Genomic DNA, 54,020 nt, shown 5'->3' with positions numbered 1-54,020 from the left:
TCTCGCAACTTTAATTTAAAGTTTTTTTAAAGTTAATTTACCTTTAACCACTAACCATTTGAGTGCGAGTAAAATCAATCTAAAAGTATTTTTTACCCTTTTATACCTTAATATATATGCCCTATTTGAAACCCCTACCCCGCGTTAAGGATAGAGCGGCCTGTTTGAGCGCATGCAAGGCACGTAGCATCGCGAGTAGCGAAAGCCTGACTTTACACAAAAACGAAGTGACTGTGTAAAGAAACGCCAAAAAAATCAATCTACTTAAAAAATAAAGAGCGAACCACTAAAGTACTAAAAAACAAACTACTACGCAAGTCTGTTTTGAATTTACTTTTTAGTAGCCATTTTATTCCAGTAACTCGTGAGGTCTAAGTAATCTATTTTGAAGGCTGGTTTTTGACGTTCGAGGATGTTTACTTGAAACGAACGCTCTAAAATGTCTTCGATAAGGTAATCTTCTTTTACCTCGAAAGGGCGGTATTCTTCTTTGATAGTAATGTCGAACATATTTGCTGTGGTATTATACCAAAATGCTCGCCAACCAGTACGAAGTTCTTTTACTAGATCGAAAGCGGTACGACCTGTTTGTCGGTGAATTAACTTTACTAAGATCTGACCTTCGGTGCGGGTTAGTTTTTTTAATTTTTCGGAAAACTCTTCTTCTATGTATTTTTGCACACGTTTTGTATAGCGCTTCCGATCCTTTTTACTTTCTATCGTCTTTAATCGCTCGGTCATAGTGGTGAGTCGCTCGGATGCTAATTTGGCATAGGGATACACTTTTCGAGTTTTACGACGGAGAATAAGGTAGCGTCTTCGGTCTTCTTTGGAGGTAAATTCCATTTTATTTAGTAAAACCACTTCTTCCAAATCGATAAACTCCCTCGGAATGGAATCGCCCTCTATTATATAGTAAAAGGATTCGACGCTATCATTTTTCTTTTCTTGATACGTATCTATTGTTTGTGCATTGGCATCTGCTCCTATGAAACTAAGAACCATGCACAGAAAAAAGGTTATATGTATGCTGTTGACTTTCATTTTGGGACTATCTGCTAAAATCATTCCAAAATTAAACAAAATGCACATCTTCAGTTATTAATAAATCACTAATTTTGGGGTATTAATTCATAATTCTGAAAAATACACGTATGGCTACATCTATATTGAATAAAAAATCACTTTCATTTCTTGAAAAATACTTGAACAATGCCTCTCCTACTGGTTATGAGTGGGACGGACAAAACATTTGGATGGATTATCTGAAGCCTTATGTAGATGAATTTTTTACAGATACCTACGGAACAGCAGTCGCAGTAATTAATCCAGATGCTAAATACAAGGTTGTGATTGAAGGGCATGCAGACGAAATTTCATGGTATGTAAACTATATTAGTGATAATGGTTTGTTATATGTTGTAAGAAATGGAGGTAGTGATCATCAAATTGCTCCTTCGAAAATTGTAAACATCCACACCAAAAAAGGGATTTTAAAAGGTGTGTTTGGTTGGCCTGCTATTCATACGCGAAACAAAGCCAAAGAAGAAGCCCCGAAACCTGACAATATATTTATTGATGTAGGCGCTATAGATAAAGATGAAGTTGAAAAAATGGGCATTCACGTTGGTTGCGTTATTACCTACCCTGATGAGTTCCATATTTTAAACGGCAATAAATTTGTATGTCGCGCATTGGACAATAGAATGGGTGGTTTTATGATTGCTGAAGTGGCTCGTTTACTACACGAAAACAAGAAAAAACTACCTTTCGGATTGTATATTACAAATTCAGTACAGGAAGAAATTGGACTACGTGGCGCACAAATGATCGCCGATCGTATCAAACCAAATGTAGCGATAGTGACCGACGTAACCCACGATACGACAACACCAATGATTGATCCGAAAAAACAAGGATTGGCAAAAATTGGCGCAGGTCCCGTAATTGCATACGCTCCTGCGGTACAGCAAAATCTTAGAGATTTGATTATTGAAACAGCGGAAGCAAATGAAATTCCTTTTCAGAGAGCTGCTTTATCACGAGCTACAGGAACAGATACTGATGCCTTCGCCTATAGTAATGGCGGAGTTGCAAGTGCTTTAATCTCACTCCCTCTTCGTTACATGCATACTACGGTAGAAATGGTGCATCAAGATGATGTTGAGAATGTTATTAAGTTAATCTATCAATCATTACTTAAAATTGACAGCGGTGAAACTTTTAGCTACTTTAAAGAGTAGTTTTTACTTAGGTAATTTGTAAGAATTTCCGCTATTATTTCAACAAGCCTCATAAAATGCTATTTTTCAGTATTTTATGAGGCTTGCTTTTTATGAGTTTTACAATGATTTAATCGTATGATAACCTTGCGGGTGTTTTAAAAATTTTATTTTTGAGACAACCTTATATAAACAAATTATAAAACCATTATGAAAAAATTATTTTGCGCTGTTGTAGCGACGTTTGCACTAGTATCGTGTAGTGTAGATAACAATGAAACCATTACAAATTCTGAAAACTTGACGTATCAAGTTACAGATGAGAATACTAATGTAGGAACCTATATTGGCGTTTTTACAACAAATAATTCTGAATACAGAGCTACTGTTGAAATTACGGTGCCTGCTGTTGTAAGTGCTGCAGAATCTCAAAGTGGCTATGCTACGGCAAAACTTACTTTTAACACTGGAGCCATTGTATATGCAACTGCTTCTAAAATTGTTAAAGCTGGCGAACAAATTGAAAACTTAGAATTTTCTACTCAAAACTTATCGTTCAACTTTACTGTAAACAATGACGGTACCGCTCCGACTGTTTCTAATGTAGTATATAATACATTAGAAAGTAGTGTGTTGATTGCTAAATATTCACAAAGAGCTCCCGTAAGCCCTATTCTAGGTTCTTTTACTTGTACAGATTGTGGAACACACCCTACAATGAATACTGGTGTAACACAAACTTTTAACGTATTAGCTGTGTCTGACAATGGTGACGGAACTGCTGACATTAGCACACAAGTAATTTTGAATGATATCGAATTTTTAGGAGACGGACTTCAAGGGGACTGCGCTGTGAACGGGACTTTAACTACTTGTGATGCATTTGGAGAAATTTCTATCTACGGAAACTCTACTGTAACTTGGGAAGGTTCTCATACGTACAATAATGAGCCAACAGGTTCAAATGATTGTTCAGATTTTAACGGTACTTGGTCTTGGGCTTCTACTGCTTGGGGTGAATTAACGGGTACGTTCCAAAGTGATGACAATTGTAATCCTTCTGTTGAGTTATTAAACGAAAACTTTAATAGTTTTACCGGTACTGGATTTAGTCCAGGAAGTACTGCTGATGACTTAGATTCTAACATTTACATTTGCACAGGAGCTTCTTCTGGTGCTGTTGCTTACGGTGAAACTAAATCTAGTGGCGATTTTGGTAGAGGTACAAGTACAGGTGGTGTTCAGAGCGGTGGAATTTATGCTTTTAATACGGACGGTGCTGGTGATATGTGCTACGGTGTTCAACCATCGGGTAATGATTTTACTCCTGCTACAATGGAAGTTAGAATTCAAAATACAACAGGAACTGCTCTATCTAACTTTACTATATCTTATGATATCAAAGTAAATAACAATGAAGGAAGAGCTAGTTCTTTTAACTTTTCATATTCTAATGACGACTCAACATTTACAGATGTTGCTGCCTTAGACTACACTACTCCTGTTTCTTCAGATGTATTAGGGTTTGTTACTGTTTCTAAAACTACCACGTTTGCTGTTACCGTTGCGGATGGTGATTATTTATACCTTAAATTTTCATCAGATGATGATGGTGGATCTGGAAGTAGAGATGAATTTGGTTTAGACAACTTAGTGGTTAGCGGAAACTAATTCCATACAACTATAAATTATACAAGAAAGGCTACCAATCGGTAGCCTTTTTTTTATCTTTAATCCCAAAATAGAAATACTAGGTGTTATTTAACTCGTTCGACTTTGGGCTTTTTCTAGTCATTGTATATGCGCTCTATTGGAGTATTGGCACACACAAACGCGTTGCTCAAAATGCATTGCTTCTTGTTGCGAGTTATGTTTTTTACGGGCTTTGGGACTGGCGTTTTTTGTCGCTCATCTTTTTAAGTTCGATTATAGATTACGCAGCCGCTTTAGGAATTGCAGCAACCTCTAAAAAATCGGTAAAACGCTGGTTTCTCTACGGAAGTATTACCTGGAATTTAGGTGTGCTCTTTGCTTTTAAATACTTTAATTTTTTCCTAGAAAGTTTTAACACCTTAATTTACGATTCCCCTCCTACTGACACCTATTACTTTTGGAATGTAATTATCCCTGTCGGACTTAGTTTCTACACCTTCCAAACGATGAGTTACACGATTGATGTGTATCAAGGAAAAATTAAACCTTCAAAAAACATCTTAGAGTTTTTGTGTTTCGTGAGTTTCTTTCCGCAGTTAGTGGCGGGTCCTATAGAACGCGCTAGAAATTTATTGCCTCAATTTACAAAAGAGCGGTCTTTCAGTTTAAAAGAGTCCAAAGAAGGCTTGCGTCAAATCCTATGGGGATTATTTAAAAAAGTAGTGGTTGCAGACAATGTGGCCGTTGTTGTAAATGCAGTCTATCCCGATTATGATGTGCAAGGAAGCTCGATGCTTTTGTACGCTTCAGTCCTTTTCTTTTTCCAAATCTATTGTGATTTTTCTGGATATAGCGACATTGCGATTGGAACCGCAAAATTGTTTGGTTTTAAATTGAGTACTAATTTCAATATTCCGTACTTATCACGAAGTGTTTCCGAGTTTTGGCATCGTTGGCACATTACCCTTACACGATGGTTTACAGATTATGTGTATGCACCAATCGCACGTTTAAAAAAGAAAAGTTACGCTTTTAAAACCTTTGCGCTATTTATTTCAATGACGCTCATTGGTTTCTGGCACGGTGCCAATTGGACTTTTATTGCGTTTGGAGCCTTTCAAGCCTTCACCATTTCCATTGAGCGAATTCCGTTTAAAGTTGGAGGTAAAAAAGTAACGCTTATTACCTACCTCACTAAAATTCCTTTACCGCTCACCATGATTTATAGTTTTACATTAATCGTGATGTCCTGTATCTTTTTTAGGGCTGAAAGTCTTGAGATGGCATTTACCATTATGGAACGCATTGTGTCATTTATTCCCACAACCAACTTTAGTTTTATTATTGGTTGGAAAGTTTTAGTGATTCCAGTTTTAGTTTTAGCTGAAGTATTTACACGTTCTAAACCGTATCCATTTATAGAATTAGAAAAACAGCTAAGTAGACCACTTCGATGGATTTTATATTACACGTTAATTTTTATCATATTTAGGTATGCAGGACCGCAAGAAGAGTTCATCTATTTTCAATTTTAATAAAAAGCAACAGTCTTTTTTTAAAAGCGTACTGGTATTTTTTATACCCGTGGTCGCTGCCTATACCTTTGTTGAAGTCTTGGTATCGCAACTTCCTTTTCAATATACGATTATAGCTGATTATATTGCTTCGGAAGGATCTAAAATTGATATTATTACAACAGGTTCTTCTCAAATGAAATGTGCCGTAAATCCAGCTTTTATGAAGGAGCCAACGTTAAATTTTGGCTCTACATCACAACACCACAACACCGATTACGCCATTATAACGCAAACACATGATAAACTAAAAAATGTAAAATGTTTGGTTCTAGAAGTATCCTACAGTCACTTTGAGCTTCCGCATAACGCACCAACCTTTTGGAAAAACAACGTATATCTGAAGTATTACGACGTTAATAATTTTGATAGAACTACCTATTTTAAAGACAAGCTCATCTTTTTATCCAGACCCGATATTTACACCAAAGAGCTTACAAATCATTATTTAAAAAAGAAAACCACCTCACAGTTCAATCGCTTTGGTTTTGACGAGAATAATTACAACGGATCTTTTAAGAAAAGTAACTATGACGAAGCTAAAATTCCGACTGTAAGCAGTGAAATAAATACTTCGGAAAGTCTGCAACTCTTCAAACATAATACTGCTTTTTTCTTTACATTCTTAGACTATCTTGAAGCCAATCATATTAATGTAGTACTTACAAGTTTACCCATGCACAAATACTACCTACGCGATCGTAATGAAAACATTCTACATCGAAGAGACAGCATTTTAAAAGTAGCTTCTGAACGATATAAAAACGTGCATATTTTCAGAAAAGAAGAAGATACTCTTCATTTTAAAACTTCAGATTACATCAATCACAATCACTTAAATCCTGATGGTGCTAAAAGGTACACTGAAATGCTCGACACATTTATTGAAGCAAATCACCTTCAGCAGTAAAAAACTACATCTTCTTAACGTATTTTCTCACTTCTTTTATCACTCTAGGCGCCAATAAAAGGGTACTCAACATGGTTGGAATTGCCATTAAAGCAAAGAAGGTATCGATTAAATTAATCATCATACTAAGCGATGTTGTAGCTCCAATTAAGATACTTGCAATGTAAAAATAGTTGTAAATCGATTTGTTTTTTGCGCCAAATAGAAAGGACATACACTTAGTTCCGTAATACGAATACGAAAACAATGACGAGATACTAAATACAGCGATACAAACCAAAAGTGCATATTTACCAACTCCTGGAATACTTTCTTGAAAAGCAGATGCTGTTAAACTCACTCCGTTGGCATCACTCGATTGCCAAACTCCTGTTACCAAAATTGCCAAGGCAGTAAGCGTACAAATTAATAACGTATCGATGGCTGGTCCTAACATTGCGACCAATCCTTCTCGGACAGGCTCACTCGTTTTTGCAGCGCCGTGTGCCATGGGAGCTGTTCCAATTCCTGCTTCATTGGAAAAAGCTCCACGTCGGATTCCGAGTAATATCAATCCTCCTAACACGCCACCTAAAAAGGTATCTCCTTTGTAAAAAGAAGCTGAAAAAGCATCGCTAAAGATTAAGGAAAGGTATTCTGGAACCACATCAATATGTACAAACAGAATAATCAAAACCATAATAAGATACACCGCGACCATACTTGGAACCAATCGTGACGCTGTTTTGCTAATTCTTGAGATTCCGCCTAAAATCACAATAGATGTAATTATGGCGAGTACAATTCCTATGATTAAATCACTCCAAATACCTGCGTATAAATTGGCGGGCTTTAGTAAAATATCGTTAATCGCTTGTGTTAATTGGTTCACATTAAAAACAGGCAATGCCCCTACCAATCCCGCGATACTAAAAAAGATGGCAAGTGGTTTCCATTTTTTTCCCAAGCCTTCGGTTATAAAATACATCGGACCGCCTTGTTCAGTTCCTTCGCTATCTTTTCCGCGATACATGACCGATAATGTTCCCGTAAAAAACTTGGTAGACATTCCAATCACAGCGCTTACCCACATCCAAAAAACCGCTCCAGGACCTCCAATTGCGATAGCAACTGCAACTCCTGCTATATTTCCCATACCAACAGTAGCCGATAATGCTGTTGTTAACGCTTGAAAATGACTAATTTCTCCAGCATCACTTTCATTGTCATATTTTCCACGCAATACGGCAATAGCATGTCCTAAATAACGAAAAGGCAAAAACCGAATTCGGTAAAGCAAGTACAAACCGCCACCAATTAGTAAAATTAATAAAGGTAATCCCCAAGCAAATGATGCTAGATTGGCTAAGAAAGTATCAATGGAACTCCACATCTTTAGAAAAATTTTTAGCGAATGTAAAGCTTAAATTTTTAAAATTACATTAGATATTGTTACTTGCATCGCTGAATGACAAAAAAATTATCCTACTTCGTAATTCTTTTCAGCATTGCTCTTTTTGCGCAACAGGAAAAGACACCCTCTACAACAAACAATTTTGTTTTTACACCTGAATTGCTTGCCGGAATTACTGCGGAAGCGAACTCTAACTTCCCTGAACATTCGTTTCAGAAGCAAGTACTCTTCAATTTTGGATGGGAACAAGATGGAAATCCGCAAGAATGGGCGCAACGTTTAAAAGGCCCTAGAACTGGAGTTAGCCTTGGACTTGCCGATTTTGGAAATTCGGACAGTTTAGGAATTGCCATTAGTGCGATGCCGTTCATTGAGTTTAATGTCTTCGGAAAGAAAAACTTAAAAGTAGTTGTGGGTACAGGTGCTTCTTATTTCAACAAAAAATACAACCCCGAGACAAATCCCAATAATCAGGCAGTAACTACAGATGTAACGTGGTCGTTTCGCATGTTTATGCACTACCAAATTCGTTCGTCTAAAGCAATTGATTGGCGACTTGGCGGAGGATTCTTTCATCATTCAAACGGACACACCAAACTACCGAATCAAGGTTACAACTCATTTTTGGTCAGTCTTTCGGCCGATATAAAGAATACAGATCATACGCCTCCGAGTTTGCTTCCGAAGGAAACCTTTGAAAAAACAAGCTACCATTACTTCTCTATTCGAACAGGCTATGGCGCCAATGTATTAGGAAAACCTGAAGAATTCAATACAAAAAAGGGCATATACTCACTAGCCGGAACGGTTGGAAAAGTGTACAACAATACATTTAAAGTAGGCCTCGGATTCTATTATCGCTATTATCAGCATTATTACGACTACATCAAAAACAATGAATCATTAGTACAAGAAGGACGCGAATTCGATCATTTTACGGAGCGTCCGTGGCGGTATGCTACCAATTTTGGAATCTCTGTCAATGGAGAAATTCTTTTAAATCACTTCGGAATTGATCTACAGCTAGGGATTAATCTACACAAACCTGCGTATGCAATCGATTGGCGTATTAATCAAGGATGGGCCGTTGTACCAAGAGTTATTCCTGAAAACAGCAATATTGTTTTGGGAGAATTAGAAAGCAAGTACAAACTGAAGAAAACGATTTCATCCAGGATGGGACTTAATTATTATCTTCTTGGAACCAAAGATGCTCCGAAACATAATGTGTTTATTGGATTTCATATCAATTCGAACCTTGGTCAAGCAGATTTTACCGAATTGAGTCTTGGGTATGTTCATAATTTGGGAGCTACCTCTAAAAACTAAAGCGGTTTAAAAAGTACTATTTGCCATCAAACAATACCTTTTAAACCGCTCTAAAAGAACAGTACTTTTACTTTAAGTACGCAAGTACATTCTTTTCAATTCTATTTTGTATGTCAGACACATCAGCTTTCACAAATGTTTCGCCTGTAATATTTTCATACAATTCAATATATCTTTCTGAAACAGATTCGATATATGCATCGCTCATAAAAGGAACTTCTTGTCCTTCTAAGCCTTGAAAGCCATTTTCAATGAGCCATTGACGTACAAATTCTTTTGAAAGTTGCTTTTGAGACTCTCCTTTTTTCTGTCTTTCTGAATAGCCTTCCGCATAAAAATAACGAGACGAATCTGGCGTATGGATCTCATCGATTAGAACAATTTTTCCATCTTTTGTTTTACCGAATTCGTATTTCGTATCTACTAAAATTAAACCTCGTTTTGAAGCAATTTCACTTCCACGTTGAAACAATTTTCGCGTATAGTCTTCCAACTGAAGGTAATCACTTTCAGAAACAATTCCTTTACGAATAATATCTTCACGAGAAATATCTTCATCATGATCGCCCATTTCAGCTTTGGTAGCAGGTGTAATGATAGGCTCTGGAAATGGATCATTTTCCTTCATTCCTTCTGGCATTTTCACACCACACAACATGCGCTCTCCTTTTTTATAGGTTCTAGCTGCGTGTCCACTCATGTAGCCACGAATAACCATTTCAACTTTAAAAGGTTCACAGGCTTCTCCAATCGCAACATTAGGATCGGGAACCGCTGTAAGCCAATTTGGAACCAAATCTTCCGTATCCTTCATCATTTTTGTAGCAATCTGGTTTAGAATTTGTCCTTTATAAGGAATTCCTTTCGGCATTACTACATCAAAAGCACTTAATCTATCAGTTGCAACCATTAATAAAGTATCGTTTGCCAATGTATAGACTTCGCGAACCTTTCCGTGGTATAAATCCTTTTGTCCTGGGAATTTAAAATTAGTGCTTGTAATTGTTTTACTCATTATTAATCTACGTTTTCAATATTTTTATAAGCGGCGATAACTTCTTTTACCAATCGGTGACGTATTACATCTTTATCATCTAAATACACCATTCCAACTCCTTTTACGTCTTTAAGAACTAATAAAGCTTCTTTTAGTCCTGAAATAACACGTCGTGGTAGATCTATTTGTCCAGGATCTCCGGTAATCATAAACTTTGCACTTTTTCCCATACGCGTTAAAAACATTTTCATTTGCGCATGCGTAGTGTTTTGAGCTTCGTCTAAAATCACAAAGGCATTGTCTAAGGTACGACCTCTCATAAATGCCAAAGGTGCTATTTGAATCACTCCTTTTTCTATAAATGATTCTAGTTTTTCATGCGGTATCATATCCCGCAATGCATCGTATAAAGGTTGCATGTAGGGATCTAATTTTTCTTTTAAATCCCCTGGAAGAAATCCTAAGTTCTCTCCAGATTCTACTGCAGGTCTTGTTAAGATAATCTTCTTTACCTGCTTGTCTTTAAGCGCTTTAACCGCTAACGCAACACCTGTATAGGTTTTACCAGTTCCTGCAGGTCCTACTGCAAACACCATATCATTTTTACCCATTAATTCTACCAACTTTCGTTGATTGGCAGTTTGGGCTTTTACTAGTTTCCCTCCAACACCATGCACTAATACTTCTCCAGATTTGGAAGAGGTTTCGTACTCATCCTTATTTCTACTTAACAACACGCGTTCTATTACATTTTCGTCTAATTTATTGTATTTCACGAAATGTTCTAACAACATGGTCATCCGTTTATCAAACTCTATCAATTCCTCTTCATCACCATAGGCCTTAATACGAGTACCTCTAGCGACAATTTTCAGTTTAGGAAAGTGGTTCTTTAAAAGATCAATATTTGCATTCTGAAGTCCAAAGAAATCAACCGGACTAACTTCTGTAAGTTCTATTATTATTTCGTTCAAACGCGATGGGTTTTAGAATTATTCAGACAAAGCCAAAAATAGTTTTGCTACTAACAAAAGTAACCTATTTTTGTATTACTTAAATTAACAAAATATCAACAATTAGCATATGGCTATCATAACCCTTACTACCGATTTTGGAGAGAAAGATCACTTTGTTGGCGCGGTAAAAGGAGCTATTTATAGTGAATTAGACGCGGTTAGGATTGTTGATATCTCTCATACCATCTCTCCATTCCATCTTACAGAGGCTGCATATATTATTCAAAATGCCTATCGAAGTTTTCCTCCAGGCACCATACATATTATTGGTATTGACAGTGAGTTAAATCCTGAAAACAAGCACATTGCTGTGTTTCTAGACGGTCATTATTTTATATGTGCAAACAATGGTATTATTTCAATGTTAGTTAATGAAATAAATCCTGAAAAAATTGTCGAAATTAATATCCACGATCGTGTGAGTAGTAATTTCCCTGTTTTGGAAGTATTTGTAAAAGTAGCCTGTCATATTGCCCGTGGCGGAACCTTAGATGTTATTGGTAAATCTATTTCAGAAATAAAACAACTCACAGGCATTAAGCCTGTTGTAAATTCTGAAAACAACCAAATTATGGGGAATGTCATTTATATCGATAACTACGGAAATGTTATTTGTAATATTACCAAAGATAAGTTTAACGACGTCGGAAAAGGACGCGACTTTAAGATTGTAGCGCGTACTGCTACTTTTGAAAAAATACACACGCATTATAGTGACGCCATTAATTTTGATGCACCTCCTGAAAGAAGAGAAGAAGACGGTAAAAAGTTAGCGCTTTGGAATTCTTCTAATTACCTTGAACTTGCGGTTTACAAAAGCAATCCCACCACCGTTGGAAGTGCTTCTACCCTCTTCGGACTAGGTTTTAGAGACACCATCACAATAAACTTTAGTTAAAAATAGAACCTTAAAATCATATTGGATTTTAGTACTTTTGAAATTTAAAACATATGTTCACAAGAATTGTAAAAATGGAGTTTGAAGCAGAAAATGTACCCGCATTTCTAGCTAACTTTGAAACTGTGAAATCGAAAATTAGAAATTATCCAGGTTGCCTTTTTTTAGAACTGTATAACGACAAAAAAGAGCCGACCATTTTCTTTACCTATAGCAAATGGGAACATGAAAATGATTTGGAAAACTACCGCCATAGTGAATTATTCAAGGGCGTTTGGGCAACAACAAAACCTATGTTTCGTTCTAAAGCTCAAGCTTGGAGTGTAGATACCTTGTATAGCGAATAATGTATGATTGCAATTCTTAAAAAAGAAATAAATTCATTTTTTGCCAGTCCGATAGGATACTTGGTGATTGCCTTATTTCTAATAATTAACGGCCTCTTTTTGTGGGTGTTCTCTGGAAACTACAACATTTTTGATGCTGGTTTTGCAGAACTCTCTACCTTTTTCGAACTTTCCCCTTGGGTGCTTCTTTTTTTAATTCCAGCTGTCACCATGCGTGCTTTTAGCGACGAAAAAAAGATGGGGACACTAGAGCTATTACTCACCAAACCGGTATCTCTTCAGAACATTGTACTTGGAAAATATTTTGGCGCTGTCATCCTAATTCTCATCGCTTTAGTTCCCACATTATTATACGTGGTGACTATTTCTAGTTTAGGAAATCCCGCCGGGAATTTAGACTTAGGGAGCACGGTCGGGTCCTACACCGGACTCTTCTTTTTAGTGATTGCCTATACTGCCATTGGAGTTTTTACGTCAACTTTATCTCAAAACCAAATTGTCGCTTTTATCAGTGCCGTTTTTTTGTGTTTTTTTATGTACTATGGTTTTGAAGGCCTTTCAACACTTTCTTCGAGCTTTTCTATTGAGAGCTTCGGAATGAAAGCACATTTTGATAGTGTTGCACGAGGGGTTTTAGACACCCGTGATTTAATTTATTTTATTAGCATTGCAACCTTATTTATTGGTCTCACTGTTTTAAAACTTCGGAAAGAGTAGTGAAAAAGTCAAATAAACATACCACCAATTTTATCTTCTTACTTGTAGCACTTGTATTGCTGAATGTGATTGGAAGCTATGCATACAAACGTTTCGACCTTACACAAGACCAAAGATACACCCTTTCGGAAGCTGCTAAAAATACCATCGCAGCGGTAGATGCGCCTATCGTAATTGATGTCTTTCTGAAGGGAAACTTTCCGCCAGAATTTAAACGTCTTCAAACAGAAACAAAACAATTATTAGAAGAGTTTTCAGCGTATAACAACAACATTACCTTTGAGTTTATCAATCCGTTGGAGGATGAAGAAAACCCTGAAGCGGTACAACAACAATTACAGCAACTAGGACTTACCACTGCACAGGTAGAAGTTCGAGAAAACGGAAAAGTAAGTACCGAATTTGTCTATCCTTGGGCACTCGCCTACTTCAAAGATAAAACGGTTAAAATTCCTTTGCTTAAAAATCAGCTGGGAACCACTTCCGAAGAGCGCGTAAACAACTCTATCCAAAACTTGGAATATGCCTTTGCCGACGGGTTTAATAAACTAGTTACACCTAAAAAGCGTAAAGTAGCGGTTTTAAAGGGCAATGGAGAGTTAGACGATCGATATATTGCCGACTTCTTTACAACTCTTAAAGACTATTATTACATTGCTCCTTTCACCTTAGATTCGGCAGCAGTGGCGCCAGTAAAGACACTTGAAAGTATTAAAGAATACGATTTAATCGTTGTCGCTGAACCTACAGAAGCCTTTTCAGATGCCGAGAAATACATTTTAGATCAATATACCATGAACGGTGGTGCTTCATTGTGGCTAGTAGATAAAACACGCTTTGAAGTGGATGAAATTACAGGAAAATCGTATGCTGTTGCAACAGATTTAAACCTTACTGACTTATTTTTTAAATACGGTTTACGCATCAACCCGAAGCTTATGAAAGATGTGATTTCGGCTCCTATTGTTTTGGCTTCAGGAACTGAAAATGACTCACAATACAATCGATATCCTTGGTTTTATTTTCCGCTTTCTGCGAGCCAGAATATGCACCCTATTGTGACCAATATTGAAGCCGTAAAATTTGAGTTTGCGAGTCCGATAGACACGCTTCCCAATGCACTTAAAAAGACCGTACTTCTTAGTACTTCTAAGATTTCAAAAGTAATTGGAATGCCCATAGAAATTAACTATGATATCGAGATTCCGAAAAACTTAAGCGTTTTAGAAGAAGGTCCAAATCCTGAAGAATTTTCAGCAGGTGAAATTCCATTAGCCGTTCTTTTAGAGGGTAAATTTCCTTCCGCATTTACCAACAGAGTAAAACCCTTTAAACTTTCCGAAGATAAAACAGAGAGCTTTACCACAAAGATGGTGGTGATTAGCGATGGAAGTATTATTAAAAATCAATTTCAGGGAAATAGACCGTTGGAATTAGGCTTCGATAAAATGACGCAATCTTTCTATGGAAACAAGGAATTTTTGCTGAATACCGTCAATTACCTCTTGGACGACAGCGGACTTATAAACATTAGAACCAAGGAAATTGCGATTCCATTTCTCGATACACAAAAAATGGCAGAAGAACGCACCCAATGGCAAGTCATTAACCTCTTGTTACCGTTGGGTTTACTCGCTTTCTTTGGTTTCGCATTTAACTACTATCGCAAACGCAAATACACACGCTAGTTGTTAATAAGTTTGTTTTATGATACAACGCAATTGAAATATATTTGTAACTAAGCTAAAAATCAATATCAACCTCACGAATACTGTTTTTTTGGGGTATAAAATTTATATAAATGAAGTTCATCGTATCGAGTTCGTATTTATTGAAACAATTACAAGTCCTAGGAGGGATTATCAATTCTAACAATACGCTTCCAATTCTAGACAACTTTTTGTTCGATTTGGATCAAAAATCACTGACTGTTTCAGCTTCCGATTTGGAAACTACTATCTCTTCTAAATTAGAAGTAGAAAGTAATGAATCTGGGGTTGTTTGTATTCCAGCTCGCTTATTATTAGATACGTTAAAAACATTTCCAGAGCAACCGCTTACCTTCACTATTGAAGAAAACAATACCGTAGAAATTAGCTCTAACCACGGTAAATATGCATTGGCATACGCAAACGGTGAAGAGTTTCCTACGGCAGTTGAATTAAAAGATCCTTCAGCAACAAAACTTCAAGGTGATATTTTAGCAACCGCAATTAGCAAAACGATTTTTGCAAGTGGAAATGATGATTTACGTCCTGTAATGAGTGGTGTGTTTTTTCAATTTTCTACGGAAAGTTTAACGTTTGTAGCAACTGATGCACACAAATTAGTAAAATATACTCGTGAAGATGTACAAGCTTCGCAAGTGGCTGAATTTATCATGCCTAAGAAGCCTTTAAACTTATTGAAGTCTATACTTGCAGGTAGTGAAGATGAAGTAACTATCGAATACAATGAAAGTAACGCTAAGTTCACTTTTGACAATACTGAAATGATTTGCCGATTGATCGACGGAAAATACCCTAACTACGAAGCGGTAATTCCGAAGGAGAATCCAAATCAATTAAGCATCGACCGCAACCAGTTTCTAAACAGTGTGCGTCGTGTGTCTATTTTCTCGAATAAGACTACGCACCAAATTCGTTTAAAAATTGCAGGAGCAGAATTAAATATCTCTGCAGAAGATGTTGATTACAGCAATAAAGCCGAAGAGCGTCTTACTTGTGACTACCAAGGAGATGATATGCAAATAGGATTTAACTCACGTTTCCTTACCGAAATGCTAAACAACCTTACAAGTGATGAAGTTTCTTTAGAAATGTCATTACCTAACAGAGCAGGTATTTTAACGCCTGTAGATGGATTAGACGAAGGAGAGTTTGTTACTATGCTAGTGATGCCAGTAATGTTAAACAGTTAATTCTACTGAATTTATTTTAATAATTATCGCCTTATAAAAGTTCACAACTTTTTTGAAAATTTAAAAAACCGCCGATTGGCGGTTTTTTTATTGAGAGAAACATCCTTTTGATTTCTAATTTTTAGTCTACTAACAAATTTATATGTATTTTAACATTAACTAATAATCAACTATGAAAAGCGCTAACGATATTGATAAAATATTTAATATCAATATATTAGGTAATGGAACCCGTCCCATGTTATTTGCACACGGATATGGTTGCGACCAAAACATGTGGCGTTTTTTATACCCTCACTTCGAATCTGACTATAAAATCATCCTTTTTGATTACATCGGCGCAGGAAAATCTGATCTTTCTTCCTATTCGCTTGAAAAATATGATTCACTAAAGGCATATTCTGAAGATATCATTACCATTTGCAAGCATCTAGAACTTAAAGATGTCATATTTGTTGGACATTCGGTTAGTGCAATGGTTGGAGTATTAGCTTCAATAAAGGCACCCGAGCTATTTTCAAAATTGATTTTAATAGGCCCCTCCCCTCGTTATATAAATGACGGTGATTACATAGGTGGTTTTGAAGAAGCTGATATACAAGAACTTTTAGACACCTTAGACAGTAATTATTTAGGATGGTCTAGAGCAATGGCTCCTGTTATTATGGGAAACAGTGACCGCCCTCAATTGGGGGAAGAATTGACCAATAGTTTTTGTCGTACCGATCCAGAAATTGCTAAAAATTTTGCTCGTGTAACTTTCCTTTCTGATAACCGAGCAGATTTAGATTTGGTCACAGTTCCCTGTTTAATTCTTCAAAGTAAGAAAGATGTTATCGCACCAAAACAGGTGGGTGAATTTACAGCCAAATCGATTAAGAATAGTACCTTAAAAATACTTGAAGCTAGTGGCCATTGTCCAAATTTAAGTGCTCCAGAGGTAACTGCTAAAGCCATCAAAGCGTATTTATAAAAACATCCTAAAAGGAGTGACTAAAAAAAAAGAGACAGATAGTGAAAACATAAGTCGTATGAAGGCCGCTTTGGACTTATACGATAATGCCCCTTGTGGGTCTGTTTCCTTTCGTAAAGATGGGATGATTTTCGATTTAAATACGACACTATCAAACTGGTTGGGGTATAACAAAAATGAAATCATCAATAAAATTACCTTACCAAGTCTGTTTAAAATTGGAGGACAAATCTTTTTCGAGACTCATTTTTTTCCATTAATTCAGATGCAGGGCTTTATTAAGGAAGTCTATTTTGACATTCTGAAAAAAGATAAGACTATTTTACATGGTTTAATAAATGTTCGAGAAATCCCCGAGAGTGATGATCAGCCCGTAACTTACCAAGCTACTATTTTAGATATATCTGATCGTTGGCATTTTGAATCTGCCCTTTTAAAAGCAAAACAAAAAGCGGAAGCCGATTCAAAAGCAAAAGCAGAATTTTTATCAACTATTAGTCATGAAATTAGAACTCCATTAAACTCTATTCTTGGAATAGGGAATTTATTACATAAAACACCATTAAATAAGAACCAGAAAGAATACGCTCGATTGCTATTGCATTCCTCAGAACATTTGCTCAGTCTTGTAAATAACCTTCTCGACTTGAGTAAAATTGAAGCAAAAAAAATCATATTAGAACGTGTAGATTTTAATCTTTATGACCTCACAACTATTTTACAACAAACGTTTTCAGTAAAAGCCAAAGAGAAAGGAATTGATCTAATTGTGAATATTGAAAAAGAGGTTCCTATGTATCTTATAGGAGATCATGTAAAGTTAAATCAGATTTTAACCAACCTAATTGGAAATGCCATCAAATTCACTAAACAAGGATCTGTATCGCTGTCTATTTCGGCCACAAACGTGAATCAATCTGAGGTTCGTCTCGATTTTACAGTTTCTGACACTGGAATTGGAATACCGAAAGAAAAACTAGAATCCATTTTTCAAGAATTTTCACAAGCGAGTTACGATGTAAGTGTTGAATTTGGAGGCACTGGTCTTGGTTTAACCATAAGTAAAAAATTATTAGAACTACACAATAGTACATTAACAGTTACAAGTGAGTTAAATGTAGGTTCAAATTTTAACTTCAGCATTGAATATCCTAAATCTGAAAACATTAACTCTAAGAAAGATATTTCTTTATTAATTACTGAAGAACACAGTTTTAGTTCGTATCACGTATTATTAGTTGATGACAATCCGGATAATATATTTATTGCCGAACAGTACCTCAATCAATGGGATGTTGAGTATAAATCGGCCGAAAGTGGCTTACAAGCTTTAACCTTATTAGAGAAACATAATTTTGACCTCATTTTACTCGATTTGCAAATGCCTTACATGAATGGTTATGAAACTGCTAAGAAGGTGCGAGAGATGTCATTGGATAAAAGTCCGATTATCATTGCTTTTTCAGCCTCTACAAAAGGAGAAGTTAAAGAACAACTTAAAGAGGCAGGAATAAACGATCACCTTCCGAAGCCATTCCAACCTAAGGAGTTATATGAAATACTTTTGCGATATCATCATACATCTCATAACAACAAGATTACAACGTCCCCTTTAGAAATAAAGACGGTAAAAAAGAAGACTACGGAAAAAAATAACGTAAAACCTGTTTCCAAAAAGACAGAGAGCTTTAATCTAGCTCGTTTTGAAAAAATGGCAAACAACAAACCTGAGTATCTTAAAAAATTTAGGTTAAGCACTCTTGATGCTATAATTAGTTATCAAAAAGACTTTCAAAAAGCCATCACTGAAAGGAAAGTTGCTAAACTTTCAGAATTAATCCATAAAAGCACGATGTCTTTATATTACATAGCAGCAGAACCACTGAGTGAACTTTTAAAAGAATGTAGACTAATTTTAGCGGAGGATAGTAAAAATGAAACGTTACTAACTGCCAAGGTGAATGAATGTAACAATGAGTTTACCTGTATCATTAATGGATTACGTGAAGCGTAACCTTAACTAAAAACAGACCCTCTAAAAATAGCAGCTATTTTTAGAGGGTCTGTTTTGTATGAGTTCTTTATTTATATTATAAACCGCTTGATGTTGCAGGCGTGTCTGCTAATACTTTTCCTTTTATTTTAAGAACAATTGTTGCTTCGCTTGCATTTGAAGTAACTGTTACTGTTTTTGAAAAAGCTCCAATTCTATCGGTAGCGTACTTCACTCCTATTTCGGCAGTTTCACCTGGCATAATAGGTCCGTTTGGTTTTGTAGGTACTGTACAACCACAGCTTCCTTTTACCTTTGTAATTACGATCGGTGCATTTCCAACATTTTTAAATTTGAAAGCGCGAACACCATCTGCATTATGTTCAATTGTTCCATAATCGATTACTTTTGATTCGAATTCAAAAACACCTTTTTCTGCTGCTGCATCTTGTGCGAATAACGCTGTTCCAAAAAGAAAACTTGCGATAAAAAATACGTTACGGAATAATTTACTTCCTTTTACTGTTGTTACCATGTAGTTTGAGTTTAATTTAGATTAACAAATTAGTTATGTAACAAACTTCGCATAAAAAATAAGAAAATCAATAAAATTAGGGGTTGAATGTGGTACTAGACCCCTCTTTTTATGATTAATTTATAAATTGAATCGTCATAAAGTAACTTGGCGACTCTCCATTACTCGCTTTAATCGCATTTACAATTGGAAGTACAAATGATACCACTCCGATGAAAATTAAAGATAAAATCCCTAGTCCGAAAAGAAAAATAGCAGGAATACTCAAGATTGCCCAAAGCCACATACTCAATTGGAAGTTAATAATTGACTTTCCATGTTCGTCCATTCCGTCCACCGTATCCTTTTGAGTAAGCCAAAGAATTAACGGGACAACTAAACCTCCAAATCCTGTAATGTAGGTTAATAATTGAGACAGATGTGTAAGTACTAACAATTGGGTGTCGGTTCTTTTTGCAGTGTGATTGATTGTTTGCATAATGATTGATTTAATGATTGATACTTTATAAGTAGTTCATTTTTTAAAAATGTTACATGAATCGCTTGGGATTGTCTTAAAACATCAAGCTAGAAACCAACTATTATTTAGTATTTTTGCCCCAATGACACACCACGATACTATAGTCGCATTAGCAACTCCCGCAGGTGCAGGAGCCATTGCCGTTATCCGCCTTTCAGGAGCCGATGCTATTACCATTGCTTCTCAAATTTTCACGTCTATTTCTGGAAAGGATTTAGCAACACAGAAAACCCATACGGTCCATTTAGGGCACTTAAAAGATGGGAATCGGATTATTGATGAAGTATTGGCGACGGTTTTCAAGAACCCAAATTCGTACACGGGTGAGAATGTAATTGAGTTTTCGTGTCATGGAAGTTCCTTTATTCAGCAAGAAATTATACAGGTATGTCTTCGGAAAGGTTGCAGAATGGCAACCGCTGGAGAGTTTACCCTACGTGCTTTTTTAAATGGAAAAATGGATTTAAGTCAGGCAGAAGCTGTGGCGGATTTAATTGCAAGTGACAGTGAAGCATCGCACCAATTGGCGATACAACAAATGCGTGGTGGTTTTTCTTCGGAAATAAAAGTACTTCGGCAGGAGCTATTAGACTTCGCTTCGCTTATTGAGTTAGAGCTCGATTTTGCGGAAGAAGACGTTGCTTTTGCGAATCGTGATGAATTTCAGCTGTTAATTTCAAAAATCACGCTTGTATTAAAACGTTTAATCGATTCGTTTGCGACAGGAAATGTCCTTAAAAACGGTATTCCCGTGGCGATTGTTGGCGAACCGAATGTTGGGAAATCGACCCTTTTAAATGCCTTACTGAATGAAGAACGCGCGATTGTAAGTGACATTGCTGGAACGACTCGCGATACGATTGAAGACGAAATTTCGATTGGCGGAATAGGATTCAGATTTATAGATACTGCCGGAATTAGAGAAACAGTAGACGTAATTGAAGGCTTAGGAATTAAAAAAACCTTCGAAAAAATTGAGCAAGCGCAAGTGGTTATTTACTTGTTTGATGCTTCAGGAATAGATTTTACTTCAACCGATGCAATTTCAAAAGGGCGAACACTTCAATCCATTCAGATAGAACTTGAAAAAATAAAAAATCAGTTTCCGCAGAAAAATTTAGTGGTCATTGCCAACAAAGTAGATCAACTTTCCGAAGCAAACATTGAGACATTAAAGGCACAAGTTTCCGATGTGCAATTACTTTCAGCAAAAAAAGGGATTGGTGTGGATGCTCTAAAAAATACCCTACTCGATTTTGTAAACACGGGTGCACTTCGAAATAATGAAACTATTGTTACCAATTCGCGTCATTACGATTCTTTATTGAAAGCGCTTGAGGAAATTATAAAAGTTCAGGAAGGTATCGACATGGATCTAAGCAGTGATTTAATGGCGATCGACATTCGTCAAGCCCTCTACTATTTTGGTGAAATCACGGGTGAAATCACCAACGACGAGTTGTTAGGAAACATCTTTGCGAATTTCTGTATTGGAAAGTAGAAAAAATCTTGACAGAGTATAGTACGTGTGTTGATTCATTACAAAATTAAACTCAGCCGTAATAATACTTGAAGTCACAAATTTAATGAATAGAACATTATTTTAATTCAACACTAATCTAAAAGTCACTTAAGTATCTAACATCGTTGAAAGTAACAATGTTCCTGCAATCCATAAAATAATAGAGAGTCCACCACCTATAAGTAAAAAATGTTTAAATTTATACGCTCCAGTTCCATAAATTAAGGTGTTTGTTTGATAGCCCATAGGTGTAAAAAAGCTGAAATTCGCTGCAAATAAAACGGCCAAAATAAAAGGTTTAACAGGTAAATCTAAACCTGTTGCCAACGCTATAGCAATAGGAGTTAATATCACTGCAGTGGCATTATTCGAAATAAACCCGCTTAATAGCATTGTGACACCGAATAAAACCCCCAGAATAATAATATTTGCTTGACCACTTAGAAGGTTTAGTAACTGATTAGAAATCCAATCGTCTGTGCCTGTGTTACTCATAGCAATTCCAAGAGGAATCATTCCAGCCAATAAAAAAATAATCTGCCAGTTCACTTTTTTATAAATAGCATTTAAACTTATACAATTTGCCACTAATAACAATCCAACTCCGGTAATCGCACTGGCTAAGATCGATAAAACGCCCGTGGCTGCTAACCCTATTACTGCAACTAAAGTCATAAGCGACCAAGCTCTTTTAAAGTTATTTACTTTATAAGATTCTTCATGATGTCTTAAGATCACAACATTATCCATGGAATACAAGTTCTCCAATTGTTCATTATCGGCTTGTAATAAGAGCCTGTCACCGGCAGCTACTCTTAAAACAATGACTGCTTTAGGTAAGAAGAAATGTTTGTTTGACGATATCATATTTTTCTTTTGAATACCCAATGGCAGCGCTACTTTAAAGAGAAAACTTTTAACTTGAGCAAAGGTCTTTCCTATAAATTCTGAACCAGGCAAAACGAGTAATTCAATATAACTGAAGTTTTTTTCAGAAGGTACAGCATCATTCTCATCATCAGGTTTGGTCCAAGTTCTTTCTGAAGCGAGTGTAAAGTCTTTTTCAGAAATACTAGCATAATTTTTTACATCACTAAAAACCACCAATTGATCAAAATTTCGCAATGTAGTATTAGGACCAGGACTCGTGTTTACAATTCCATTACGGATTAATTTTAATACACGAACGTCTGGATTCTCGTAAAATTTTGCGTTCGAGAGCGCCTTTCCAATTAAATCAGATTCTGGCTTTACTGTAATTGTGAAAAGAAAACTGGAGTCTTTATCTAATTGATTTTCTTTTTCATCAGATCCTTTCGGAAGCCATTTACTTGCTATGGTCATATAAACAATACCAACTGCTAGTAAGATTAAACCTATGTAGGTAAAATCAAAAAAACCAAATCCCTCCACTCCCATATCCTTTGCCAGAGAATTTACAAGTAGATTTGTGGAAGTTCCCATCAATGTACAGCTTCCACCTAAAATTCCAGCAAATGAAACGGGCATTAATAATTTAGGTGCCGAAAAATTAAACTTTTCGGAAAGATGTGTAATAATCTTAATGAATATAATGACAACGGCTGTCGTGCTTATAAATGAAGATATAGTTGCCGAAACGATCATAAATACTGGCACCATTAAAATAAATGGTAGTACACTTAACTTTTTTATCGACTCCGTAAGCAAAGCTATCACTCCGTTTTCTTCCAAGCCTATTGCCAATATCATCAACATGAGTATGGTCACCGTTGCTCCGTTGGAAAAGCCACTTATGCCCTCTTCTGGTGTCGTTATTCCTGTAAGTATTAAGGCTACTATGATTAAAAACGCAATTTTATCAATGGGAAGAAATTCGGTAACGAAAAGAAGAACGGTTACACCAAGAATTATAAATACCAAAATAATTTCAAAATCCATTGGAGCTTTTCTATAAAAATAGAAAAGTTATTACTTCAAAAATCATAATAAAACGATAAAAAAAATTCGTTTTTAAATTGATTTAAAAAAATTCTATTCCATTAATCCATCACAAATTTTAGTCTAGCTGTATTGATATTGGATGTAAAAGAAGTATCCCTATAAAAAAATCTTTCCTCTTAAATACATTATTTACATGTGGTTATGTAAGGATATGAGTTATTTCAAAAACTAATCAAATACAAAGACTTCAGAATCTCTTATCTTTATAGAGAAATCGTACTTATTTACCCATTATAAAGAAAGATAAAAGAATGCGTTTAAACGCCTACGCGACCCTATTACTACTTACTTATTTATTGCCCTTACAAGTCTTCGCTCAGCAAGAAACGCAGTCTAATAATGTCGCACGTATTGACTTAGGGGTAAAATTTTTATCTGAAAAAGAGCATACAAAATCTATTGATGAATTAATCGCTGCAAAAGAAATAGCCATACGCAACGAATGGTACACGCAGGCCTTTAATGCTACACTGAATATTGGGACCAACTATTATTTATTATTGGATTACGGTGAAGCATTTAAATATTATTTACAAGCTTATGAAATAGCGATTGAACACCTTGGTGAACGGCAGCAAATGGCGGTTTATAATAATATAGGTGTTTTATACATTGAAGAAAAAGAGCCCGTTAAATCTGAGGAATCTTTTTTAAAGGCCTATGAAATTGCCAAAAGACTTGATAACAAAAAACAAATTGGCACCTATGGTATTAACCTTGCGTTGGTATTGAATAAAATGGGAAAATTAGATCTTGCCGAACAATATATTGAAGAAGCTTTCCCTTTATTAAAAGAAACCCCTAACGTTCTCTTATTAGCGAACATTGCCAAAGCTGAAAACCTGCTTTTACGAGGTAAATACAGTCAAGCTGAAACATTGGCTTTGGAAATTCTGCCCAGAATAAACAACTTACACTTATCAAATGAACAAATTACGGTGAATGATAAAATAACAATTTTATTGATATTGACCGAAATTTATGAAAACCAAAATCAGTTAGAAACTGCCAAACAATATGCTTTACGCGCTCGTTCTGTTCCGGAAAATATTGAAGGGCGCATAAAAATTTACGATCGTCTTGCAATCATTTACGGTAAAATAAATGATTTTAAAAAGGCTATGGCTTATAAAGATTCGGTTATTATTGCCACAGATACTCTCCATACAATTAAGAACAGTGCCTTATTTAAAAGTGAAAAGTTAAAATTTCAAATTCAAAACTACCAACACGAAATTTCAGAAAGCAAAAAAACATTACAACAGGAAAAGCAGTTTTTTTACACCCTTATTATTGGTCTTATCATTTTAATGGGTTTTTTAGTTTGGATTTACAAAAACAACTCTCTTAAGCACAAACAGCGAAAAAGAATTGTAGAGTTAGAGTTAGCAAAAGAAAAAAGCGATCACCTACTAATGGAAGAACAGCATCGTGAAAAAGAAGCATTAGTATTATTAGAAAAAGAACGTCTTAAAAACGAACTAGAACTAAAAAACAGAGAATTGACGTCACGAGCTATGTACTTAGCTAGTAAAAATGAGCTTATAGAAGAGGTTATTCAATCCTTGTCGCAGAACACACAAATTCCAACAAACTCCTCGTTGAAAAGTCAAATTAATGATTTAAAAAAACATTTAAAAAAAGACACCCAATGGGATAGTTTTTTTATGCATTTTGAAGAATTAAATCAAGGATTTCTAGACCGATTAAGAGCAGAACACCCGCAATTAACACCAAATGATGTTCGTTTTTTAACTTTCATATACATGAATTTAAGTTATAAGGAAATCGCATCTCTTTTAAATATCACACCACAATCTTGTAGAAAAAGAAAAGAACGAATTTCGAAAAAAATGAATGTGCCAGAAAATCATACACTTCACTCCTATCTTTCCACTATTTAGGCTACTGTCACGTATTTAGATAGAGATGTCACAAAATGTCCCCCCTATTTTAGGCCTTAAATCCCTACATATAGCTACTTTTATTGAATCTGAGGGAAGAATAGAAAGTATACTTTCTAACCTTCTTTTAAAAAAAACTAATCCTAAAATTTATTCAATGACAAAATTTAACATTACAAAAAGCCTTATTATTCTGGCATGTTTGTTTGGAGTTACAAACGCAGAAGCCCAATTTACTCAAGAAGCAAAAGTTGTTTCAGAAAATAGAGAAAGGCGAGGAGAATATGGCACTTCTGTAGCAATTACTGATGGCCTAGCGATTGTTGGTGCTTCGAGAGAAACGTTTGCATCGGGAGCAGCTTATGTATATAGTAAAGACAGCCAAGGAGCTTGGAACTTTACGCAAGAATTAGCTGCAACAGATTCAAACGAAGGTGCTGAATATGGAGGTGGAGTGAAAATTTCAGAAGATTATTTAGTTGTAGCAGCGGGAAGAGCTGATGTAGATGGGGTAATAAGAGCTGGAGCTTTATATGTATACGATAACATAAATGATAATTGGGAACTTGATACAAAGATTGTCGCTTCCGACTTGACAAATGATGCGAAATTGGGAATGAATCCTACTTCGTTAGCCATTCAAGGAAATACAATTATAGCTGGAGCTCCTGGTGAAAACGGATGGATTGGGTCTGTTTATATTTTTACGGAAGTAGCTGGCGTATGGGAAGAAACTCAAAAAATTACAAACCCTGCGTCACAACAAGATGCAGCTTTTGGAATAGGCGTTTCTATTTCAGGAGATTATTTATTAATTGGTGCTCAAAATGTAGACCAACGTAAAGGAGCAGCGTATATATATGTAAAAAATAGTAGTGGGATGTTTGAATATGAACAAACGATTACAGCTTCAGATAGACTTGATGAAAATTTCTTTGGCTCTTCAGTAAGCATATCAGGAGATCAATTAATCGTTGGAGCTTATGGTGCTGATTCTGAACAAGGAAGCGCCTATGTATTTGAAAAAGATAACCAAGGAACTTGGACTGAAACACAAAAATTAAATGGAAACCCTTCAACAGAGGCAACGCATTTTGGTTGGGTTACAGAAATTCATGAGGAGCACCTAGTTATTGCAGCTCCACACATCTATGGCTTTGAAGCAGGAGAAGTTTATTTCTATAAAAAAGATAATAATGGTCTCTGGGTTGAAGATCAAATTGTGCAAGGAGATGATACTGAAGGCGAAGATTTTTATGGTTGGAGTGTTGCTATGTATGAAAATGAAATGATTGTTGGTGCTGCAAGAGAAGATCATGATGTAACTGGTAATAACGAAGAAAGTGATGCTGGTTCAGCTTATATTTTTAAAGACCCTAGCATCCTTGGAGGAATTACTAATGGACACCCTTCTGAAGCTTTTTCGGTATATCCTGTTCCTGCTAAAGAGTATATTACAATTACAACATCTAGCAGTTTAATTTCTGAAATCAAACTTATAAACGAACTTGGAATGATTATAAAAGAAACATCTATTGTGGCATCTAAAGAACATCAATTGGATGTTTCTGGCGTTGCTCAGGGAATTTACTTTTTAGATATTGTTGGAAATGATGGAGCTAAAAGCACAAAAAAAATTGTCAAGATAGATTAAGTAGGTTCATTTTTTAATTTGGTTAAAAGGGGTGTCAGAATTTGACACCTCTTTTTTTATACCATAAAATATACTCAAAACTTTAGGTCTCATTGTTTTACATAATTTATCTACTTTAAAAATTCCGATAACATTTATTTTATTTTTTAATCTTAAATAGCTTATCTTAAAGGGTCATAACTTATATCTCTTTATTTTTTCTGAAAATTTAAAAGGATAGCTATCATATATTTATGAATAATGAGGACATACTATTACTGAATGAATTAAAACATTCTACTGAATTTTCTGAAAATTATATTGAATCATTACTTGATGGGTTAATAATAATGAACCTTGAAGGTAAAATAATAACAATCAATACTGAACTTAGTAAAATAACAGGATTTAATAAAGGTGAATTAGAAGGAGTTACATTCCCATTTCCATTTTGGCCTTCAGAGTTTTATGAAGATTACAAAACACGCTTTAACCAATTAGTTACAAACAACTTAAATCAAGAATTCAAAAGTATTTATATAGATAAAAAAGGAGAACGATTTCAAGCATTTAATTTTTTAACAAGCATTAAAAATAGTAAAGGTGAAATTATAGCTTATATTATCATCATTAGAAACGACATAGAAACTACGACAGCTAGTGATGTAGCCTCTCATAACAAACATCTATTTTCAGTTTTAAACAATAGAAAAAAACACGTATCCGTTACAAAAAAAATAAAAAAAGCACCTCAATTAGATTTCATATTGAATAACATATCTGATGGCTTTATATTTTTAGATACAAATTGGTGTTATTCTTATATTAATAAAAAGGCAGAAGAACTTACTGGTAGAAAAGCGAGTACATTGATTGGTAAAAATATTTGGGAGGAGTTTCCTAAAAGTATTGGCAATCATTTTTATGTAGCTTACCATAAAGCCGTAAAAACTCAAGAAACACAATTTCTTAAAGAATATTATGAACCTTTAGGAAAGTGGTTTGAAAACAGAATTCACCCATCTTCGCAAGGATTATGTATTTATTTTACAGACATCACTGAACGTCTGGAAAAAAAGAAAGTCTTAATTAAAAATGAACGAAATCTAGACAACATTATAAATAATATTGGAGATCCCCTATTTGTAAAAGATGACCAAAGTCGAATGCGTATCGTTAATGATGCCTTTTGTAAAATGTTTAACATCCAAAAATCTGATGTAATTGGTAAAACAATGGCTGAAGAACTGACGCCAGAGGAATCTGAATATTTTTTAAATGTAGATAAAAAAGTGTTCAGAACGGGTATTGAAGATATAAGTGAAGAAAGTTTCACGATTCAAGGAAGAGGAAAACAGGTCATTTCTACGAAGAAAACGAGGTTCATTGATGAGAATGGAAATGCGTTTATAATTGGAATCGTTAGGGACATTACTGAAAAGAAAAAGGCAGAAGAAAAAGCTCAAATGCTGCTTTCCTTAATTGAAACAAGTGATGAATTTATTGGCCTAGCGACTCTAGAAGGCAAACCTATTTATTTAAATAAAATGGGAAAAAAAATGGTAGGTTTAGAACTAGATGAAGAGCTTCCTAAAGACATTAAAGATTTTTTTCCCGAATATTACCATGAGACTATTGACAATGAACACTTAGTTAATATTCGCAAAGCAAATAAATGGAATGGTGAAGCTATTTTTAAAAATTTTAAAACGAAAGATATTTTCCCCATTGAAATGTCTGGTTTCTTAATTAATGATAAAATCGCTGCGAATCCAATTGCTTTAGGAATAGTAGCTAAAAATATTACAGAACGTAAAAAAAATGAACTTCAATTAGAAAAAAATAAAAACAATTTAGAACAGCTAGTAAAATCTAGAACTTCAGAATTAGAGAAAGAAAAAGTTAAAGCACAATCTGCAGATTTAATGAAATCTGCATTTTTAGCCACAATGTCACATGAATTAAGAACCCCAATGAACTCAATAATTGGTTTTACGGGAATCTTATTAAAAGAAGTGTCAGGCCCCCTAAATGATGAGCAAAAAAAGCAAATTGGAATGGTCAAAAATAGTGGCGAACAATTATTAAGTTTAATTAATGATATCTTAGATTTTTCAAAAATAGAAGCGGGTAAATTAAATGTCTCTTTTCAAACTTTTGATTATTTAACTTGTCTTGAAAGAACAATTCAATTTATAACACCACAAGTTTCAGCAAAAGGACTTAAAATTAGTACTGAGATCACAGAAATGGAGGTATTACTTGAAAGTGAAGAAAGAAGAATAGAGCAAGTATTATTAAATTTACTTTCAAATGCTATTAAATTTTCAAAAAAAGGAACTATACGAATAAAAGTAACTATCATTGATAAGCGATTAGTTACACAGGTAATAGATCAAGGTATTGGAATAAGTGCTGAAAATCTCACAAAATTATTTCAACCGTTTACGCAAGTTGATGGAATATTAAACAAAAACCTACCCGGAACTGGATTGGGGTTAACTATTAGCAAAAATTTAATTGAAAAGTTAGGAGGAACAATTGAAGTACAAAGTAAACTAGGAAAAGGAAGCACTTTTACATTTAGAGTACCTTTAAAACACAAAATTGACACTTAATAGTAATCAGAATTAGTGTTTAATTTAAGAGTATTATTTACAATAAATACCATTATTTTAGCACTCATTTTTTTAGCTATCGCTAAAGTTAAAAAAAATAAAACGGAAGTAAACACAGGAAATATAGAACGACCTATAATATGAATACTTTTGTCTAACAGATGAAAAATATATACTTTGCTAAAAACCAGAATTAATTAGTATGAAAACTATATTAATAGTAGATGACTTATTTGAGAATCTTTACTTACTAAAAGTAATACTGGAACAAGCAGGCTATAAAGTTATTGAAGCTAACGATGGCAAGGAAGCATTAGGAAAGCTTCATAAAACGAAAGTTTCTTTAATTATTTCGGATATTTTAATGCCTGTAATGGATGGTTATATGTTTTGTCAAGCATGTAAAAAAGACGAGGCATTTAAAAACATTCCTTTTATTTTTTACACCTCCACTTATATTGAAAAGACAGATGAAGATTTTGCCTTAAAACTTGGCGCGACTTACTTTTTACGAAAACCAACAAATCCAGACAAAATAATTCAAGTAGTTAAAAAAATACTCGATGAAGATGAGGCTCCCAAAAAACCTCAAGAAAAAGAAATGTATTCAGAACATGAGGTTTTAAAGCTATATAGCAATCGTCTAATTACCAAGTTAGAACAAAAAAAAATAGATTTAGAAAAAGAAATTTTTGAACGTAAAAAAGTTGAGCAAAAATTAATAAATGAAAATGCAATATTAGACTTAATAGCGAACAACACGCCTATTAAAAAAGTGTTTAATCATATCATCGAAAATTATGAAGCACTTAAACCAGCGTTTTTTGCTTCTATTAGTTTATTAAATCATGAAGGTACTCACTTAAATTTAATAGCCGCACCAAGGTTACCTAAGGCATATAATTCTGCTGTTGAACACCTTCAAATAGGGCTAAATATTGGCTCCTGTGGTACAGCTGCATTTATTAAAAAACCGGTAATCGTTTCAGACATAAGTACAGATAAATTATGGAAAGATTATAAGGAGCTTGCATTACAACACAATTTAAAATCGTGTTGGTCTATCCCTATCCTTTCAGAAGAAAATTCAGTTTTAGGGACTTTTGCCATATATAGCAAAACTATTAAAGCACCGTCTTTAGAAGATATTAAAGAATTAACCTCTGCAGTTAGTTTAGCCAAAATGGCAATTGTAAAATTTAATATCATTGCTGAAGTTAAAAAAAAAGACGAAGCATACAGATCGTTAATTAATCAAGCCAACGATGCCATTCTTACGTTTACTTTTGATGGTGTAATTTATGATTTCAATAAAGCAACCCATGAAATATTAGGATTTACTAAGGAAGAGTTTTCAACCTTAAAACTTCAAGATATAATTGTTGGCGATATTATTGAAAGCACCGAATTACACAATAGAATACTTAGTGGAGAATCAGTTGTTTTTGAAAGACAATTCATCTGTAAAAACAAATCGTTAGTAGACATTGAAATCTCTGCCAAAATACAGAAAGATGGCAAAGTACTTTCGATAGGACGAAATGTTACTGAGCGTAAAAAAGCAGAAATAAAACTTCTTGAAAGTGAATATAATTTAAGACAATCACAGATAGTTGCTAATATAGGATCTTACACAGTAGATTTGAAAAACAGAACTTGGGAAAGCTCTGATATCTTGGACAAAATTTTAGGAATAGATCATTCATTTGTTAAAACTATAGAAAGTTGGATCGACCTTATTCATCCAAATGAAAAAGAAGAAGTACTTAACTATTTTGATAGTTGTATTTGTAACAATAAAAGATTTAATAAAGAATATCGGGTGTTAAAATTCGACACTAAAGAAGAAATTTGGACTCATGGTGTAGGAGAATTATTTTTTGATGATGATGGCATTCCAATTAAAATGATTGGAACAATGCAAAACATTACCAATCAAAAGAATATAGAAATAAACCTTTTACAAAGAGAATTTGAATTAAGGCAATCGCAAATTGTGGCCAATATAGGTTCTTATTCTTTAGATCTTAATACTGGTATTTGGGATAGCTCTGAAGTGTTAGATAATATTTTTGGTATAAATGAAAACTTTTTAAAAGATGTTGAAAACTGGATTAGCCTAATTCATCCAGATGACAGAGAGTTAATGAAGAATCATTTAGAAAATGATGTGATAAAAAACCATGAAAAATTTAATAAAGAATACAGACTTTTAAATTTAAAAAACAAGAAAGAAATTTGGGTTCATGGTATTGGTGAATTAATTTATGATAGTACAGGGAATCCTATTAAAATGATTGGAACCATTCAAGATATTACACTACGTAAAAGAGCTGAAGTGAAACTTCTTGAAAGTGAATACAATTTAAGACAATCTCAAAAAATTGCTAATATTGGATCTTTTTCTTTTGATGTGGATACTAAGACCTGGAAATGTTCTGAAATATTAGACAACATTTATGGTTTCAAAAGTGACACTATTAAAACTGTTGATACATGGGTTGATATTATTCATCCAGAAGATAAAAAAGAAGTATTAGATCACTATAAAACCAACGTCTTAGAACAGAAAAAAAAGTTTAACAAAGAATATCGAATTATACGAAATAACGATCACAAGGTTCTTTGGGTTCATGGCTTTGGCGAATTAATTGAAGATAGTGAAGGAAACCCTTTAAAAGTAATTGGAACCACACAAGATATTAACGACCGTAAATTAGCTGAGTTAAAATTACAAGAAAACGAAAGGTCTTTATTAGTTGCTCAAAAAATAGCGAAAATAGGAAGTTTCAATTTAGATCTTAAAAAACAAAAAACAAGAACTTCAAATACCTTCAATCAAATTATTGGCCTTGACCCGAAAGTTGAAGTTACCGTTGATGTTTGGAAAAATATCGTTCATCCTGAGGACAAAGTATTTATAAAGGAAACTGTTTTAGAAAGTATCAAACTTAAAAAACAGTTTAGCTTAGAATATAGGGTTATTGTTAAAAATAAAAGCCGCGAACAGCTTAAATGGATTCATGGAATTGGTGATGTAATTTTTGAAAATGGAGAAGCCATAAGTTTTTACGGAACAATTCAAGATATCACAGAACGTAAAAAAACGGAATTGGAGCTTAAAGTGGCAAATGAGTTTACAGATAATCTTGTTATGTCCATGCAAGAAGGATTGCTTACAGTTGATTTGGAGGGAACAATTTTGAAAGTAAATGATTCCTTATGTAAGATTTTAGGATATTCAGAACAAGAACTTATTGGCATGGAACTCCCCTATCCTTTTGCTAAAGCAGAAGATTATGAGAACATGTTAAAAATTAAAGATGAAGTAGCTAAAGGAAATGCACCTTCATTTAAATTAGAATTCGTTCGAAAAGATGGAAGTACTTTTATTGCCTCTTTCTTAACTGGACTCATTAAAAACGATAATGGAGTTGTTATCGCCATATTTGCAACCATTAAAGATGTTTCAGAAGAAGAAAAGGTGAAAATGGCATTACAAGAAGTCGCCCTAAAATCTGCTCAGAAAAAAGACGTTATTTTAAAATTGGCGGGGCTTGTAGGTGTAGATTATAAAAACGCGCTTAAAACTATCACAAAAGAAGCTTCAAAAACATTAAATGTTGCTCGTGTTAGCATCTGGAGCTTTAATGCGGACAAAACAGAGTTGCATTGTGAGCATTTATATGATGTCAGATACAAATCGCATTTAGAGGGTTTTGTACTAAGAAAAGTTGATAATCCTGACTATTTTGAAGCATTATCTAAGTATAAGTCGTTGCGAATTACAGATGCGTTAACGAACAAAATAACCGCTAAATTTGCAGAGAACTACTTAATCCCTAATCACATAGAGTCCTTATTAGATGTCTTTGTTAATAGTACTAATGGTAGTTATGGAATCCTTTGTTTTGAGCATGTGGGGGAACCTAGAGCTTGGGATGCTAATGAACAAGAGTTTGCAACATCTATTGCCAGTACGGTTTCTTTAATGATAGAAAGCAGAGAACGTAAAATAGCCGAAAACAGAACCATTTTAACAAACAAAAAGCTAACCGAAGTAAACAAAGAATTAAACACCCTAAAAAAACAATTAGAACAAGAAAATGTCTACTTAAGACATGAGTTGGATTTAGTGTTTAATTATGAAGAAATGGTTTATGGAAGTGAAGCATTTAGCAATGTATTAAATGAAGTAGAAAAAGTAGCTACAACAAATGCTACTGTATTGTTATTAGGAGAATCTGGCACGGGTAAAGAATTACTAGCTAGAGCAATCCATAATACTAGTTTGCGCAATAAAAAACCACTTATTAAGGTCAATTGTTCTGCCATACCCCGAGAGCTTCTAGAAAGTGAATTGTTTGGACATAAAAAAGGTTCTTTTTCAGGAGCTGTTACTAATAAGATTGGAAAATTTGAATTGGCAGATGGAGGTACATTGTTCTTAGATGAAATTGGAGAACTTCCATTAGATATGCAACCAAAAATTCTACGATTTTTACAAGAAGGAGAAATCGAGGTTGTTGGAGGCCTTGCGTCTAAAAAATTAGATGTACGAGTAATTGCCGCAACCAATAGAAATTTAAAGGAAGAAATAGAAAAAAAACAGTTTAGAGAAGATTTGTTTTTTAGACTTAACGTCTTTCCTATTATAGTACCTCCGCTACGGAAAAGAAAAGATGACATTCCATTATTGGTAGAGCATTTTGTAGATAAGTTTAATAAAGCTTATGATAAAAAAATTAAATACATTCCTGAAGATGCGATGAATCAGCTTAAAGACTATCATTGGCCTGGAAACATCCGAGAATTAGAAAACTTAATTGAAAGAGCCTTAATTTTATCTGAAAGCACTACTTTATTAATTCCAGGTTTTGAAACTACATCACAAAAAACGAAGCAATTATCAAACAGTAAAGACTCTTCATTAAATGCTATTCAGCGAAATCATATACTACAGGTATTGGAAGAATGCAATTGGAAAATTAGCGGTCCCAAAGGAGCTTCCGTAGTATTGGATATAAAACCTAGTACACTTCGTGATAAAATGAATAAGTTAGGGATCTTAAAACCCATAAAGAAATAACGATATTCCGTGAGTATGATATTTTTTGAATGTAAGAGCACGGTATTCCGACACATGTAATATTTCAAACAAGAACACTCTTAATTTTAAACACTTATTAACCATAGGTTTAAAGATTTATTTCTAAATTATTTATTCTTGGCACTCCTATTGAACTCTTTTTATTTTTGAAAAAAGGAGCTATGATGTATGATACAATAACACCTACAATAAAATTTTGGATTGATCAACATATAATTCATTGTGAAATTTACAGTGGATTCGGAAAAATTAATTCTGAAAGTGAAATTGAAAAAATCTTTATAAATGAAATTTCTACAATAAGTGAAGGCAAATTTTTACCTATTTTAATTAATTTAAGAGAAGTAAATGATTCAAGTTCTATCAGAATATTTAAACTGTTATCTAGAAATACCAAATTGAATAGTTTAGTACTATCAAAAACATTTTTAGTGAAATCTTACAGTTTAAAAGGACTATTACTGATTTATAATTTTACGTCCAACTTAATTGTTCCAAACACTGTTTTTAACGATTATGATTTAGCAATTGCAGATTGTACAGAAGTGTTTAAAAACTTTAATGGTAAAAAGAAAAAGAAAACTACTGTACAAATTGAAGACTCTAGATTTTGGATTGAAGATGGTATTCTTTTTTGTCATTTTAAAAATAAAGATGCTAATTATAAATTAGACACGGCAAAAGTTGAAATTTTCATTAAAACCGTTACAAAATTATGCAATGGTAAGGCCATGCCTTTTTTAATTGATGCCAGAGACTCTAGAGGAACTTTTTCTTCAGAAGCGGCTACCCTATTTGCTAAATCACCCAAATTAGTTAATCTGAGAATTTCAGAAGCATTTCTTTTAAACTCAATCGGAATAAAATTACTTATAACATCCTATAAAAGAATATATGACCCAATTACTCCCTATGCCGTTTTTAGTAATATAAATGCAGCAAAACAGTATTGTATAGAATCAAAAAATAAATATTATGGAATTAGTTAAACATTCCTAACTATCAAAATAAGTAAACTTATACTATAGCGAGAGAACAAATGACGTGTTAGAAAATGTAGTAGGCTTGTACTAAATTAATGTAGAAATATTAAATATAACAGATATGTGTTAACGTACAATAAACGATGACGCTTATTTTAAAGTAATTCCAACTCTTAAATAAACACATACCTATGATAGTAAACATTATGCTAATCGACGACAATAAAATTAATTTATTTGTCACTCAAAAAATTATTGAAAATTCAGGTATCGCAGCTAATATCAAATCTTTTGATAGTGCTATTGTTGCGTTGGACTTTCTTAAGAATATAGAAGAAACGAATACCTTTCAAACTAAATTTATACCTGATATCATTTTATTAGATATCAATATGCCAGAAATGAATGGAACTCAATTTTTGAGTGCATTTAATAAAGTTAAAAGTATTCAAAATAGTCAGACTTGTATTTATATAGTGTCATCATCTATTGATCCTGAAGACATTAAAAGTGTAACAAAAGAAGTAAACTGTAAAGGGTATATTGAGAAGCCAATTACCTCCGAGAAGTTCAATAAAATACTAGTAAACTATAGACCATATCTTGGAACATACGATTATCAAGAAGTAGATATTAATCTAGATGTGATGCGAAAAACGTCTTAGGTAACGTTTATAAAAAATTTGTTCGATAAGATTCAGTGACAAACTATCCTATCCCTTTCATTGTTAGCACCGTAGTTACCCAAACAATAACTGAAGAGAAAAATATGCCAATGACATTGGCATAAAATGCTTTTTGTTTTTCAATCTTAAAAAGATAGGTGGCAATAGAGCCCGCATACACACCGGTACCTGGTAAAGGAATCATTACAAATAAAATAAGACCCCAAAATCCATATCGCTGAATTTTATTTCCAGATCCTGATTTCGCTCTTCGCGCTACCCACAATGCCGCTTTTTTATAATAATACCATTTCAATAAATAACGGTTTATTTTTTCTAGAAAAAGCATCATGATAGGGAAAACAAGAACATTGGCTAAAAAACAAACTACAAATACTAAATAGATGTTTATACCATGTACAAGCCCATAAGGAATGCCCACTTTTGCTTCACCAAAAGGAGACATACTCCACAAAATAGCTATGATAATTTCTTCTAACAAATACATTTCTTAAAGTTTTGCAAAATTACTATCATATAGAAGAATGACAACTATTTTAAATCATAAATATTAGATAAAATTTTAACATACTATTTTAGTGTAATTCATTACAATCATAGCCGTTATCTAACAAAATAGATACAATCTTATTTGCAGGCAACGACTGCGTTTCAACTCGGAGAATATTATCACAATCCTCCAAGTCGAAATTCCAACAATCTGTAGAATGAAGTACGGTGTTTAACAACGGACTTAAAAAAATAATATCCTTTTGTTTTACTACTGAAGTTTTAAAAACCAAAACTGTATTCATTATACTTTTATTTAAAGATTAGCGCTCCCAAAATGCAGGTGGTTCAATTCCTAACGATCGTAAATACACATATCCTTGTCCGCGGTGGTGAATCTCATTATCGACAAAATATAAAATGGACGATATAACAGTACCTTCATACTGTCCAAAAGCCAATATCGTTTCTTGAAAACGTTCTATAGGAAGCATTTCCCAATACAAATTAATATCTTCAGTTGTTTTGTCCCAAAGTTCTAAAATCTGTGATTTCGTTAAATCTACCGCTGGATGCTCTTCATCGATTGTTGCAGGTTTTCCTGTGGCAATTTCGCAAAGTCCAGGAGCCGCAATTCCTAAAAGTTCCATAACCATTATCGAAAAAGGTCGCATTCCTCCTATTGAAAAGGTAAAAAATTCTTTTTCCGGAAATGCCTCAATCACCCTCCGCGTTAAGTTTCTGTGTCCTTGCCAATGGGCTACTAATTGTTCTGGCGATAGCATTACGGCTTCTTTCTGAGGTTGTTCTGTTGTTTTCATACATACATTTTTTAGAGTTGATTATTAATGTTTTTCAAAAGTAAAAGCAGCTAGTGACAGCTATATGTCAGTAGTGAAAATTTAGTTTGAATATTTTTTTATTTCTTCGGAAAGTACTGTTGACAATAGGTTGTCATAAGGTTCACATTACTTTGCTGTACAAAACACTTTCAGAAAAATTAAAACAGGCATGAAAAGATTGAAGTTTCATTCTACTAACCGCTCTCGTTTGAAATCTTATCTTTGGGAGATATGTTATGCTATTATGGGATTAGATACACTTAAACGCTTTGACCGAATCGTTGCCATCCTTATTCAACTGCAATCCAAACGCATTGTAAAGGCACAAGAGCTTGCCGATAGGTTTGAAGTAAGTCTACGTACTATTTACAGAGATATTAGAACCTTAGAAGCCTCTGGCGTTCCAATTTCTAGTGAAGCAGGTGTTGGTTATTCCATTTTAGACGGATACCGCTTACCTCCTATTATGTTTACACGTGAAGAAGCAGGAAGTTTTGTTGCTGCTGAAAAGTTAATGCAAAAATACACCGACGCATCGTTGGGAGCCTATCACAAAACAGCGATGTACAAAATTAAATCTGTACTTCAAGGAAAAGAAAAAGATTGGATTTCGGCCCTAGAAAATCATATTACCATGGCGCCTTCAACCCAACTTTTTAATCAAGATATTCCAGATGCTCTAGAAATCCTTTTTGAAAGTATCGCTGACAAGAAACAAGTTTTTTTAAAATACCATTCACTTCAAGCCAAAAATCCTTCAGAAAGAAATATAGAAGCCGTGGGCGTTTTTCATGAAAACAACTTTTGGTACGTATTAGGTTTTTGTCATTACAGACAGGATTACCGCCAATTCAGAACCGATAGAATTCTGAAAATTAAGCGAACACAAACAAGTTTCAGTAAAGAACATGGAACGATTGACGAGCATCGATCTAAAAATTATGATGTTGCAAAAACCAAAGTGAGAATTCTAGTGGATAAAAGAATCGCTCGTTTTATAACCTCTGAAAAAGAGCAACAGGGATTTGTGTCAGAAATTCAAAAAGGAAATCACATAGAAATGACGTTTATGACCTCGAGTTTACAAGAAGGTTTCCCAAGATGGTACGTGATGTTTGGCGATTATGCTAAAATTATTGAACCTGAAGCGCTAAAAATAAGGGTGAAAGAATTACTTCAAAAAATGAGCATCGGACTAGAATAACACGGCTATTCCTGCTCTTGGTATTTTTTAGCAATAGCATCCACGCAATTAATCCCGTCAATGGCTGCAGAAATAATTCCGCCAGCATATCCAGCACCTTCTCCACAAGGATACAAGCCTTTAATTTCAATGTGTTCTAAGGTATCTAGATTCCGAGGAATAGACACGGGCGACGACGTTCTGCTTTCTGGCGCATGCAATACCGCTTCATTGGTGTAATAGCCCTTCATTTTTTTTCCGAAGGACACAAAAGCTTTCTTTAAACGTTTTGCGAGTAAATCTGGTAAAATTTCATTTAAATCGGCCGCCACAATTCCAGGTTGGTAGGACGTTTTAGGAAAATCTGAAGATACTTTTCCTTCTACAAAATCGAGCATACGTTGTGCCGGAACCTGTTGTGTTTTACCTCCAGCTTCCCAACATTTTTTTTCTACTTCTTTCTGAAAATCTAAACATACAAAAGGATCTCCTTCTTTAAAATTAGGAAGATCCTCTGGAGCAACACTCACCACAACACCTGAATTTGCATACGGATTATTGCGCTTACTAGGACTCCATCCGTTGGTCACCACTTCCTCTTGAGCCGTTGCACAAGGCGCTATAATTCCGCCAGGACACATACAAAAAGAATACACACCCAAACCATCAACTTGCTCTACCAACGCGTACGAAGCAGGTGGCAAGTACGGATTTTCATCATCTCCGTGATACTGAATGCGATCTATAAGCTGTTGCTGATGTTCTACACGAACTCCAATGGCAAAAGGTTTCGCTTCAATTTTAATGTTTTTTTCGTGTAATAAATAGAAAATATCCCGTGCAGAATGGCCTGTGGCTAACACCACATCATCAAACTGCTGCCAGTTACTATCATTAATTTCAATAGCTGTAATAGCATTGTTTTCAATTTTTATATCGGTAAGTTTCGAATTAAAGTGCACTTCTCCTCCATTTTCCATAATCGCCTCGCGCATGGTCGTAATAATTTTTGGAAGTTTGTTGGTTCCAATGTGTGGATGTGCTTCCACTAAAATATCTTCATCTGCTCCAAAGTGAACAAACCACTCCATTGCTTTTAATACATTGCCACGTTTTTTAGAACGGGTATAAAGCTTTCCGTCAGAATAAGTTCCTGCTCCGCCCTCTCCAAAACAATAATTAGACTCCGGATTTACAATTTGTTCTTTATTAATGGCTGCCAAGTCTCTTCTACGCTCGCGCACATCTTTTCCTCGTTCAAACACTATAGGCTTTAAACCGGCTTCAATAGCTCGTAATGCGGCATATAAACCTGCAGGTCCTGCTCCGATAATCGCTATTTTTTTTGCTTCGGAAACATTGGTAGGAATGAAAGGTGGAATGGTTTCTCTAACTTCATTTTGAAGCCAAAACTCCAACTGAAGATTGATCTTAATAGGCTCTCTTCGCGCATCTATAGAACGTTTACGAATACGCCAATCGCTGATATCCCCTTTTCTTAATTTTGCCTTTTCTAAGGCTACATCTAGAATATAGGCTTCATCTTGTTGCTGACGGGGTAATATTGAAATTTGAATTAGTGTGCTCATCTAAAGGCCAAAGATAGTCGAAATGGTAAAACCTACTCTTGAAAAGGGATTGTAAAATAAAAAGTAGCTCCATTTCCTTCACTAGATTCAATTCTAATTTTTCCGCCGTGCGCTTCTACAATTTTTTTGCAGTGCGCTAGGCCAATTCCGGTTCCTTCATAAGTATCGCGCGCATGAAGTCTTTGAAAAATTGAAAAAACACGTTCGTGGTATTTTTTTGCAATACCAATACCATTGTCTTTAATTGCAAATTCCCAAACTCCTTTCGTTTGACTTTTGGGGGTATAAATTTTTGAACATGAAATTTCAACTCTAGGTTGAACATCTTCAGCAACAAACTTTAAAGCGTTTCCAATTAAATTTTGAAATAACATTCGCAACTCAGTTGGAGATCCTGTGATAACAGGTAAATTTTCAGTAACAATTAAAGCTTTCTTTTCATCTATACGGAATTTTAAGTCCTCCTGAATACCTACTATCAAATCTTCTGTATTAACCGTCACCTCTTCTTTTAATACACCAAGTCGGGAATATGATAGCAACGCATCAATAAGATCTCTCATACGATCGCTAGAACTCTTTACATATTCCAAACTTTGATTACCAACGTCGTCAAACTTATTACCGTATTCTTGCTGTAAAATATCAATCAAACTAGATATACTGTTCAGGGGTTCTTTTAAATCATGACTCGCAATGTAAGCGAATTGTTCTAAATCCCTATTTTTTTGTTCCAATGCTAAAGACTGTAATTCAACCTGTAGTTTTTGAGCACTTAATAATTTGTTTAATTTTTTATTCGAAAGATAATTTCTATAAATAATAAAACTAGCAATTAAGACTATTGCTAACAAGGCCAATAAAAGTAGGTTTGCCTTTTTTTGAGAATCTATTTCTGAAACTTTATCGTTTAAAATAATTTCTTTTTCAGCTATTTCTTTTCGTTGAAGCTCAAGAAACTCTGTTTTAAGACTTATTTGCGCATTACTGCTATCTATAATACGTTCTTGGTATTTTATAAAATTGATTTGCTGCTGAATGTTTTCTTCCAATTCACGTTCGATAGCAAGTTTTTCTTCATACTTTTTAGTATGAAACTCATTTGATTCTGACAGTGTTTTTAATAACTTTTTACGTTCAATGCTTGCTTGCTCTTCGTTTAAAACAAGTTCATTTTGCTGAAGGTTAATTGTTTCCTTCTGGTTTTTTAACTGTTTATTTTTCTTTTCTAAAAGTTGCTGTTGAGTTTGTGTTTTTTCCGAAGCCAATTTTAACGACTTTTCCGTAGAAAGGTATAGATCCTTCCATTTTTCAGCAGTGGTAATGGAGTGTTCTCTTAAAGAAGGTGAAACAATAAATCCATGCTTTCGTAACAGTTCTGAATTAATTTCATATTCAAAACTCATTCCTATATTCACCATATTAATCATGGAAGTATTGTATTCATAATCTTCAGTAATTAATAAAATAGGTTTGTTTGCAATCTTTTTTAGAATGTATTCGATATCATAATTGTATTTATTATTTACATACAATACTTGAATATCGTCAATATCCTTCACTAATGAGAAGCGTTTTACTTCTACTTTTTTATTATAAATTCTTCGTTGTTGTGCAAGCGATTGTATATCTAGCACGGTTCGGTCTGGTCCAAGGACTCCTATTTTAAAAACGCGATTGTCTTCAATGTCGGGCCAAATTATCTGTTGTGAAAAATTAGTAATGAAAATGGCGCGTTGTAGGCGTTTAATCTCTTCTTCCGTATTGTTTTGAGAAAATAAGGCTTGAGAACCACATAAAATGAAGAAAAAGAAAACAAAAGGCGAATTGCTTTTAAGTAAAAATAAGTTTTCTTTTTTTAAAATCATAAACGTAATAATAATCTAAAATAATAATTAGCACCGCTTACACCAAATTGTTGTACACGTCTACTGTATACAAAATTACCCTGATCTCTATTTGCGGAATGTGTATGTGCATCTGGGTAAACATTGGCAATATTATTCCCCCCTAATGTAGCTTTTATATTGTCATTAAACTGATAAGCTACTGAAATATCTGTAAGAACTTTCGGAGAAAAAGTCTGATCTCGAGTTTCTACAAGTCCTGTGTATTCATTTATTATCCAATTTTTAGGATCTCCATCATCTGGATGTAAGTATTGAACCTCTCCAAAAAGTGTATTTCCCAATTGAAGTTTATATTTATCAAACTCATAAGATAGCATTGAAGTAAGCTTGAAATTAGGCTGAGCTTTCTCAACTCTAGCAATTTCTTCTCTATTAAAAACAACAGATTCTTGCCCTTCTAATGAAGAAGAAACCTTTATTGGTCCAACTACTTGGGTATTTGTAATGTTAGCCGATAACGACCCATTAAAAGCACCATTGGCATCCGATTTTTTGTAATGAATAGAAATATCTCCCCCCATTGTTCTTGAATCTATCGCATTTGTAAAGAATTGTGCGGCACCTACATTGAAAGGAGCTAATACCGTTTCATACCCTTCAGAAAACTGTCCAGATAATACAATACGATCTTTAATATTAATGAGGTAATAATCTAGACTATATGTAAATCGATCATCAAGTTTCCCACTTAAGCCAGCACTAAAATGTTTTGATATTTCTGCTCGCAATCGCTCAATTTTAAAGGCTTCTGTAGCAACAGCACTTTCATTGTTAAAAGTCCCCACTTGTACAATATCGCCATCAATAAACTGAGAACTGATATTCTGAAAAAACACTTGATGCAATGAAGGAGCTCTAAATCCTTTTGAATAAGACCCTCTAATACTTAAATGATCATTGATACGATACCGACTAGAAAGTTTATAAACTCCTTGACTTCCAAAATCGTTAGAGGACTCATAACGTCCTCCAGTTTTAAATAAAAGGTTATCTGTTATATTCGTTTCAATATCCAAATAACCTGCGCTATTGGTTCTAAACCTACTCAGCTCATTCTCTGGTTGTATTCCTGGAAATATTTGAGCTCCAGAAATTCTTGGTCTTTCCACACCATCTTGATCTACATACGTGCTTTCACCAGTAATATAAGACGCTTCTTCTCCTGCAATGATTTGATAATTTTCTACGCGTAACTCAGCACCAAAAGCAACACTAATTCCTTTTAAAAACTTAAATTGTCTTGCAAGGTCTAGATTTGTTGTATTTTGATGGTAGGCGAAACCTCCAGAATAGAATGTTCTTGGAGACGCAATCCCTAAAGATGCATTATTCGAGTTGTTTACGGTATAATCAATTCTGTTTCCACCAATAGAGTGACTAAAATCGATGTTAAATTCATTTTTAACTCCTTTGATTCCAACTACAATTGCATCATCCTGAATATCGGTAAGAATTTCAGGGGAAAAACCATTTGGAAATAATTCTGGAACAACACGATCTGTTTCTTTTGGAAATCTAAAAAATCCCTTAGACTTTCCTTCCCTGTAATTTCTACCACCATGAAGGTAAATGGTTGCGGTTGGAGTCATTTGAAACTCACCATTAAAATAAAGGGCTAAATTTTGAGTTTCAGCATTACCAATTTCCATTACTCGTTTCCCCGAATATTGAGTTTGTCCAAAAAAATCATTTTCTTCAATTAAAACAGCATCTTCAGAAGGGTTGTTAGAATATACAGTTCCTGTATAATCACCTGCACGATTGGTTGCTTTACGTTTTCTATATTCCGCAGTAACATTTAAAAATCCATTATTGCCAATCTTCAGCCCAAAATTACCTGACGAATAGTTTTCGAAACCATCACCTGCTGTATTAATTAAAACCCGATTATCTATATCTATAACCTCGGTTTGTTCTTTCAGAATAATATTAATTACTCCAGCAATTGCATCAGATCCATATTGTGATGTAGCACCTTCACGCAAAATCTCAATGCGTTCAATGGTTGCTAACGGAATGGCATTAAAATCGGTTCCTACACTTCCTCTTCCTACAGTTCCATTAACATTAAGCAGTGAACTATTGTGCCTTCTTTTTCCATTTATAAGAACTAATACTTGATCTGTACCCAATCCGCGAAGGGTCGCAGGGTCTATATGATCTGTACCATCTGCAATAGTTTGATGTGTAGAATGGAAGGAAGGAGCCAAATAATGCAATACTGCACTGAGCTCTGTTCGTGATGAATTTGAAATTATTTGAGGACCAATTACATCTACAGGAGCCGATGTTTTTAAGCTTGATTTTGGGGTTGCTCTTGAGCCTAATGAAACAGGTTGATCTATTGAAAAAGCCGTTTCTAATTCGAAATTTAAAATAGCCTCCTCTCCAACTTCAACTGTCACAGATTTAGACAGTGTATTATACATAACAAATTGAGTCGTTAAGATATACGTCCCTTCTTCTACGGAAAATGAATAGTTACCATTTACGTCGGTCGTTGTAGTTTGAATCGTTCCCTCAATACTTACTCTGGCTCCTGGTAAGTTTCCAAATTGATCTGAAATATTACCAGAAATAGTCGCTCGAGATTGAGCATAACTTTCTATTGAAAATAGAAAAAAAACAGATGAAAAAATAAAACTTAATACTAAGTTTCTATTTTTAAAAGTGTTTTTAAATGAATTTGTTACTTTTTTATTGGGTAGTTGGGTATTATTAGGCACGTTATTCTTTTATTTTAATTTATTTTGAAGTGACCCCAAATAAATTTAAAAGGGCATTTTTCAACAACCGATTTCTACTTTGTTAGCAAAATGATTTGCCAACACTTCATTGAGAAGTGGAAATGAAAGCGGTTTGTTTATATAATCATCTACAGGATGCTTATCTATAGATTTTTTTACATCTGCTGGGTCTGAAGATGTGGATAATAAAATTACTTTAATGGTATCAGTAAAGGCATTATCAAATTTTTCAAATTCAATGAGAAATTCCCAACCATTCATTGCTGGCATGTTAATATCTAGAAATATTAAGTCGGGTTTTACTTTTTTCGCATTGTTAACCTCTTTAAGATATTCTAATGCTTCTAAGCCACTTTGAGTAGAGACTACATGAGAGAAGCCTCCATGTCTATTTACTACCATTTTATTAAAAAAATTAGTAGCTTTATCATCATCTACTAATAAAACACAATTCACCGATTGCTTCATATTTAATTAAATTTCAAATACAAAGTTAAACTTATATTAAATCTAATAGAAGTATTTTAAATTTCAAATATATTTTTCGACGAAAGGAGTCAAAGTTTCGACAATACGTCCTTACGATTGAAATAATTTCCCAAGAAAATCAGAATTTCTTAAAATTTATAACTGTACTGAAGCCCTCCACCAAAATTATCTTCATTCTGATTGCTATAATCATATCCCAATAAAAGAGAAATACTCCCATATGTATCGAGAGAATACTTTGTGTTTATATAACTATAAACAGCTCTTTCTTTAGGATCTATTGGGTCTGCAAATGAACCAAAATTTTCTACAAAACTAACTTTTGATTTGAACGACCATCTTTTATGCCCCATGGCAATTCCAAGATTAATCCCTCTAGATTTGTTGTTTCTAATAGAATTCCTAGATTCATAAGGAACTAGTAATGGAATTCCGATAGTTGTTTGGTGGTAGGTCCATCCAGATGCATAAATAGAATTGTTAAAATAATTATCCCGAGAACTGCCTTCATTTGCAGCCCCACTTTGATTGGTAGTTTGTACAAATTCAATTAAAAAACCTGTTACAAAACTGTCATAATCTTTGGTGTTCGGTCCAATATACAACCCCCAAATACCATCCGGGAAATTTTTAAATGCAGAACCTGACCCATCTTCAAAAGGGTGTTGATGATACATCTTTAAATATCCTGATTCTGAGTTATGAATATATTCAAAATTGTATATTCCTAAATGATTTCCTAGTCCATTTAATTGATCTCCTAAAGGTGCATCTTCGTTAGCGTTCGAAGCTATAAAGACTTTCAAAAAATCATTAAAAGAATTTGGCAATTTTCCAAATTCTGGCGAGGTTCCTCCCCATTGCGCATAATGTTCTATCCCTGCTGAAAAACGATTTTTTTCATTAATTCCATAGGTTAATCCCAACCGTTTATAATGAACCATAGCATCGTCTACATAGCGGTCATCATTTAAACTATAATGTGCTATTGCCCAATCTAATTCTAACCCTTTTAGTAATTGAATAGGGTTATTTGCTTCTATAATAAGTCCTGGCAATGCTCTTGCATTTCCCGAAAGTAAAAAATTATCGCCAACAATAGACAATCCTTGGTATTTTTGAAAAGGAGTCTTACTTCCTAGCGTAGCTTTTAACCAAGAATTCTGATAAGATAGATACAATTCATCACGATGTATGGTTGTATCATCAAAACCATCTGCAGCGACCACACCAGCCCCAACTTCTATATAACTAGTTTCTGAAAAGTAATAAGAGGCGCTTCCGCGTAAAAGTCCCATAGCATTGGTTTGGGAACGCATTCTATCGTTCGTATTACGATACATCCAAAATGGAAGAGAATCATCATTAGCTACTAATGCTAATCCTGATATCTCAAAAAAATCAAGAACGAGTCCTTTATTTTCAAACGGTTTATGATTTTCACTCTCTAAATTTACTGTTGTTGCCTCTTGGGAGTGTAAGGGTAATGAAAGCAGAAAACAACTAAAAAAAATAAAAATCTGCTTTTCCATAAATAAGAATAAAGTCTTTTACAATAGACAAAAGAGGGTTAGTAGTATGATAAATATACTATTCTTTTTTTATAAATGAAGTAGTATCAAGAACCTCAAATTCTGAATTTTCACTAATAAATTCTGGAACTAAGTCTTTTAAGAGTTTTACAACTTGACTGTCCTTATGACGTGTAGCTGTCTTAATTAAGGTTTTCATTTTTTTATTGATTTCTTCAAAAGCACCGCAAGGAACTTTAGAAATCATAATTTTTGGATGATGTGTAGGCAATACCGTTGAAGTATCATTCAACAACTCTTCATACAATTTCTCTCCAGGACGAAGTCCTGTGATTTTAATATCAATATCCTCATAAGGCTCAAATCCAGAAAGACGAATCATCCGTTCTGCCATATCGAGAATTCTAATGGGTTTCCCCATATCAAACACGAAAATTTCTCCTCCAACTCCCATGGTACCTGCTTGTAACACTAGCTGACACGCTTCTGGAATGGTCATGAAATATCTAATAATATCCTTATGTGTAACGGTAACTGGTCCCCCTTGAGTGATTTGTTTTCTGAAATGTGGAATTACAGATCCATTAGATCCTAATACATTTCCAAAACGTGTGGTAATAAATCTTGTCTTTAAATCTTTATTGCTATTCTGAAGCGACTGCACATACATTTCTGCAGCTCGTTTTGAAGCTCCCATTACATTGGTTGGGTTTACAGCTTTATCTGTAGAAACCATTACAAACTTGTCGATATTATGTTTTACAGAGAGCACTGAAAGATTTACCGTTCCTAGAATATTTACATAAATTGCCTCTAAAGGGTTTCTTTCAATCAAAGGAACGTGTTTATAAGCAGCGGCATGATAGACCATTTCGAAATCATACTTATCGAAAAGCATTTCCAAACGATACATGTTGCTAATGTTAGCTAATTCTGTAATGAAATTGAGCTTTGGATAGTTTTGTATTAAGTAAATTTCAAGTTCATGCAAAGCTGATTCTGCTTGATCTAACACAACAATCAATTTAGGATCAAATTCGGCAATTTGCCGTACTATTTCACTTCCAATAGATCCTGCACCACCCGTTACTAAAATTGTTTTACCGTGTAAATCATTCTTTATAGAGTCACTTTCAATTAAAATAGGATCTCTATCTAATAAATCTTCAATCTGAATTGGTTTTATCTGACTCTGAATGTCTTCTTTCTTATTCCAAGTTTCTAATAGTGGAACATTAAACATTTCAACATTGTTAGCCAAACATTCATCTACGATTTGGTTTTTCTCCTTACTTGTAAGTGATTCACTTATAATTAATATTCCATCAATTTGGTGAACAGAAATTACCTCTGCAAAGTTATCTTTTAGGGGAATGACGGGTTTGCCTAAAATTTTATATCGCTTAGATCCAAAGCTTTCACTTAAAAACCCTACCAATTGAAAAGGCAGATTAGACTCTGTAGTTAATGCTTTCCCTAAAGAAATGGTGTGATCATCTACTCCAACAATGGCAACCCTTTTTTTGAAGCTACCAACAGAGCTATTCTTCATAAATTGATATACTTCTTTTACTGAAATTCTAAAAAGTAACATTGTAGTAAAAGAAAGTAACATGTAGAGCAACACAAAAGTGCTTAAAAACAATTTGCTGCCACTTGTAAAAAAGTAAATGTAGCTAATGGAAATTACCGTTATTGCTGTAAAGAAAGAAGAAAACGCTAGTTTAAAAATATCCATAAACGTAGAGTGGCGAATAATACCCGAATACGTTTTGAAGACAAAAAAGAAAATTATATTTAAAGCAATTATAACGGTTCCTTGAACTAGTATTGATACTATTTCAGGAAAAACCATAGGAGTTTCTAAGAGAACAAAGTATGCAACCCCCATAGAAAAAATACAAAAAAGAACATCTAATAAAATAACAGCCCAGCGCGGTAAGTAACGCTGGTCTAGTATTTTTAACTTATTATCTCCTGTATAGAGATTATTAAAAAACTTTTGTTTTAATTTATCCATGAACATTTAAATGCGAAATTACAAAAATCTAGTTGATATTTTCTAAAACAGCACGAATCCTTTGTTTTTCCTTTTCTCCTAAATTTGAACCCGAAGGCAAACACAATCCATTTTCGAAAAGTGTTTGTGCTGTTTTAGCTCCATAATAAGGAGCATCTTTAAAAACAGGTTGTAAATGCATTGGTTTCCACAAAGGTCTAGATTCTATATTGTCTTTATCTAAAGATATACGTATTTTCTCTGCCGACAGTTTTGTTTTGGTTGTATCTATTGTAATACTAGACAACCAATGGTTAGAAAAAATGCTTTCTGAAGGTTCTGTAAAAACAGTTACCCCTTCCATAGTTTTAAAAATATCTTTATAAAATACATTCATTTCTCTGCGCAAACCAATGTGTTTATCCAAAACTTCCATCTGCCCTCTTCCTATTCCCGCACAAACATTACTTAATCTGTAATTATAACCTATCTGAGAATGCTGGTAATGCAAAGCCTCATCTCTTGCTTGGGTTGCTAGAAACATTGCCTTATTTTTTAAGCTTACATCTTTGGTTACTAAAGCTCCTCCACTTGAGGTTGTAATGATCTTATTACCATTGAACGATAATATTGATATATCGCCAAAGGTTCCACATTTTTGACCTTTATACGTACTTCCTAAGGCTTCGGCACTATCTTCAACAATAGGAATTCCATATTTTTGAGCAACTGCATTTATTTCATCTACCTTGTATGGCATTCCATATAAGTGAACCGGAATAATGGCTTTTGGTTTCTTCCCCTTCGAAATCCTATCCTTTATCGCTTCTTCCAAATGAATAGGACACATATTCCAGGTATCTACTTCACTATCGATAAATATAGGTGTCGCTCCTTGATATACTATCGGATTTGCAGAAGCAGAAAACGTCATACTCTGACAAATAACTTCATCACCACGAGTAACACCCAACATAATCAAGGCAAGGTGAATCGCAGCTGTTCCTGAGCTTAAAGTTGCCACATGAACATCCTCTTTAAGATAGTTTTCTAAATCAGACTCAAAACCATTTACATTAGGCCCTAACGGTGCTATCCAATTGGTATCAAAAGCATCATTTACAAAATTTTGTTCAGTACCTCCCATGTGTGGAGAGGATAAATATATTTTTGGATTCATCTATTATACTATATTATATCTTATTATTTTACCTGGATTTCCATAAACAATGGCTCCATCGGGTATGTCTTTTGTAATTACACTTCCAGCTCCTATTGTAACCCACTTCCCAATACTTACTTCTGGTAATATCACTGCTCCAGCTCCAACTATTGTTCCCTCTCCTATTGTCACTCCACCTGCAACTGCAGCTTGAATAGCAATGTGTACAAAGTTATCGATACGACAATTATGCGATACCGTCGCATTGTTATTTATGATGCAAAAATCACTAATTATAACAGATGCGTCAATTACAGCATTCGGAAAAATAACAGTTCCTTTACCAATGGTTGATGAAGGATAAATTACTGCAGATGGATGTATAAAGGATGGATATTCTGCTTTTATTTTTGAAGAAATCATCTTTCTTACTGCATTATTTCCAACAGAAATACAAAGTGTTTTTACTTCTTTTTTATAATCCTTAAAGTAACTAACAGGTACATCTAAAATATCTTGATATTGAGGAGCATCATCAAAAACGACATTGGGTGTATATTCTGCCAAACATTTTATTAAAGCTACTACAGCAAAACAATGTCCACCCGCTCCATACAACGAAATTTCTTTCATATTAATTTCCTTTAAATGGTGTTGTGGTTGCTTGTCCTTCTGTATTGATGTCTTCTTTAAAAAGAACTTTTTTCACTGTTTTCAAAAGTATTTTTAAATCCAATAAAAAAGATTGATGCTGTACATACCAAACATCTAACTCAAATTTTTTCTCCCAACTTATTGCGTTTCGACCACTTACCTGTGCCCAACCTGTTATTCCTGGTTTTACCAAATGTCTTTTCTTTTGCATTTCGTTATATAAAGGCAAATATTCTGGAAGTAATGGTCTTGGCCCCACAAAACTCATATCGCCTTTTAATACATTTATTAGCTGCGGAATTTCATCTAAAGAAGTAGCTCTTACAAATTTTCCGATGGCCGTTAACCGTTTTTCGTCTGGCAACAAATTACCCGCTAGGTCCTTTTTCTCATTCATGGTTTTGAACTTAATAATTGTAAAAATACGTTCATTTTTACCAGGTCGCTTCTGAAAGAAAAAAGGCTTTCCATCATTCGCAAAGGTTAAAAATAAGGTTACCAATAAAAATATAGGGGCTATTAGCACTAAAGCAATTAAAGCCACAATACTGTCTAAAACTAATTTAAGTCCGTTTTTATACACGCTACAAATATATTAAAGCTTTGCTTCTAATCGACGATATTCTCTCAACAAATGCTCCCAGATTTCTTTTCGTTCGTACTTTGATGTGATCACTGGTCTAGCATTTTCTTTTAATGTTTCGTACAAAGGTTTAGTATTCACTAGGTTTTTCATTGCTGTGAATATAGCTTCTGCGTTTTTTACAGGAATAATACACCCATTATTATTTTCTGAAACAATTTCGTTGCAACCATTTATATCTGAAACAATGGCAGGTAATCCCATAGCTCCGGCTTGTAGTACTACATTTGGAAACCCTTCTCGATAACTAGGAAAAACCAAGGCATCGCTCAGTGCAAAAAATGGACGAACATCGTTTTGGTATCCGATACTATAAATGTTCTTTAAGTTGTTAATTTCGATAAGTGTTTCAGGAGCCAATGGATCTAAATCTGCTTCTAAAGGGCCTACTAACAATAAAGATACATTCGTGTTCTCAGAACTTAATTTTGAAAAAGCAGTTACTAATTCATTAATTCCTTTGTCTTTCACCAAACGTCCAACAAAAACAAAAACAAAATTATTCTGCGGTATTCCTATTTCGTTTCTTTTCTGCTGTTTAGCTTCAGTAGTAAAAAGAGCAGGGTCAAAATAAGACGTATCTATTCCATTAGAGCTTCCAGCTCCAATAATTTGAAGCTTTTTAGGGGCTGTAAAACCTTCCGAAGTAATAAAATCGTACAACCCTTTAGAATTTGGGTAAACGTTTGTTGAAAAGCGATACGTACTTTTTTCTACGAAGTTTAAAATTTTTCTTTTAAAACCTGTCGCCTCCATTAACGGCAAACCTGCAACTGTATGCAATCGCAACGGAACTTTTGCTAGATACGCCGCTAACATTCCTACAATACCCGCTTTTGGAGTATGCGTGTGAACGATCAATGGTTTTTCTTTTTTTAAAAATTTATACAATTTGTACACTGCTTTCAAATCTTGCAGTGGTGTAATTTTTCGTGTTAATTCAATGAAGTAGGTAGCCACATTGTTTGCCTTCCCAAATTCTTGAAGTTTCTCTTTTTCTGCGGAAATAGCCGTCACTTCATAAAACTGCTGCATAAACGTAAGCTGTCCTTCTAGCAATTTTTCTAAAGAGATGGGTACTGTTGTAATCCGAATTAGTTTAGGTTTATTTCTGTTCAACTCTTTAGCTTGTTTAGAATTATTTATTGAAAAAAATATCCCTTTTTTTTCAGAAATTTCATTTTGTATTGCATTCCTTCATCCACAACATTTACATTATTTACATCGGAATACACTTTACAATTAAAGAAATTGACGGGTGGATATAAATCACTGGTATTACCTAATGCATATGCCTGTTTATTAAACTTCCAAATAGCGTTTTTAATAATAACGTTTCCGGTGAGTTTCTTCACTTCTTTATCTTTTTTAGGTCGAAAATCGGCCATCGTAAAACCATAAGTTGAATACTCATCAATATGATTTACAATTTCTATATTCACATGATTGTCTAATTCTCCCACCAAACTAGTTAGGGCAACTACAATCCCATGATTTTGATTATTGAATGTTTTCGGGCGCTCAATATAAATATTATTAAGTGTAGATGTGTTACTATTAGGCTCAATATCAATACCCGATTCTGGACTTTTACCGCGAGAATTTGAAACAACTGGTTCTATGATTCTGATATTTTTACCACTCGTAATAGAAATTCCATTTCTTCTATTTTCATCTATAATAGGCCGATGAATATAAATTGAATCATTTGGAACTATGTCACGCCCTCCTCCAATGTAAATACCGTCACCCCAACAATGGGTCACTTTTGCATTAAAAACAGATATATTTTTTGATTCCTGTATCCATATACCCATTCCCCATTCTCCTTTTTTGTCTTCAGGGTTTACGCGTCTATATCGATCTCCTTCTATTGTTGGAGAGTAAATCGATACATTTTCCACTTTAGCAATATTCAGTATCGCATACAGCACCTTAGCTGAAGATTTCAGTTTCAGCAATGATTCTTTTTGAAAATATAATTTGGAATTACTTCTAATTCTTAGTCCTTTATCATTTACTAAGATTGGAAAATTTGGAAATTCTACAGTACTATGTTTGTCAAGTACATCTTGAATAACATCTGTATAATCTGTATCTCCCAGCTTGGAGTAGCCATTCGGTAAATAATCGACAATTTTTACCAAATCGATACCTTCCGCTTGATCTGTAAAAGTTGATTTTTGGTTAATTTTAAGCTGATTCGAAAATTCTTTACTCACCTTTTTATTAACACCTTCATGTGACTTTCCATTTCCACAACCTAAAAAAGGGAGAGACAGCAAGCTTATTAAAAGCATTCCAAAAAAAATATTTTTCATAGTGCACGCTTATTTTAGCAACGA

The 54,020-nt window shown here is 34.2% G+C and carries 42 protein-coding genes (1 of these 42 only partly in view); 20 read left to right on the top strand and 22 right to left on the bottom strand.

What is annotated here, in order from left to right:
- Positions 1-330: 330 nt before the first annotated feature.
- On the bottom strand, positions 331-1,005 hold the full coding sequence (locus BLQ00_RS13750) for a DUF4294 domain-containing protein (protein ID WP_229792635.1): 675 nt from the start codon (positions 1,003-1,005) through the stop codon (positions 331-333).
- Between the two features lie 149 nt (positions 1,006-1,154).
- Here BLQ00_RS13750 and BLQ00_RS13745 point away from each other — a divergent pair, with 149 nt between their 5' ends.
- The 4 genes from BLQ00_RS13745 (at position 1,155) to BLQ00_RS13730 (ending at position 6,359) form a co-directional block, all read left to right on the top strand.
- Complete coding sequence (locus BLQ00_RS13745) at positions 1,155-2,243, top strand: M42 family metallopeptidase (RefSeq protein ID WP_093144887.1); 1,089 nt, start codon at positions 1,155-1,157, stop codon at positions 2,241-2,243.
- A 189-nt stretch (positions 2,244-2,432) separates the two neighbouring features.
- Positions 2,433-3,893, top strand: coding sequence for a hypothetical protein (locus BLQ00_RS13740; protein ID WP_093144886.1), 1,461 nt, complete (start codon positions 2,433-2,435; stop codon positions 3,891-3,893).
- An 83-nt stretch (positions 3,894-3,976) separates the two neighbouring features.
- Positions 3,977-5,410 carry an MBOAT family O-acyltransferase gene (locus tag BLQ00_RS13735; protein WP_093144885.1) on the top strand — a complete coding sequence of 478 codons (1,434 nt, stop codon included), beginning with the start codon at positions 3,977-3,979 and terminating at the stop codon, positions 5,408-5,410.
- 49 nt (positions 5,411-5,459) lie between these two features.
- On the top strand, positions 5,460-6,359 hold the full coding sequence (locus tag BLQ00_RS13730) for a hypothetical protein (protein ID WP_139149419.1): 900 nt from the start codon (positions 5,460-5,462) through the stop codon (positions 6,357-6,359).
- A 4-nt stretch (positions 6,360-6,363) separates the two neighbouring features.
- On the opposite strand, the gene BLQ00_RS13725 is transcribed toward BLQ00_RS13730, so the two are convergent.
- Entirely contained in the window at positions 6,364-7,731 is a 1,368-nt protein-coding gene (locus tag BLQ00_RS13725) for an alanine/glycine:cation symporter family protein (RefSeq protein ID WP_093144883.1), read from the bottom strand.
- Between the two features lie 75 nt (positions 7,732-7,806).
- Between BLQ00_RS13725 and BLQ00_RS13720 the strand changes: the two genes are divergently transcribed.
- Positions 7,807-9,081 (top strand): acyloxyacyl hydrolase, encoded by a 1,275-nt coding sequence (locus BLQ00_RS13720; protein WP_093144882.1) that lies wholly within the window; start codon positions 7,807-7,809, stop codon positions 9,079-9,081.
- A 67-nt stretch (positions 9,082-9,148) separates the two neighbouring features.
- On the opposite strand, the gene BLQ00_RS13715 is transcribed toward BLQ00_RS13720, so the two are convergent.
- On the bottom strand, positions 9,149-10,096 hold the full coding sequence (locus tag BLQ00_RS13715; protein WP_093144881.1) for a phosphoribosylaminoimidazolesuccinocarboxamide synthase: 948 nt from the start codon (positions 10,094-10,096) through the stop codon (positions 9,149-9,151).
- Between the two features lie 2 nt (positions 10,097-10,098).
- On the bottom strand, positions 10,099-11,052 hold the full coding sequence (locus BLQ00_RS13710) for a PhoH family protein (RefSeq protein WP_093144880.1): 954 nt from the start codon (positions 11,050-11,052) through the stop codon (positions 10,099-10,101).
- Between the two features lie 109 nt (positions 11,053-11,161).
- On the opposite strand from BLQ00_RS13710, the gene BLQ00_RS13705 reads away from it, so the two are divergent.
- The 7 genes from BLQ00_RS13705 to BLQ00_RS13675 all read left to right on the top strand — a co-directional run bounded on the left by BLQ00_RS13705 (position 11,162) and on the right by BLQ00_RS13675 (position 18,963).
- Entirely contained in the window at positions 11,162-11,992 is an 831-nt protein-coding gene (locus BLQ00_RS13705; protein WP_093144879.1) for an SAM hydrolase/SAM-dependent halogenase family protein, read from the top strand.
- 53 nt (positions 11,993-12,045) lie between these two features.
- The gene (locus BLQ00_RS13700; RefSeq protein ID WP_093144878.1) at positions 12,046-12,339 is read left to right on the top strand and encodes a putative quinol monooxygenase; all 294 of its coding nucleotides are present in this window, start codon (positions 12,046-12,048) and stop codon (positions 12,337-12,339) included.
- 3 nt (positions 12,340-12,342) lie between these two features.
- The gene (gene gldF, locus BLQ00_RS13695) at positions 12,343-13,056 is read left to right on the top strand and encodes a gliding motility-associated ABC transporter permease subunit GldF (RefSeq protein ID WP_093144877.1); all 714 of its coding nucleotides are present in this window, start codon (positions 12,343-12,345) and stop codon (positions 13,054-13,056) included.
- Entirely contained in the window at positions 13,056-14,744 is a 1,689-nt protein-coding gene (gene gldG / locus BLQ00_RS13690) for a gliding motility-associated ABC transporter substrate-binding protein GldG (RefSeq protein WP_093144876.1), read from the top strand. Before gldF ends, gldG begins: the two co-directional genes overlap by 1 nt.
- Before the next feature lie 113 nt (positions 14,745-14,857).
- Positions 14,858-15,976, top strand: a complete 1,119-nt coding sequence (gene dnaN / locus BLQ00_RS13685) for a DNA polymerase III subunit beta (RefSeq protein ID WP_093144875.1) — start codon at positions 14,858-14,860, stop codon at positions 15,974-15,976.
- 172 nt (positions 15,977-16,148) lie between these two features.
- Positions 16,149-16,949, top strand: a complete 801-nt coding sequence (locus BLQ00_RS13680) for an alpha/beta fold hydrolase (protein ID WP_093144874.1) — start codon at positions 16,149-16,151, stop codon at positions 16,947-16,949.
- A 16-nt stretch (positions 16,950-16,965) separates the two neighbouring features.
- Entirely contained in the window at positions 16,966-18,963 is a 1,998-nt protein-coding gene (locus tag BLQ00_RS13675; RefSeq protein ID WP_093144873.1) for a PAS domain-containing hybrid sensor histidine kinase/response regulator, read from the top strand.
- A 76-nt stretch (positions 18,964-19,039) separates the two neighbouring features.
- On the opposite strand, the gene BLQ00_RS13670 is transcribed toward BLQ00_RS13675, so the two are convergent.
- Both BLQ00_RS13670 and BLQ00_RS13665 read right to left on the bottom strand, forming a co-directional pair.
- Positions 19,040-19,477, bottom strand: coding sequence for a DUF1573 domain-containing protein (locus BLQ00_RS13670; protein WP_093144872.1), 438 nt, complete (start codon positions 19,475-19,477; stop codon positions 19,040-19,042).
- A 115-nt stretch (positions 19,478-19,592) separates the two neighbouring features.
- Positions 19,593-19,955 carry a DUF4870 domain-containing protein gene (locus tag BLQ00_RS13665; protein ID WP_093144871.1) on the bottom strand — a complete coding sequence of 121 codons (363 nt, stop codon included), beginning with the start codon at positions 19,953-19,955 and terminating at the stop codon, positions 19,593-19,595.
- A gap of 124 nt (positions 19,956-20,079) precedes the next feature.
- Between BLQ00_RS13665 and mnmE the strand changes: the two genes are divergently transcribed.
- The gene (gene mnmE / locus BLQ00_RS13660) at positions 20,080-21,498 is read left to right on the top strand and encodes a tRNA uridine-5-carboxymethylaminomethyl(34) synthesis GTPase MnmE (protein WP_093144895.1); all 1,419 of its coding nucleotides are present in this window, start codon (positions 20,080-20,082) and stop codon (positions 21,496-21,498) included.
- Between the two features lie 129 nt (positions 21,499-21,627).
- Here mnmE and BLQ00_RS13655 read toward each other — a convergent pair whose 3' ends face one another.
- Complete coding sequence (locus tag BLQ00_RS13655) at positions 21,628-23,439, bottom strand: SLC13 family permease (protein ID WP_093144870.1); 1,812 nt, start codon at positions 23,437-23,439, stop codon at positions 21,628-21,630.
- A gap of 314 nt (positions 23,440-23,753) precedes the next feature.
- On the opposite strand from BLQ00_RS13655, the gene BLQ00_RS13650 reads away from it, so the two are divergent.
- The 6 genes from BLQ00_RS13650 to BLQ00_RS13605 all read left to right on the top strand — a co-directional run bounded on the left by BLQ00_RS13650 (position 23,754) and on the right by BLQ00_RS13605 (position 36,415).
- Positions 23,754-25,406, top strand: coding sequence for a tetratricopeptide repeat protein (locus BLQ00_RS13650; protein WP_093144869.1), 1,653 nt, complete (start codon positions 23,754-23,756; stop codon positions 25,404-25,406).
- 157 nt (positions 25,407-25,563) lie between these two features.
- Positions 25,564-27,060 (top strand): T9SS type A sorting domain-containing protein, encoded by a 1,497-nt coding sequence (locus BLQ00_RS13645; protein WP_093144894.1) that lies wholly within the window; start codon positions 25,564-25,566, stop codon positions 27,058-27,060.
- Positions 27,061-27,293: 233 nt separating this feature from the next.
- A complete protein-coding gene (locus BLQ00_RS13640; protein WP_093144868.1) occupies positions 27,294-29,657 on the top strand; it encodes a PAS domain-containing sensor histidine kinase in 2,364 nt (787 codons plus the stop codon).
- A 202-nt stretch (positions 29,658-29,859) separates the two neighbouring features.
- Positions 29,860-34,746 carry a sigma 54-interacting transcriptional regulator gene (locus BLQ00_RS17815; RefSeq protein ID WP_139149418.1) on the top strand — a complete coding sequence of 1,629 codons (4,887 nt, stop codon included), beginning with the start codon at positions 29,860-29,862 and terminating at the stop codon, positions 34,744-34,746.
- Positions 34,747-34,913: 167 nt separating this feature from the next.
- Positions 34,914-35,756 (top strand): DUF7793 family protein, encoded by an 843-nt coding sequence (locus BLQ00_RS17810; RefSeq protein WP_244881803.1) that lies wholly within the window; start codon positions 34,914-34,916, stop codon positions 35,754-35,756.
- Between the two features lie 200 nt (positions 35,757-35,956).
- Entirely contained in the window at positions 35,957-36,415 is a 459-nt protein-coding gene (locus BLQ00_RS13605) for a response regulator (protein ID WP_175445454.1), read from the top strand.
- Between the two features lie 43 nt (positions 36,416-36,458).
- On the opposite strand, the gene BLQ00_RS13600 is transcribed toward BLQ00_RS13605, so the two are convergent.
- From BLQ00_RS13600 to BLQ00_RS13590, 3 genes are all read right to left on the bottom strand, one after another.
- A complete protein-coding gene (locus BLQ00_RS13600) occupies positions 36,459-36,923 on the bottom strand; it encodes a COG2426 family protein (RefSeq protein WP_373287756.1) in 465 nt (154 codons plus the stop codon).
- A gap of 88 nt (positions 36,924-37,011) precedes the next feature.
- Positions 37,012-37,230, bottom strand: a complete 219-nt coding sequence (locus tag BLQ00_RS13595; RefSeq protein ID WP_093144866.1) for a hypothetical protein — start codon at positions 37,228-37,230, stop codon at positions 37,012-37,014.
- Positions 37,231-37,248: 18 nt separating this feature from the next.
- On the bottom strand, positions 37,249-37,746 hold the full coding sequence (locus BLQ00_RS13590; RefSeq protein WP_093144865.1) for a DinB family protein: 498 nt from the start codon (positions 37,744-37,746) through the stop codon (positions 37,249-37,251).
- Positions 37,747-38,011: 265 nt separating this feature from the next.
- Here BLQ00_RS13590 and BLQ00_RS13585 point away from each other — a divergent pair, with 265 nt between their 5' ends.
- Positions 38,012-38,971 carry a helix-turn-helix transcriptional regulator gene (locus BLQ00_RS13585; protein WP_093144864.1) on the top strand — a complete coding sequence of 320 codons (960 nt, stop codon included), beginning with the start codon at positions 38,012-38,014 and terminating at the stop codon, positions 38,969-38,971.
- A gap of 5 nt (positions 38,972-38,976) precedes the next feature.
- Here BLQ00_RS13585 and BLQ00_RS13580 read toward each other — a convergent pair whose 3' ends face one another.
- The 12 genes from BLQ00_RS13580 to BLQ00_RS13525 all read right to left on the bottom strand — a co-directional run.
- Positions 38,977-40,539: an NAD(P)/FAD-dependent oxidoreductase gene (locus tag BLQ00_RS13580; protein WP_093144863.1), complete on the bottom strand. Its 1,563-nt coding sequence runs from the start codon at positions 40,537-40,539 to the stop codon at positions 38,977-38,979.
- Positions 40,540-40,571: 32 nt separating this feature from the next.
- Positions 40,572-42,407, bottom strand: a complete 1,836-nt coding sequence (locus BLQ00_RS13575) for a YfiR/HmsC family protein (protein WP_093144862.1) — start codon at positions 42,405-42,407, stop codon at positions 40,572-40,574.
- Complete coding sequence (locus BLQ00_RS13570; protein WP_229792633.1) at positions 42,404-45,175, bottom strand: TonB-dependent receptor; 2,772 nt, start codon at positions 45,173-45,175, stop codon at positions 42,404-42,406. Before BLQ00_RS13570 ends, BLQ00_RS13575 begins: the two co-directional genes overlap by 4 nt.
- Positions 45,176-45,235: 60 nt before the next feature.
- Complete coding sequence (locus BLQ00_RS13565) at positions 45,236-45,664, bottom strand: response regulator (RefSeq protein ID WP_093144861.1); 429 nt, start codon at positions 45,662-45,664, stop codon at positions 45,236-45,238.
- A gap of 149 nt (positions 45,665-45,813) precedes the next feature.
- Positions 45,814-47,217, bottom strand: a complete 1,404-nt coding sequence (locus BLQ00_RS13560; RefSeq protein WP_093144860.1) for a capsule assembly Wzi family protein — start codon at positions 47,215-47,217, stop codon at positions 45,814-45,816.
- A gap of 58 nt (positions 47,218-47,275) precedes the next feature.
- A complete protein-coding gene (locus BLQ00_RS13555) occupies positions 47,276-49,237 on the bottom strand; it encodes a polysaccharide biosynthesis protein (RefSeq protein WP_093144859.1) in 1,962 nt (653 codons plus the stop codon).
- Positions 49,238-49,265: 28 nt separating this feature from the next.
- Positions 49,266-50,396 (bottom strand): DegT/DnrJ/EryC1/StrS family aminotransferase, encoded by a 1,131-nt coding sequence (locus BLQ00_RS13550; RefSeq protein ID WP_093144858.1) that lies wholly within the window; start codon positions 50,394-50,396, stop codon positions 49,266-49,268.
- Positions 50,397-50,399: 3 nt separating this feature from the next.
- Positions 50,400-51,011 carry an acetyltransferase gene (locus BLQ00_RS13545; protein WP_093144857.1) on the bottom strand — a complete coding sequence of 204 codons (612 nt, stop codon included), beginning with the start codon at positions 51,009-51,011 and terminating at the stop codon, positions 50,400-50,402.
- Between the two features lies 1 nt (position 51,012).
- Complete coding sequence (locus BLQ00_RS13540) at positions 51,013-51,615, bottom strand: sugar transferase (protein WP_093144856.1); 603 nt, start codon at positions 51,613-51,615, stop codon at positions 51,013-51,015.
- A gap of 12 nt (positions 51,616-51,627) precedes the next feature.
- Entirely contained in the window at positions 51,628-52,794 is a 1,167-nt protein-coding gene (locus BLQ00_RS13535) for a glycosyltransferase family 4 protein (RefSeq protein WP_229792632.1), read from the bottom strand.
- Between the two features lie 23 nt (positions 52,795-52,817).
- On the bottom strand, positions 52,818-53,996 hold the full coding sequence (locus BLQ00_RS13530) for a right-handed parallel beta-helix repeat-containing protein (protein WP_093144855.1): 1,179 nt from the start codon (positions 53,994-53,996) through the stop codon (positions 52,818-52,820).
- A 9-nt stretch (positions 53,997-54,005) separates the two neighbouring features.
- On the bottom strand, positions 54,006-54,020 hold the final stretch of the coding sequence (locus BLQ00_RS13525) for a glycosyltransferase (protein ID WP_139149417.1). Its footprint extends 1,167 nt past the window's final position; the window shows 15 of its 1,182 coding nt (coding positions 1,168-1,182); its start codon lies beyond the right edge, outside the window; the stop codon is at positions 54,006-54,008.

It is taken from the genome of Ulvibacter litoralis (genome assembly GCF_900102055.1).
Classification (GTDB): Bacteria; Bacteroidota; Bacteroidia; order Flavobacteriales; family Flavobacteriaceae; genus Ulvibacter; species Ulvibacter litoralis.
This window is presented reverse-complemented; position numbering and strand designations above follow the sequence as displayed.

What these genes read in the sequence shown, in the direction of transcription:
- BLQ00_RS13590 (WP_093144865.1), bottom strand. Translation starts at nt 37,746, where the DNA reads ATGAAAACAACAGAACAACCTCAGAAAGAAGCCGTAATGCTATCGCCA.
- BLQ00_RS13640 (WP_093144868.1), top strand. Translation starts at nt 27,294, where the DNA reads ATGAATAATGAGGACATACTATTACTGAATGAATTAAAACATTCTACT.
- mnmE (WP_093144895.1), top strand. Translation starts at nt 20,080, where the DNA reads ATGACACACCACGATACTATAGTCGCATTAGCAACTCCCGCAGGTGCA.
- BLQ00_RS13715 (WP_093144881.1), bottom strand. Translation starts at nt 10,096, where the DNA reads ATGAGTAAAACAATTACAAGCACTAATTTTAAATTCCCAGGACAAAAG.
- BLQ00_RS13740 (WP_093144886.1), top strand. Translation starts at nt 2,433, where the DNA reads ATGAAAAAATTATTTTGCGCTGTTGTAGCGACGTTTGCACTAGTATCG.
- BLQ00_RS13700 (WP_093144878.1), top strand. Translation starts at nt 12,046, where the DNA reads ATGTTCACAAGAATTGTAAAAATGGAGTTTGAAGCAGAAAATGTACCC.
- BLQ00_RS13550 (WP_093144858.1), bottom strand. Translation starts at nt 50,396, where the DNA reads ATGAATCCAAAAATATATTTATCCTCTCCACACATGGGAGGTACTGAA.
- BLQ00_RS13745 (WP_093144887.1), top strand. Translation starts at nt 1,155, where the DNA reads ATGGCTACATCTATATTGAATAAAAAATCACTTTCATTTCTTGAAAAA.
- BLQ00_RS13645 (WP_093144894.1), top strand. Translation starts at nt 25,564, where the DNA reads ATGACAAAATTTAACATTACAAAAAGCCTTATTATTCTGGCATGTTTG.
- BLQ00_RS13560 (WP_093144860.1), bottom strand. Translation starts at nt 47,217, where the DNA reads ATGGAAAAGCAGATTTTTATTTTTTTTAGTTGTTTTCTGCTTTCATTA.
- BLQ00_RS13575 (WP_093144862.1), bottom strand. Translation starts at nt 42,407, where the DNA reads ATGATTTTAAAAAAAGAAAACTTATTTTTACTTAAAAGCAATTCGCCT.
- BLQ00_RS17815 (WP_139149418.1), top strand. Translation starts at nt 29,860, where the DNA reads ATGAAAACTATATTAATAGTAGATGACTTATTTGAGAATCTTTACTTA.
- BLQ00_RS13720 (WP_093144882.1), top strand. Translation starts at nt 7,807, where the DNA reads ATGACAAAAAAATTATCCTACTTCGTAATTCTTTTCAGCATTGCTCTT.
- BLQ00_RS13580 (WP_093144863.1), bottom strand. Translation starts at nt 40,539, where the DNA reads ATGAGCACACTAATTCAAATTTCAATATTACCCCGTCAGCAACAAGAT.
- BLQ00_RS13585 (WP_093144864.1), top strand. Translation starts at nt 38,012, where the DNA reads ATGGGATTAGATACACTTAAACGCTTTGACCGAATCGTTGCCATCCTT.
- BLQ00_RS13650 (WP_093144869.1), top strand. Translation starts at nt 23,754, where the DNA reads ATGCGTTTAAACGCCTACGCGACCCTATTACTACTTACTTATTTATTG.
- BLQ00_RS13705 (WP_093144879.1), top strand. Translation starts at nt 11,162, where the DNA reads ATGGCTATCATAACCCTTACTACCGATTTTGGAGAGAAAGATCACTTT.
- BLQ00_RS13530 (WP_093144855.1), bottom strand. Translation starts at nt 53,996, where the DNA reads ATGAAAAATATTTTTTTTGGAATGCTTTTAATAAGCTTGCTGTCTCTC.
- BLQ00_RS13545 (WP_093144857.1), bottom strand. Translation starts at nt 51,011, where the DNA reads ATGAAAGAAATTTCGTTGTATGGAGCGGGTGGACATTGTTTTGCTGTA.
- BLQ00_RS13670 (WP_093144872.1), bottom strand. Translation starts at nt 19,477, where the DNA reads ATGGTAACAACAGTAAAAGGAAGTAAATTATTCCGTAACGTATTTTTT.
- BLQ00_RS13605 (WP_175445454.1), top strand. Translation starts at nt 35,957, where the DNA reads ATGCTAATCGACGACAATAAAATTAATTTATTTGTCACTCAAAAAATT.
- BLQ00_RS13750 (WP_229792635.1), bottom strand. Translation starts at nt 1,005, where the DNA reads ATGGTTCTTAGTTTCATAGGAGCAGATGCCAATGCACAAACAATAGAT.
- BLQ00_RS13680 (WP_093144874.1), top strand. Translation starts at nt 16,149, where the DNA reads ATGAAAAGCGCTAACGATATTGATAAAATATTTAATATCAATATATTA.
- dnaN (WP_093144875.1), top strand. Translation starts at nt 14,858, where the DNA reads ATGAAGTTCATCGTATCGAGTTCGTATTTATTGAAACAATTACAAGTC.
- BLQ00_RS13565 (WP_093144861.1), bottom strand. Translation starts at nt 45,664, where the DNA reads ATGAAGCAATCGGTGAATTGTGTTTTATTAGTAGATGATGATAAAGCT.
- BLQ00_RS13725 (WP_093144883.1), bottom strand. Translation starts at nt 7,731, where the DNA reads ATGTGGAGTTCCATTGATACTTTCTTAGCCAATCTAGCATCATTTGCT.
- BLQ00_RS13600 (WP_373287756.1), bottom strand. Translation starts at nt 36,923, where the DNA reads ATGTATTTGTTAGAAGAAATTATCATAGCTATTTTGTGGAGTATGTCT.
- BLQ00_RS13595 (WP_093144866.1), bottom strand. Translation starts at nt 37,230, where the DNA reads ATGAATACAGTTTTGGTTTTTAAAACTTCAGTAGTAAAACAAAAGGAT.
- BLQ00_RS13665 (WP_093144871.1), bottom strand. Translation starts at nt 19,955, where the DNA reads ATGCAAACAATCAATCACACTGCAAAAAGAACCGACACCCAATTGTTA.
- gldF (WP_093144877.1), top strand. Translation starts at nt 12,343, where the DNA reads ATGATTGCAATTCTTAAAAAAGAAATAAATTCATTTTTTGCCAGTCCG.
- BLQ00_RS13655 (WP_093144870.1), bottom strand. Translation starts at nt 23,439, where the DNA reads ATGGATTTTGAAATTATTTTGGTATTTATAATTCTTGGTGTAACCGTT.
- BLQ00_RS13555 (WP_093144859.1), bottom strand. Translation starts at nt 49,237, where the DNA reads ATGGATAAATTAAAACAAAAGTTTTTTAATAATCTCTATACAGGAGAT.